General features: G+C 64.9%; 53 protein-coding genes and 1 tRNA gene (1 of these 54 only partly in view). 28 read left to right on the forward strand and 26 right to left on the reverse strand.

Annotated features, from left to right (window positions below):
- Positions 1–268: 268 nt before the first annotated feature.
- The 4 genes from rpsM to rplQ all read left to right on the forward strand — a co-directional run bounded on the left by rpsM (position 269) and on the right by rplQ (position 2,764).
- Positions 269–637, forward strand: coding sequence for a 30S ribosomal protein S13 (rpsM, locus tag HOY44_RS12235; RefSeq protein WP_040884749.1), 369 nt, complete (start codon positions 269–271; stop codon positions 635–637).
- 15 nt (positions 638–652) lie between these two features.
- Positions 653–1,042, forward strand: a complete 390-nt coding sequence (gene rpsK / locus HOY44_RS12240; protein WP_008331497.1) for a 30S ribosomal protein S11 — start codon at positions 653–655, stop codon at positions 1,040–1,042.
- Between the two features lie 111 nt (positions 1,043–1,153).
- A complete protein-coding gene (locus tag HOY44_RS12245) occupies positions 1,154–2,170 on the forward strand; it encodes a DNA-directed RNA polymerase subunit alpha (RefSeq protein ID WP_008331496.1) in 1,017 nt (338 codons plus the stop codon).
- Between the two features lie 165 nt (positions 2,171–2,335).
- The gene (rplQ, locus tag HOY44_RS12250; RefSeq protein WP_008331495.1) at positions 2,336–2,764 is read left to right on the forward strand and encodes a 50S ribosomal protein L17; all 429 of its coding nucleotides are present in this window, start codon (positions 2,336–2,338) and stop codon (positions 2,762–2,764) included.
- Between the two features lie 97 nt (positions 2,765–2,861).
- On the opposite strand, the gene HOY44_RS12255 is transcribed toward rplQ, so the two are convergent.
- Entirely contained in the window at positions 2,862–3,047 is a 186-nt protein-coding gene (locus HOY44_RS12255; RefSeq protein WP_008331494.1) for a hypothetical protein, read from the reverse strand.
- 120 nt (positions 3,048–3,167) lie between these two features.
- Here HOY44_RS12255 and HOY44_RS12260 point away from each other — a divergent pair, with 120 nt between their 5' ends.
- From HOY44_RS12260 to HOY44_RS12305, 10 genes are all read left to right on the forward strand, one after another.
- The gene (locus tag HOY44_RS12260; protein ID WP_040884746.1) at positions 3,168–3,779 is read left to right on the forward strand and encodes an autoinducer binding domain-containing protein; all 612 of its coding nucleotides are present in this window, start codon (positions 3,168–3,170) and stop codon (positions 3,777–3,779) included.
- A gap of 115 nt (positions 3,780–3,894) precedes the next feature.
- Positions 3,895–5,205, forward strand: coding sequence for a replication-associated recombination protein A (locus HOY44_RS12265; RefSeq protein WP_287434896.1), 1,311 nt, complete (start codon positions 3,895–3,897; stop codon positions 5,203–5,205).
- Between the two features lie 31 nt (positions 5,206–5,236).
- A complete protein-coding gene (crcB, locus tag HOY44_RS12270; RefSeq protein WP_138424470.1) occupies positions 5,237–5,614 on the forward strand; it encodes a fluoride efflux transporter CrcB in 378 nt (125 codons plus the stop codon).
- Positions 5,611–6,663: an RluA family pseudouridine synthase gene (locus tag HOY44_RS12275; RefSeq protein ID WP_287434897.1), complete on the forward strand. Its 1,053-nt coding sequence runs from the start codon at positions 5,611–5,613 to the stop codon at positions 6,661–6,663. The genes crcB and HOY44_RS12275 overlap by 4 nt, the downstream gene beginning before the upstream one ends.
- Positions 6,651–7,325, forward strand: a complete 675-nt coding sequence (locus HOY44_RS12280) for an HAD-IA family hydrolase (protein ID WP_287434898.1) — start codon at positions 6,651–6,653, stop codon at positions 7,323–7,325. The genes HOY44_RS12275 and HOY44_RS12280 overlap by 13 nt, the downstream gene beginning before the upstream one ends.
- Positions 7,322–8,038, forward strand: coding sequence for an ATP12 family chaperone protein (locus HOY44_RS12285; protein WP_287434899.1), 717 nt, complete (start codon positions 7,322–7,324; stop codon positions 8,036–8,038). The genes HOY44_RS12280 and HOY44_RS12285 overlap by 4 nt, the downstream gene beginning before the upstream one ends.
- Positions 8,039–8,240: 202 nt before the next feature.
- On the forward strand, positions 8,241–9,257 hold the full coding sequence (locus HOY44_RS12290; RefSeq protein ID WP_008331471.1) for an amino acid ABC transporter substrate-binding protein: 1,017 nt from the start codon (positions 8,241–8,243) through the stop codon (positions 9,255–9,257).
- Positions 9,258–9,383: 126 nt separating this feature from the next.
- Positions 9,384–10,688: an amino acid ABC transporter permease gene (locus tag HOY44_RS12295; RefSeq protein ID WP_287434900.1), complete on the forward strand. Its 1,305-nt coding sequence runs from the start codon at positions 9,384–9,386 to the stop codon at positions 10,686–10,688.
- A 1-nt stretch (position 10,689) separates the two neighbouring features.
- On the forward strand, positions 10,690–11,991 hold the full coding sequence (locus HOY44_RS12300; protein WP_287434901.1) for an amino acid ABC transporter permease: 1,302 nt from the start codon (positions 10,690–10,692) through the stop codon (positions 11,989–11,991).
- Positions 11,992–12,002: 11 nt separating this feature from the next.
- Positions 12,003–12,794 carry an amino acid ABC transporter ATP-binding protein gene (locus HOY44_RS12305; protein ID WP_287434902.1) on the forward strand — a complete coding sequence of 264 codons (792 nt, stop codon included), beginning with the start codon at positions 12,003–12,005 and terminating at the stop codon, positions 12,792–12,794.
- Positions 12,795–12,873: 79 nt separating this feature from the next.
- Here the strand turns inward: HOY44_RS12305 and HOY44_RS12310 are convergent, their stop codons facing one another.
- The 9 genes from HOY44_RS12310 to yidD form a co-directional block, all read right to left on the reverse strand.
- Positions 12,874–13,422: a SixA phosphatase family protein gene (locus tag HOY44_RS12310; RefSeq protein ID WP_008331463.1), complete on the reverse strand. Its 549-nt coding sequence runs from the start codon at positions 13,420–13,422 to the stop codon at positions 12,874–12,876.
- A 92-nt stretch (positions 13,423–13,514) separates the two neighbouring features.
- A complete protein-coding gene (gene argB / locus HOY44_RS12315) occupies positions 13,515–14,378 on the reverse strand; it encodes an acetylglutamate kinase (RefSeq protein WP_040885637.1) in 864 nt (287 codons plus the stop codon).
- Positions 14,379–14,467: 89 nt separating this feature from the next.
- The gene (gene yihA, locus HOY44_RS12320; RefSeq protein WP_287434903.1) at positions 14,468–15,124 is read right to left on the reverse strand and encodes a ribosome biogenesis GTP-binding protein YihA/YsxC; all 657 of its coding nucleotides are present in this window, start codon (positions 15,122–15,124) and stop codon (positions 14,468–14,470) included.
- Positions 15,125–15,128: 4 nt separating this feature from the next.
- Positions 15,129–16,970, reverse strand: coding sequence for a membrane protein insertase YidC (yidC, locus tag HOY44_RS12325; protein ID WP_008331458.1), 1,842 nt, complete (start codon positions 16,968–16,970; stop codon positions 15,129–15,131).
- 148 nt (positions 16,971–17,118) lie between these two features.
- Positions 17,119–18,687, reverse strand: coding sequence for a putative bifunctional diguanylate cyclase/phosphodiesterase (locus HOY44_RS12330; RefSeq protein ID WP_287434904.1), 1,569 nt, complete (start codon positions 18,685–18,687; stop codon positions 17,119–17,121).
- Positions 18,688–18,780: 93 nt separating this feature from the next.
- Positions 18,781–19,644 carry a tRNA 2-thiocytidine(32) synthetase TtcA gene (gene ttcA, locus HOY44_RS12335; RefSeq protein WP_287434905.1) on the reverse strand — a complete coding sequence of 288 codons (864 nt, stop codon included), beginning with the start codon at positions 19,642–19,644 and terminating at the stop codon, positions 18,781–18,783.
- 333 nt (positions 19,645–19,977) lie between these two features.
- Positions 19,978–20,799 carry a LytTR family DNA-binding domain-containing protein gene (locus HOY44_RS12340; protein ID WP_287434906.1) on the reverse strand — a complete coding sequence of 274 codons (822 nt, stop codon included), beginning with the start codon at positions 20,797–20,799 and terminating at the stop codon, positions 19,978–19,980.
- Positions 20,800–20,912: 113 nt separating this feature from the next.
- Complete coding sequence (locus tag HOY44_RS12345) at positions 20,913–21,737, reverse strand: hypothetical protein (RefSeq protein WP_138424479.1); 825 nt, start codon at positions 21,735–21,737, stop codon at positions 20,913–20,915.
- An 11-nt stretch (positions 21,738–21,748) separates the two neighbouring features.
- The gene (gene yidD / locus HOY44_RS12350) at positions 21,749–21,994 is read right to left on the reverse strand and encodes a membrane protein insertion efficiency factor YidD (RefSeq protein ID WP_008331447.1); all 246 of its coding nucleotides are present in this window, start codon (positions 21,992–21,994) and stop codon (positions 21,749–21,751) included.
- Positions 21,995–22,105: 111 nt separating this feature from the next.
- Between yidD and HOY44_RS12355 the strand changes: the two genes are divergently transcribed.
- Positions 22,106–23,119, forward strand: coding sequence for an NAD-dependent epimerase/dehydratase family protein (locus HOY44_RS12355; protein ID WP_287434907.1), 1,014 nt, complete (start codon positions 22,106–22,108; stop codon positions 23,117–23,119).
- A gap of 3 nt (positions 23,120–23,122) precedes the next feature.
- On the opposite strand, the gene HOY44_RS12360 is transcribed toward HOY44_RS12355, so the two are convergent.
- Positions 23,123–24,445, reverse strand: coding sequence for a UDP-glucose dehydrogenase family protein (locus HOY44_RS12360; protein WP_138424481.1), 1,323 nt, complete (start codon positions 24,443–24,445; stop codon positions 23,123–23,125).
- A gap of 209 nt (positions 24,446–24,654) precedes the next feature.
- Between HOY44_RS12360 and HOY44_RS12365 the strand changes: the two genes are divergently transcribed.
- Entirely contained in the window at positions 24,655–25,119 is a 465-nt protein-coding gene (locus tag HOY44_RS12365; RefSeq protein WP_287434908.1) for a hypothetical protein, read from the forward strand.
- Here HOY44_RS12365 and rnpA read toward each other — a convergent pair.
- Both rnpA and rpmH read right to left on the reverse strand, forming a co-directional pair.
- Positions 25,113–25,517 carry a ribonuclease P protein component gene (gene rnpA / locus HOY44_RS12370; protein ID WP_287434909.1) on the reverse strand — a complete coding sequence of 135 codons (405 nt, stop codon included), beginning with the start codon at positions 25,515–25,517 and terminating at the stop codon, positions 25,113–25,115. The genes HOY44_RS12365 and rnpA overlap by 7 nt on opposite strands.
- Before the next feature lie 26 nt (positions 25,518–25,543).
- Complete coding sequence (gene rpmH, locus HOY44_RS12375) at positions 25,544–25,678, reverse strand: 50S ribosomal protein L34 (RefSeq protein WP_008331438.1); 135 nt, start codon at positions 25,676–25,678, stop codon at positions 25,544–25,546.
- A 168-nt stretch (positions 25,679–25,846) separates the two neighbouring features.
- Here rpmH and HOY44_RS12380 point away from each other — a divergent pair, with 168 nt between their 5' ends.
- From HOY44_RS12380 to HOY44_RS12395, 4 genes are all read left to right on the forward strand, one after another.
- Positions 25,847–26,632 carry a TVP38/TMEM64 family protein gene (locus HOY44_RS12380; RefSeq protein ID WP_287434910.1) on the forward strand — a complete coding sequence of 262 codons (786 nt, stop codon included), beginning with the start codon at positions 25,847–25,849 and terminating at the stop codon, positions 26,630–26,632.
- Positions 26,629–27,996 carry a dihydrolipoyl dehydrogenase family protein gene (locus HOY44_RS12385; protein WP_287434911.1) on the forward strand — a complete coding sequence of 456 codons (1,368 nt, stop codon included), beginning with the start codon at positions 26,629–26,631 and terminating at the stop codon, positions 27,994–27,996. The genes HOY44_RS12380 and HOY44_RS12385 overlap by 4 nt, the downstream gene beginning before the upstream one ends.
- A 19-nt stretch (positions 27,997–28,015) precedes the next feature.
- Positions 28,016–29,434, forward strand: a complete 1,419-nt coding sequence (locus HOY44_RS12390) for a sensor histidine kinase (RefSeq protein WP_008331424.1) — start codon at positions 28,016–28,018, stop codon at positions 29,432–29,434.
- Positions 29,435–29,491: 57 nt separating this feature from the next.
- Positions 29,492–29,568, forward strand: a tRNA-Arg gene (locus HOY44_RS12395).
- A gap of 30 nt (positions 29,569–29,598) precedes the next feature.
- Here HOY44_RS12395 and HOY44_RS12400 read toward each other — a convergent pair.
- The gene (locus HOY44_RS12400) at positions 29,599–30,222 is read right to left on the reverse strand and encodes a TetR/AcrR family transcriptional regulator (protein WP_287434912.1); all 624 of its coding nucleotides are present in this window, start codon (positions 30,220–30,222) and stop codon (positions 29,599–29,601) included.
- A gap of 115 nt (positions 30,223–30,337) precedes the next feature.
- Here HOY44_RS12400 and HOY44_RS12405 point away from each other — a divergent pair, with 115 nt between their 5' ends.
- The 3 genes from HOY44_RS12405 (at position 30,338) to HOY44_RS12415 (ending at position 34,973) form a co-directional block, all read left to right on the forward strand.
- Positions 30,338–32,374 carry an oxidoreductase gene (locus HOY44_RS12405; RefSeq protein ID WP_287434913.1) on the forward strand — a complete coding sequence of 679 codons (2,037 nt, stop codon included), beginning with the start codon at positions 30,338–30,340 and terminating at the stop codon, positions 32,372–32,374.
- A 271-nt stretch (positions 32,375–32,645) separates the two neighbouring features.
- Positions 32,646–33,884: an aromatic ring-hydroxylating oxygenase subunit alpha gene (locus HOY44_RS12410; protein WP_287434914.1), complete on the forward strand. Its 1,239-nt coding sequence runs from the start codon at positions 32,646–32,648 to the stop codon at positions 33,882–33,884.
- A 3-nt stretch (positions 33,885–33,887) separates the two neighbouring features.
- On the forward strand, positions 33,888–34,973 hold the full coding sequence (locus tag HOY44_RS12415; protein WP_138424489.1) for an FAD-binding oxidoreductase: 1,086 nt from the start codon (positions 33,888–33,890) through the stop codon (positions 34,971–34,973).
- Positions 34,974–34,982: 9 nt separating this feature from the next.
- Here the strand turns inward: HOY44_RS12415 and HOY44_RS12420 are convergent, their stop codons facing one another.
- The 7 genes from HOY44_RS12420 to HOY44_RS12450 form a co-directional block, all read right to left on the reverse strand.
- Positions 34,983–35,738 carry an SDR family NAD(P)-dependent oxidoreductase gene (locus HOY44_RS12420; protein WP_287434915.1) on the reverse strand — a complete coding sequence of 252 codons (756 nt, stop codon included), beginning with the start codon at positions 35,736–35,738 and terminating at the stop codon, positions 34,983–34,985.
- Positions 35,735–37,063, reverse strand: a complete 1,329-nt coding sequence (gene hisD / locus HOY44_RS12425; RefSeq protein ID WP_287434916.1) for a histidinol dehydrogenase — start codon at positions 37,061–37,063, stop codon at positions 35,735–35,737. The genes HOY44_RS12420 and hisD overlap by 4 nt, the downstream gene beginning before the upstream one ends.
- Positions 37,064–37,144: 81 nt before the next feature.
- Entirely contained in the window at positions 37,145–38,131 is a 987-nt protein-coding gene (locus tag HOY44_RS12430; RefSeq protein ID WP_287434917.1) for a LacI family DNA-binding transcriptional regulator, read from the reverse strand.
- Between the two features lie 82 nt (positions 38,132–38,213).
- The gene (locus tag HOY44_RS12435; RefSeq protein WP_287434918.1) at positions 38,214–40,757 is read right to left on the reverse strand and encodes a hybrid sensor histidine kinase/response regulator; all 2,544 of its coding nucleotides are present in this window, start codon (positions 40,755–40,757) and stop codon (positions 38,214–38,216) included.
- A 42-nt stretch (positions 40,758–40,799) separates the two neighbouring features.
- Positions 40,800–41,324, reverse strand: coding sequence for a putative pterin-binding protein (locus HOY44_RS12440; protein WP_287434919.1), 525 nt, complete (start codon positions 41,322–41,324; stop codon positions 40,800–40,802).
- Between the two features lie 107 nt (positions 41,325–41,431).
- Positions 41,432–42,319 (reverse strand): UTP--glucose-1-phosphate uridylyltransferase, encoded by an 888-nt coding sequence (locus HOY44_RS12445; protein ID WP_287434920.1) that lies wholly within the window; start codon positions 42,317–42,319, stop codon positions 41,432–41,434.
- A gap of 23 nt (positions 42,320–42,342) precedes the next feature.
- Positions 42,343–43,701, reverse strand: coding sequence for a WecB/TagA/CpsF family glycosyltransferase (locus HOY44_RS12450; protein WP_287434921.1), 1,359 nt, complete (start codon positions 43,699–43,701; stop codon positions 42,343–42,345).
- Positions 43,702–43,986: 285 nt separating this feature from the next.
- Here HOY44_RS12450 and HOY44_RS12455 point away from each other — a divergent pair, with 285 nt between their 5' ends.
- From HOY44_RS12455 to HOY44_RS12465, 3 genes are all read left to right on the forward strand, one after another.
- The gene (locus HOY44_RS12455; protein ID WP_287434922.1) at positions 43,987–44,598 is read left to right on the forward strand and encodes a response regulator; all 612 of its coding nucleotides are present in this window, start codon (positions 43,987–43,989) and stop codon (positions 44,596–44,598) included.
- A 115-nt stretch (positions 44,599–44,713) separates the two neighbouring features.
- The gene (locus tag HOY44_RS12460) at positions 44,714–46,168 is read left to right on the forward strand and encodes a GumC family protein (protein WP_287434923.1); all 1,455 of its coding nucleotides are present in this window, start codon (positions 44,714–44,716) and stop codon (positions 46,166–46,168) included.
- The gene (locus tag HOY44_RS12465) at positions 46,165–47,442 is read left to right on the forward strand and encodes an O-antigen ligase family protein (RefSeq protein WP_287434924.1); all 1,278 of its coding nucleotides are present in this window, start codon (positions 46,165–46,167) and stop codon (positions 47,440–47,442) included. Before HOY44_RS12460 ends, HOY44_RS12465 begins: the two co-directional genes overlap by 4 nt.
- Positions 47,443–47,499: 57 nt before the next feature.
- Here the strand turns inward: HOY44_RS12465 and HOY44_RS12470 are convergent, their stop codons facing one another.
- Genes HOY44_RS12470 through HOY44_RS12485 form a run of 4 tightly spaced genes read right to left on the reverse strand, consistent with a single transcriptional unit; the run spans position 47,500 to position 51,680 of the window.
- The gene (locus HOY44_RS12470) at positions 47,500–48,504 is read right to left on the reverse strand and encodes a glycosyltransferase family 4 protein (RefSeq protein WP_287434925.1); all 1,005 of its coding nucleotides are present in this window, start codon (positions 48,502–48,504) and stop codon (positions 47,500–47,502) included.
- Between the two features lie 15 nt (positions 48,505–48,519).
- Positions 48,520–49,506: a glycosyltransferase family 2 protein gene (locus tag HOY44_RS12475; protein ID WP_287434927.1), complete on the reverse strand. Its 987-nt coding sequence runs from the start codon at positions 49,504–49,506 to the stop codon at positions 48,520–48,522.
- Positions 49,507–49,517: 11 nt separating this feature from the next.
- Complete coding sequence (locus HOY44_RS12480; protein ID WP_287434929.1) at positions 49,518–50,441, reverse strand: glycosyltransferase family 2 protein; 924 nt, start codon at positions 50,439–50,441, stop codon at positions 49,518–49,520.
- A gap of 3 nt (positions 50,442–50,444) precedes the next feature.
- Entirely contained in the window at positions 50,445–51,680 is a 1,236-nt protein-coding gene (locus tag HOY44_RS12485) for an oligosaccharide flippase family protein (protein ID WP_287434931.1), read from the reverse strand.
- Positions 51,681–51,884: 204 nt separating this feature from the next.
- On the opposite strand from HOY44_RS12485, the gene HOY44_RS12490 reads away from it, so the two are divergent.
- Positions 51,885–53,111 (forward strand): polysaccharide biosynthesis/export family protein, encoded by a 1,227-nt coding sequence (locus tag HOY44_RS12490; RefSeq protein WP_287434933.1) that lies wholly within the window; start codon positions 51,885–51,887, stop codon positions 53,109–53,111.
- Positions 53,112–53,252: 141 nt separating this feature from the next.
- Positions 53,253–53,717, forward strand: coding sequence for a hypothetical protein (locus tag HOY44_RS12495; protein WP_287434935.1), 465 nt, complete (start codon positions 53,253–53,255; stop codon positions 53,715–53,717).
- Positions 53,718–53,832: 115 nt separating this feature from the next.
- Here the strand turns inward: HOY44_RS12495 and HOY44_RS12500 are convergent, their stop codons facing one another.
- A protein-coding gene (locus HOY44_RS12500; RefSeq protein ID WP_287434937.1) for a beta strand repeat-containing protein crosses the window boundary here: on the reverse strand, positions 53,833–56,432 show its 3' portion. Its footprint extends 1,684 nt past the window's final position; the window shows 2,600 of its 4,284 coding nt (coding positions 1,685–4,284); its start codon lies off the right edge, out of view — the gene reads right to left on this strand; it ends in the stop codon at positions 53,833–53,835.

The following is a 56,432-nucleotide window of genomic DNA, read 5'->3' on the forward strand; positions in this document are numbered from 1 at the left end:
CATACCCGTCCCGCGCCCGCCCGCCTTGTCGCAGGTCAAGAAACTCGGGGTTCCCCCCGCCACGCCGCTATTGTCGGCCCAAGTCTTGACGCGCCGATGATTCCCTCGTAAAGCACCGCATCCCGAAAAGGGAATCGGTGTTTTCGGGGTCGCGCCCCGCACTCACCAGACCAGAGTTTCAGCTGCGGCCCGCAGGGATGACCCCCGCGGGCTTACGTTGTGAAAAAAGGACCTGGAACTACGGGTCCGCAACGAAAGGAAGACCGACTTGGCACGTATTGCCGGCGTGAACATCCCGACGCACAAGCGCGTCCCGATCGCCCTCACCTACATCACTGGCATTGGTCACACCTCTGCCAAAAGCATCTGCGAAGCGACCAACATCGACGTCACGCGCCGCGTGAACGAACTGTCGGACGCCGAAGTGCTGACGATCCGCGAGCACATCGACGCGAACTACACCGTCGAAGGCGACTTGCGCCGTGAGACGCAGATGAACATCAAGCGTCTGATGGACCTTGGCTGCTACCGTGGCCTGCGTCATCGCCGCAACCTCCCCGTGCGCGGTCAGCGCACCCACACCAATGCGCGCACGCGCAAAGGCCCGGCGAAACCCATCGCTGGCAAGAAGAAGTAAGGGAGGGTCTGAAGAATGGCACGCGATAAGACTCGCACGAAGCGCAAAGAGCGCAAGAACATCGCCGCTGGCGTGGCGCATGTGAATTCGTCCTTCAACAACACCAAGATCCTGATCTCGGACGTGCAGGGCAACGCGATCTCGTGGTCGTCCGCTGGCACCATGGGCTTCAAGGGTTCGCGCAAGTCGACCCCCTTCGCCGCCCAGATGGCCGCCGAGGACGCAGGCAAGAAAGCGCAGGAACACGGCGTGAAAACGCTGGAAGTCGAAGTGCAGGGCCCCGGTTCGGGCCGTGAATCGGCGCTGCGCGCGCTGGCTGCCGTCGGCTTCAACATCACGTCGATCCGTGACGTGACGCCGATCGCGCACAACGGCTGCCGTCCGCCGAAGCGCCGTCGCGTCTAAGGCAGACTTTTTTCGCTCGGGCCGGGGGAAACCCTTGGCCCGAGTCCGTCATTTTTGAACCTCGGGCGTTCTGCCTTTTGGACATGGGGCAGAACAGGAATGGAGGGACGCATGATCCACAAAAACTGGGCTGAATTGATCAAACCGACGCAGCTCGACGTCAAGCCGGGCAACGACCCGTCGCGTCAGGCCACCGTCATTGCCGAACCGCTCGAGCGCGGCTTCGGTCTGACCCTTGGCAACGCGCTGCGCCGCGTTCTCATGTCGTCGCTTCAGGGCGCCGCCATCACCAGCGTGCAGATCGACAACGTGCTGCACGAGTTCTCGTCGGTGGCTGGTGTGCGTGAAGACGTCACCGACATCGTCCTGAACCTCAAGGGCGTGTCGATCCGTATGGAAGTCGAAGGGCCCAAGCGCCTGTCGATCTCGGCCAAGGGCCCGATGGTCGTCACCGCTGGCGACATCTCGGAAAGCGCAGGCATCGAGATCCTGAACAAGGATCACGTGATCTGCCACCTCGACGACGGCGCCGACCTGTTCATGGAACTGACCGTCAACACCGGCAAAGGCTATGTCTCGGCCGACAAGAACAAGCCGGAAGATGCGCCGATCGGCCTGATCCCGGTCGATGCGATCTATTCGCCGGTCAAGAAAGTGTCCTACGACGTGCAGCCGACCCGCGAAGGTCAGGTGCTCGACTATGACAAACTGACGCTCAAGGTCGAAACCGACGGTTCGATCACCCCGGACGATGCCGTGGCTTTCGCTGCGCGGATCATCCAGGACCAGCTGTCGATCTTCGTGAACTTCGATGAGCCGGAATCGGCCAGCCGTCAGGACGACGACGACGGTCTCGAGTTCAACCCGCTTCTTCTCAAGAAAGTGGACGAGCTGGAGCTTTCGGTGCGGTCTGCGAACTGCCTGAAGAACGACAACATCGTCTACATCGGCGACCTGATCCAGAAAACCGAAGCCGAGATGCTCCGCACCCCGAACTTCGGCCGCAAGTCGCTGAACGAAATCAAGGAAGTGCTCTCGGGCATGGGCCTGCACCTCGGCATGGATGTCGAAGAGTGGCCGCCGGAGAACATCGAAGATCTGGCCAAGAAGTTCGAAGACCAGTTCTGAGATCTTGGTGGGTTTCACCCACCCTACGGGTCGCCGTAGGGTGGGTGCCAACCCACCTCACCAATGCCCGGAATGCCGGGGACCACATGGGCAATGACGCCCCAAGGAGAGCGGCCGAAACGCATGGTCGCCAGACAAAGCAAAACCTGAGATAGGAGACTTCAAATGCGTCACGCACGGGGCTATCGCCGCCTGAACCGCACCCACGAACACCGCAAGGCGATGTTCGCCAACATGGCCGGCTCGCTGATCGAGCATGAGCAGATCAAGACGACCCTGCCGAAAGCCAAAGAACTGCGCCCGATCATCGAAAAGCTGATCACGCTGGGCAAGCGCGGCGACCTTCACGCCCGCCGTCAGGCCGCGAGCCAGCTCAAGCAGGACGCCTATGTGGCGAAGCTGTTCGACGTGCTCGGCCCGCGCTACGCCGAACGCAAGGGCGGCTACGTCCGCGTTCTGAAAGCCGGCTTCCGCACCGGTGACATGGCGCCGATGGCGATCATCGAATTCGTCGACCGCGACGTCGACGCCAAGGGCGCAGCCGACAAGGCCCGCGTTGCCGAGGAAGAAGAAGCGGCGTTCGCCGAAGAATAAGCTTCGGATCGGTCAGACCGACCCGAACGAAAACCCCGCCCGGACATCCGCGGCGGGGTTTTTCTTTGCGTCAAATGGTCCCTTGAACAGGCCGCGCTCAGTTCATGCGGCTGGGCTTGCCGGTGCGTTGCGTTTTCAAAAGCTCCAGCGCGGCTTCGAACAGGTCGGCCCGCGTGCTTCCATCCACGGGTTCGTCCGGCCACATATCCAGATGGCGCGCCAGCAACTCGCGTTGTTCGTCGTCCAGCGCGTTCAGCCACGCTACGAGATCGTCGTCATCCATGAAACCCGGTGCCTTGCGGTGAATCCTCTTGCCCAATTCTGACCGCACAATTTAAGGTTGTCAAAGAAAGCTGTAATCGCTCTAAAGAGTTGATGCGTATTTGAGACAGGGGGCTGGGTGATGTCTGATGTATTGGGATTGGACCACGGGCTCTCGCAACTTTCCGATCTCGCGCCACGGGGCTACGCGCTCGGCCTGCACATCCGGTTCGCAGCCGCGCATCTGATGATCCAGACCTACGATCCGCGCTGGACGGAAATCTATACCGAGAAGGGCTACATGCTCGCCGACCCGATGGTGTTCTGGGGCTTCGGCAATGATGGTGCGATCCGGTGGAGCGACATCGACCTTCCCGACCCGCTGAACATCATGGGGCAGGCGCGCCGCTTTGGCCTGACGTTCGGCGTGGCGGTTTCGACCGGCCTGACCTCATCGCGCACCATCGGTGGTTTCGCTCGTGACGACAGGGAGTTCACGGATACCGAAATCGCCCGTATCCGGTCGGTCGTCGAAACCCTGCACGAACGTGCGACACCGCCGGACCGGCTGACCCCGGCGCAGCGTATGGCCCTTCGGCTGGTCGCCAAGGGTAACCGCCATGCCGAGGCCTCGGCGGTGCTGGGCATTTCCGAAAGCGCCTTCAAGGCGCGGCTACGCGCGGCACGCGAGGCGCTGTTCGTGCGCACGACGGCGGAAGCGGTGCAACGCGCCCATGAATACAACCTGCTCTGACGGGTTGCGACGCCGGGGGCCAGCCCCGGACCCGTCCTGACCTCGCCCGAAAGTATTTGAACAACAGTGACGGGGGGCGCTGGAAGCCGGTGCACTCCGGGCCTAGATTGGGCGCATGGCGGATTTGTTCGACAGTGTTGGCGGCGAAGCGAAAGGCGGCGGGCCGAGGCCCTTGGCCGACCGGTTGCGCCCCGCCGCGCTGGATCAGGTGATCGGACAAGAGGCGGTGCTTGGCCCCGATGGCCCCTTGGGCGTGATGCTGGCGTCGGGATCGCTTGGCTCGCTGATCCTCTGGGGGCCGCCCGGGGTCGGCAAGACGACCATCGCGCGGCTGCTGGCGGATGTCACCGACCTTCATTTCATTCAGATCAGCGCGATCTTCACGGGTGTCACGGACCTGCGCAAGGTGTTCGAGGCGGCCAAGATGCGGCGTCAGAACGGCAAGGGCACGCTTCTGTTCGTCGACGAGATCCACCGCTTCAACAAGGCGCAGCAGGACGGCTTTCTGCCGCATATGGAGGACGGGACGATCCTGCTGGTGGGGGCCACGACCGAGAACCCGTCGTTCGAGTTGAACGCCGCTGTTCTGAGCCGCGCACAGGTCATTACGCTGAAGCGGTTGGAGCCTGCCGACCTCGAACGCATGGCGCAGCGTGCCGAACGCGAACTGGACCGCGCACTGCCCTTGACCGGCGAGGGGCGCGAGGCGCTGATCGAGATGGCCGACGGCGACGGGCGCGCGCTGCTCAATCTGATCGAGCAGGTGATGGCGTGGCGGGTCGATGGCAAACTCGACCGAGATGCGCTCGCCACGCGGCTGATGCGCCGGGCAGCGCAATACGACAAGTCGGGGGACGGGCACTACAACCTAATCTCGGCGCTGCACAAATCGGTGCGCGGGTCCGACCCCGATGCCGCGCTCTACTGGTTCACCCGAATGCTGGAAGGGGGCGAGGATCCGCGCTTCCTTGCCCGCCGTCTGACGCGCATGGCGGTCGAGGACATCGGGCTGGCCGATCCGCAGGCCAACGGCATCTGCATCGACGCGTGGGAAACGTATGAGCGGCTCGGGTCGCCCGAGGGCGAATTGGCGCTGGCGCAGGCGGTCGTCTACCTTGCCCTCGCGCCGAAATCGAACGCGGGCTATGTCGCCTACAAGGCGGCGCGCGCGCAGGCCAAGCAGACCGGATCGTCGCCGCCGCCGAAACACATCCTGAACGCGCCGACGCGCCTGATGAAGGACGAAGGCTATGGGTCGGGTTACCAGTATGACCATGACGCCGAAGACGGCTTTTCCGGTCAGAACTATTTCCCCGACGACGTGAAGCGCCCGGTCTATTATCAACCCGTCGAACGCGGCTTCGAACGTGAGCTGAAGAAGCGTGTCGACTTTTTCGCCGGGCTTCGGGCCAAGCGGCAAGGTTGACTCTGGCGCACCGGCGCGGGAGAGGGTGAGCATGTTGAACACGCTATTCACCGTCGCTTTGGGCGGGGCCATCGGGGCCTCGGGCCGATACCTCGTGAACGTCACCGCGACGCGGGTGATCGGGCACGGCTATCCTGCCGGGACCCTGATCGTGAACGTGTTGGGGAGTTTCCTTATGGGCGTCTTGTTCGTCGTTCTGGCCAAGAAGGGCGGTAATGTCTGGGCCCCGTTCCTGATGACGGGCGTTTTGGGCGGGTTCACCACCTTCTCGGCCTTCTCGCTGGACACGCTGGCGCTGTTCGAGCGCGGGCAGGTGGCATCTGCGGCGGGATATGTGGCGCTGTCGGTGGGCCTGTCGCTCGCCGCACTTGTTCTGGGCGTCTACGCGGCGCGGGGGGTGTTCGCATGAGCCGGGTTCAGACCATCACGGTGGCCGAGGGCGATGGGGATCAGCGGCTGGATCGCTGGTTCAAGCGCCAGTTTCCGCATGTGCCGCAGGGCCGGGTCGAAAAGATGTGCCGAAAGGGCGAAATCCGCGTGGATGGTGGCCGGGTCAAGGCCTCCACCCGCGTCGAGGTCGGGCAGGAGGTGCGCATTCCGCCGCTCCCCGACCCCGGTGAACGGCCCGCAACACCGCGCCCGAGCGTGACGGACAAGGACGCGCAGATGATCCGCGACTGCGTGATCTATCGCGACGACCACATCATCGCGCTGAACAAACCGCCGGGCCTGCCGACGCAGGGTGGGTCGAAACAGACCCGGCATGTGGACGGATTGGCCGAGGCGCTGACCTTCGGCTATGACGACAAACCCCGGCTGGTGCATCGGCTGGACAAGGACACTTCGGGTGTCCTGCTTCTCGCGCGCACCCGGCAGGTCGCCAAGGATCTGACGGATGCGTTCCGGCACCGCAACACGCGCAAGATCTACTGGGCCGTGGTCGCGGGCGTGCCGCTGCCGCGCAAGGGCACGGTGAAATGGGGGCTGGTCAAGGCACCGGGTCACGGCGGTCAGGGCGAAGGGGAAAAGATGCTCTGCATCCACCCGTCCGAGGTCGCCAAGGTCGAAGGTGCCAAGCGGGCCGAGACGGATTACGTGGTGATCGAAAACCTCGCCCAGCGGGCCGCCTGGGTCGGGCTGACGCCGATCACCGGGCGCACCCACCAGTTGCGCGCGCATATGGCCGAAATGGGCCATCCGATCGTGGGTGACGGCAAATACGGCGGCTCGGGGCAGGAGAACCTTGGCGACGGCTGGGGCGCGATGCTGGGCGGCGAGATTTCCAAGAAACTGCACCTCCATGCGCGGTCCATCGAGATCGAGCACCCCGTGACGAAGAAGCCGATCTTCATCGAGGCGGCGCTGCCGGAGCATATGGCGCGGACATGGGAGCAGCTTGGCTTTCGCGTCGACGACGCGCCCGACGATCCGTTCGAGGAGGAAGAATGGGCCCCCTGAAGCTCGTTCTCTTCGATGTCGACGGCACTCTGATCGACAGCCAGCATGCGATCGTGGCGGCGATGGAGGCTGCGGCGGACGAGGCCGATCTGCCGACGCCGACGCGGGCCGATACGCTGAACGTGGTGGGCCTGTCGCTGGTCGAAGCGGTGAAACGCCTCTTCGGTGACTTCGACGACTATGACCAAGCGCGGATGGTGCAGGCCTACAAGAACGCCTACATGACCGCCCGTCAGAGCGACGGGGCACCGCCGTTCTTCGCGGGGGCGCTCGCCGCGATGGAAACCCTGCACGCGCGGGACGAGATGCTGCTCGGCACCGCTACGGGCATGTCGCGGCGCGGGATGCGTCGCATCATCGAAACCTATGGGTTGGACGGGCTGTTCGCGACGACGCAGACCGCCGATGACCAGCCGTCGAAGCCGGACCCGGCCATGGTGAACGCGGCCTTGTCCGAAACCGGGGTCGCGCCCGAAGACGCCGTTTTCGTCGGGGATACGGTCTATGACATTCAGGCCGGTCGCGCCGCCGGGGTCTTCACCATCGGGGTCGGATGGGGCTATCACGCGCCGAACGATCTGGAACGGGCCGGGGCGGATGCGGTGGTTGAACGCTTCGCCGACCTGATACCGGCCATTGACCGACTGTGGAGCGAAAGATGAGCGACTGGGCACCGAAACGGTTCTGGAAAGAGACGCGGGCCGACGCGTGCGACGGGGGCTATACCGTCTATCTCGACACCCGCACCGTGCGCACACCGGCCAAGGCCGCCTTCGTGGTGCCGTCCCGTGCGCTGGCCGAGGCCATTGCCTTGGAATGGGACGCGCAGGCCGACAAGATCGACCCGTCCACCATGCCGATGACCCGCACGGCGAATTCGGCCATCGACAAGGTGCGCCTTCAGCACGCCGAAGTGGCCGACCTGCTGGCGGCCTATGGCGACAGCGACCTGACATGCTACCGCGCGGACACACCGGCCGAGCTGGTCGCGCGGCAGGCCGAGGCTTGGGATCCGCTGCTCGACTGGGCCGACGAGACGTTCGGCGCGCGTCTTGAACCGCGCATCGGTATCATGCACGCGCCGCAGGATTCCGGCGCGCTGACGCGTCTCGGCGCGCTGGTCCATGACCTCGACCCCTTCCGTCTGGCGGCGTTCCACGACCTCGTTTCCCTGTCCGGTTCGCTCATCATCGCGCTGGCCGTGATGCATGGGCGGATCGACCCCGAGACGGGCTGGGCGATCTCGCGGATCGACGAAAACTGGCAGGCCGAACTTTGGGGCGAAGACGAAGAAGCGGCGGAACATGCGGCGCTGAAAAGGCAGGCATTTCTGGATGCGGCGCTGTTTTTTCGACTGGCCGATCAAAATTCGTGACCAAGAATTTCCGGGCGCTACCGAAAATACAGACTTTCCCTAGGGTTAGGCGCGGGCCCGGATTCCCCTTGCCCTTGACGCCCATGCGAATAATTGCCCAAACTCTTGGCATGGAGGGGGCCTGCCCCATTCCTCGTATCGTCACCGGTCAACGAACCGGATCATAACGCCCGGAACGGGCGAACATCAGGAAGAGGTAAACATGAAAAAATCCGTATTTCTCGGGGCGCTGACCGTAGCTGGCTTTGTCGCCGGTTCGGCGAGCGCCGCGACGCTTGACGACGTGCAAGCCCGTGGATCGCTCAAGTGCGGTTCGAACTCCGGTCTGACCGGCTTCGCCGCGCCCGACGCGAACGGCCATTGGGAAGGCTTCGACGTCGCCGTCTGCCGTGCCGTCGCCGCCGCCGTTCTGGGCGACCCGGAAGCCGTCGAATTCGTGCCGACCACGCCGAAAACCCGCTTCACCGCACTGGCTTCGGGCGAAGTCGACATCCTCGTGCGCAACACCACCTGGACCCTCACCCGTGACGTGGACCTCAAGTTCACCTTCACCGGCGTGAACTACTACGACGGTCAGGGCTTCATCGTGCCCAAGGCGCTGGGCGTGTCCTCGGCCAAGGAACTGGACGGTGCGACCGTCTGCATCCAGACCGGCACCACGACCGAGCTGAACCTCGCCGACTTCTTCCGCACGAACAACATCAGCTACGAGCCGGTTCCGATCGAAACCAACGCCGAAGCGCAGCAGCAGTACCTTGCCGGTGCCTGCGACACCTACACGACGGACGCCTCCGGCCTCGCCGCCACCCGCGCGTCGTTCGAGAACCCGGCCGATCACGCGATCCTGCCGGAAATCATCTCGAAAGAGCCGCTCGGTCCGCTCGTGCGCCACGGCGATGACGAATGGGCCGACATCGTGCGCTGGACCCTGAACGCGCTGGTCGCGGCCGAAGAGTTCGGCATCACCTCGACCAACATCGAAGAGCTGGCCAGCGGCACCGACAACCCCGAGATCAACCGTATCCTCGGCACCGAAGGCACCATGGGCGAAATGCTCGGCCTTGAAGCCGACTGGGCGATGAAAGCCATCGCAGCCGGCGGCAACTACGGTGAGATCTTCGAAAAGAACATCGGTGAGTCGACGCCGATCGGCCTTGCGCGCGGCCTGAACGCGCAGTGGAAAGACGGCGGCCTTCAGTATGCACCGCCGTTCCGGTAAGTGACAGGGCGGGCGCGGGGGAAACCTCGCGCCCGCTTCCTTTTCAGGGGCATCAATCAGTTCATCCGGACGCAGGAGGCGGGAGAACCCGCCCAGGGAACGATCCGGGGACGACGGGGAACATGAATGACGACGGCTACCGATCCTGAAGGCGGGACCTTCCGCCCATCCATGCTCATTTACGACAGCCGGTACCGGTCCGCGACGATCCAGATCGTCGCCCTGATCGGCTTCCTGCTGCTCATCGGCTGGCTCGTGTCGAACACGGTCCAGAACCTTGCGGATCTCGGCAAGTCGGTCGGCTTCGGGTTTCTGACCGAGCCTGCGGGTTACGACATCAACCAGCGCCTGCTCGACTACGATTCTCGCGACAGCCATGCGCGCGCCAGCCTCATGGGGCTTTTGAACACACTGCTGGTCGCGGTGCTCGGCTGCATCATGGCGACCATCGTGGGCGTCATCGTCGGTGTTCTGCGCCTGTCGAACAACTGGCTCGTCGCCCGCATCATGACCGTCTATGTCGAGATGTTCCGCAACGTGCCGGTTCTGCTCTGGATCGTCTTTTCGATGGCGATCCTGATCGAAACGCTTCCCGCGCCGTCCGCTTTCCGGGGCGATGAGCCTTCGGCCAGCATGTTGCTGGGCGACAGCGTCGCGCTGACCAACCGGGGCGTCTATGTGCCCGAGCCGCTGTTCGGGCGGATGGACGAAGAGGGCAATCCGCTGTCATGGCGGCAAGGTCTGGGCGATATCCACCTGTTCGGCGAGGCGTGGTTCCGGTTCGACGTGAGCCTCGAACTCGTCGTCTTCCTGTCGACCCTGATCGCGGGCATCCTCGTGTCCCGCCTGATCGGGCAACGGGCCGACCGAATACAGAATTCCACGGGGGTGCGGCCAAAGACGTTCTGGCTGCGCACCGCCGTCATCGTCGTGCCGTCCGTCATCGTGCTCTGGCTCATGGGGTTCTATCTGGGCAAGCCCGCGCTCCGCGGCTTCAACTTCGATGGTGGCACGCATCTGAGAAACTCGTTCATCGCGCTGTGGCTGGCCCTCTCGCTCTATACGGCGGCCTTCATCGCTGAGATCGTGCGCGGCGGTATCCTCGCCATTTCCAAGGGACAGACCGAGGCCGCCGCGGCGCTGGGCATCCGGCCCCGCCGGATCATGTCGCTGGTGATCCTGCCGCAGGCGATGCGGGTCATCATTCCCCCGCTGATCTCGCAGTACCTCAACCTCACCAAGAACTCGTCGTTGGCGATTGCCGTGGGCTACATGGACCTGACCGGGACGTTGATGGGCATCACGCTCAACCAGACGGGCCGCGAGCTGGAAGCCGTGATGATGACGATGCTGATCTACCTCGCCATATCGCTCGCCATTTCCGGGGCGATGAACGTCTACAACAACCGCGTGAAGCTGAAGGAGCGCTGAGATGGAAGACCTGTCCTACGTCCGCACCGATATGCTTCCCGAACGTGACCCGCCCGCAAGCGAGGTGGGGGTGATCGGCTGGCTGCGGATGAACCTGTTCTCGGGCTGGTTCAATTCGATCCTGACCGTGATCGCGCTGGCGTTCATCTACCTCGTGCTGGCCGCGATCATCCCGTGGCTCTGGTCGCCCACATGGGGGGCCGGATCGCTGTCCGCCTGCCGCGAAATCATCGCGGAGCTGGGGAAAGAGCACGGGGGCGCCTGCTATGGCGTCATCACCGAACGCTGGCAGCAGCTTCTGTTCGGCTTCTACCCGGAAGAGCTTCGCTGGCGCCCGATCCTGACATTCGTTGGCCTGTTCGTGGCGCTGGCCCCGGTTCTGTTCAACGAAACCTTCCCCGGCAAGATGCTGTGGTTCACGGGGGCCTTCCTGTTCCTCGCGCCTTGGCTGATGTGGGGCGGGCCGATCTGGACCCCGCTTCTGGTCGCAGCCGGTCCCGCGCTGGGCTTCGTGGCCTATCGCTATCTGGTGTCGGTCATCGGCAACCTCGCCTCTGTGATCGTCGCCGTGCTCATTCCGGTGCTGTTCTGGCTGTTCCTCGTTGGTCCGCTGTCGCAGGCGATCTATGGGATCGTTCCGCTGGGCATCGAAGTCGTGGAAAGCCGCCTGTTCGGGGGCTTCATGCTGTCGGTCTGGATCGGGGTCGTGGCCATCGCCATTTCGCTCGTCCTCGGCGTGATCCTCGCGCTGGGGCGTCAGTCCGACCTGCTGATCGTCAAATACCTGTCGGTCGGGTTCATCGAGTTCATCCGGGGCGTGCCTCTCATCACGCTCCTGTTCGTGGCCTCGACGCTTCTGAACATCTTCATGCCGCCGGGCACGAACTTCGACATCATCCTGCGCGTGATGATCATGGCGACGCTCTTCGCCTCGGCCTATATCGCCGAGGTGATCCGGGGGGGGCTCGCCGCCCTGCCACGCGGGCAGTATGAGGCGGCGGATGCGCTGGGGCTGGATTACTGGAAGGCGCAGCGGCTTATCATCCTGCCGCAGGCGCTGAAAATCTCGATCCCCGGCATCGTCTCGACCTTCATCGGCCTGTTCAAGGATACGACGCTCGTGTCGATCATCGGCCTGCTCGATCCCATCGGCCTGACCGGCTCGATCCGCGCCGACGCCAATTGGAACGGCATTGTGTGGGAGCTTTACGGCTTCATCGCGCTTCTCTTCTTCATCTCCTGCTTCTCCATGTCGCGCTACTCCATGTGGCTCGAAAAGAAGCTTCGCACCGACCACCGTTAAGGAGACCAACCATGCCCACCCTGGAACTCGATACCCATATCGACACCTCGAAGATGGAAGTCTCCGACGAGGTGGCGATCCAGATCACCGATATGAACAAATGGTACGGGACGTTTCACGTGCTGCGCGACATCGACCTGACCGTCTATCGCGGTGAGAGGATCGTCATCTGCGGCCCGTCCGGGTCGGGGAAATCGACGCTCATTCGCTGCATCAACCGGCTGGAGGAACACCAGCAGGGGTCCATCGTCGTCGACGGGAACGAGTTGAACTCGGACCTGAAGAACGTCGACAAGGTGCGCTCCGAGGTCGGGATGGTGTTTCAGCACTTCAACCTGTTCCCGCATCTCACGATCCTCGAAAACTGCACCCTCGCGCCCATCTGGGTGCGCAAGGTGCCGCGCAAGGAAGCGGTCGACCGGGCCATGCATTTCCTCGAAAAGGTGAAGATCCCCGATCAGGCGAACAAGTACCCCGGCCAGTTGTCGGGCGGCCAGCAGCAGCGCGTCGCCATCGCCCGGTCGCTGTGCATGATGCCGCGGATCATGCTGTTCGACGAGCCGACCTCGGCGCTCGATCCCGAGATGATCAAGGAGGTGCTCGACACCATGATCGAGCTTGCCGAAGAGGGGATGACGATGCTCTGCGTGACGCACGAAATGGGCTTTGCACAGGCCGTCGCGAACCGCGTGATCTTCATGGCCGACGGTCAGATCGTCGAACAGAACGAACCGAAAGAGTTCTTCAACAACCCGAAGTCGGAACGCACCCAGCAGTTCCTGAGCCAGATCATCGGGCACTGATCCCCGTACATTCGGACCGCTGAAATGACGAGGGCCCCCGCGATTGCGAGGGCCCTTCGCCTGCCGTCAGGGACCGTGTCTAGGCAGAAAGCGCAGGCGGTTCGTTCGCCATGGCCACCTCCGCAGCGATCAGATCGCGCGGGACAACGAAATCAACAAGCTTCCCCATCCGCCAGATGAGGTCCTCCCAGCTGTCAATTTCAAAGTCGATGACGGCAGTAGCTCCGGTCGGGAAACGGTCGAAGATATGCGTCGCCGGCGGGGTTTCGAGCAGGCCGTGGGCCATGAACGAAGATCCCGGGTTATGGGCGATCATCATCACCGTCTTACCAGTCGCACTCTTAAGAACATTCAGCATCGTATCCGGCTCGGCCAGATAGAGCGACGGGGCGATCTCGGGGGTGCCATGGGGGCATCCGGCCTTCGAGATCAGATCCCAGGTTTCGCGCGTCCGTTCGGCCGACGAAACCAGCACCTCGTCCGGGCAAATCCCCTTGACCATCAGCCAACGACCGATGGCCTCTGCCGACGCGCGACCACGCTTGTTCAGGGGCCGATCGTGATCCGTCATGAGGGGATCGTCCCAGCTCGACTTGGCGTGACGGGTCAGAATGAGGCGCAGGGTCATACGGGGAAAATACTCGCGTTTTCAGGGTGCCCGGCCTTTCTACCCGAACACACGCATCGCGAGCAAGCCGCAGTGCAGCATACGACTTTCGTCTAACCCAGTCGGATGATCGAACCGGGGCCCTGTTCGGTATAAAGCTCAAGCAGGCAAGCGTTTGGCACCCGGCCATCAAGGATGACGACGGCGCGCACCCCACCCTCGAGGGCTGAAAGCGCCGTCTCGGTTTTGGGAATCATTCCACCTGAAATGATTCCCTCGCTCGTCATCTCGCGCACCTGCATCGCGGACAGTTCGGTCACGAACTGGCCCTCGGCGTTCTTCACCCCGGCGACGTCTGTGAGCAGGAGCAGCCGGTCGGCCTTGAGCGCCGCCGCGATGGCCCCCGCCGCCGTGTCGCCATTCACGTTGAAGGTCTCGCCATCCCGCCCCACACCGATGGGAGCGATGACCGGGATCGTTTCGGATTCCGACAGACGTTTCAGAACGAAAGGATCGACCTCGATGGGTGTGCCGACGAAGCCGAGCTTGGGGTCGGTGGGTTCGCAGACCATGAGGTTCGCATCCTTGCCGGACAGGCCCACGGCGCGGCCGCCCTCGGCATTGATCGCCGCCACGATGCGGGCGTTCACCGGGCCGGACAGGACCATTTCGACCACTTCGACCGTTGCGGCATCGGTGACGCGCTTGCCGTTCACCCATTCGCTTTCGACACCCAGTTTCGCGAGCATGTCGTTAATCATCGGCCCGCCGCCGTGGACGACCACGGGGTTCACGCCGACATGGCGCATCAGAACGATGTCGCGGGCGAAGCTTTCCATCGCCTCGTCATCGCCCATCGCGTTCCCGCCGAATTTCACGACGACCGTCGCGCCCTCGTAGCGTTGAAGGTAGGGCAGGGCTTCGTTCAGGGTCTTGGCGGTGGCGATCCAGTCGCGGTTCATGCTGAGCTTTCTCATGGGCTGATCCTCGGGGGCGGCTTCATCGGTGATACGGTCGCCGCGTGCGCTCTTCAAGGCCGTTGGCCTTTCATCGCCCTTGGCCCGCGTCAATCGAGGCCCGCGATGATCGCCCGAAGCGTGGCGATCCCGTCGCCCTTTTCGGACGAGCTCATGACCAGTTCCGGGTAAGCCGCCGGATGTTTCGACAGCTTCTCGCGCACCTGTTTCAGGATCTTGTCGCGGTCCGCCGCCTTCACCTTGTCGGCCTTGGTCAGAACGGCCTGGAACGTGACGGCGGACTTGTCGAGAAGCGTCATGATCTCTTCGTCCACGGCCTTGATCCCGTGCCGCGTGTCGATCAGCACGAAGGCCCGCCGCAGCGAGGCGCGGCCCGACAGATACGACTTGAGCAGTTTCTGCCATTTCTCGACGACTGACACGGGCGCATTGGCGAAGCCGTAGCCGGGAAGGTCGACAAGATAGGGGCCGTCGGTCGTGGTGAAGAAGTTTATTTCCTGCGTGCGGCCCGGCGTGTTCGATGCCCGTGCGAGGCCCTTGCGCCCGGTCAGCGCATTGATGAGCGACGATTTCCCGACGTTGGACCGGCCCGCGAAGCAGACCTCGATCCGGTCGTCGGGCGGCAGGCCGTTCATCGCGACCACGCCTTTCAGAAAGTCGGTCTGGGCCGCAAAAAGTTTGCGCCCCGCTTCGCGGGACGCATCGTCGGGCTCTTCGGCCAGAGGGAAGGGCAGGGGCGCGGTCACGCCCCTACTTCTTCTCTGTCGCCGGCTTCTTCTTGAAGCTCGACTTGATGTTGCCGAAGATGTCCGGCTTGGCGCCGTGCGAGCGCATGATCGTGTACTGCTGGATGAAGGTCAGCGTGTTGTTCGCGATCCAGTAGATCACAAGCCCGCTCGCGAACCGGCCCAGCATGAACATGAACACCCAGGGCATCCAGTTCATGATCGTCGCCTGCGTGGCGTCGGCGGGCGCCGGGTTCAACTTCTGCTGAAGCCACATCGAGATGCCGAGAAGGATCGGCAGGACGCCGAGCGAGAAGAAATAGAACCAGCTCGTCGGATCGGGTGCTGCGTTCGGGAGCAGCCCGAACAGGTTCAGGATCGACGACGGATCGGGGGCGGAAAGGTCGCGAATCCAGCCGAACCAGGGTTCATGGCGAAGTTCGAGCGTGACGAAAATCACCTTGTAGAGCGAGAACCAGATCGGGATCTGCAAGAGGATCGGCAGGCAGCCCGAAGCCGGGTTCACCTTGTTCTTCTTGTAAAGCTCCATCATGCCCTGCTGCATTTTCATGCGGTCGTCGCCCGCCTGTTCGCGCAGCTTCTCCATCTCCGGCTGAAGCTCTTTCATCTTCGCCATCGACACGTAGGAGCGGTAGGCGAGCGGGAACAGCACCATCTTGATGACGAAGGTCAGGGCGATGATCGACCAGCCCATGTTACCGATGAACGAATGCAGCCAGTGCAGCACGGCGAAGATCGGTTTGGTCAGGAAAAAGAACATGCCCCAGTCGATGGAGTCGAGGAAGCGGTAGATGCCCTCGTCGTTCTGGTAGTCGCGGATCGTGTCCCATTCCTTGGCGCCCGCGAAGAGCCGCGTGGAGACTTCGGCAGTGGCACCCGGCGCGACCTCGATGGTCGGCAGGCGCACTTCGGTCTGATAGATGTCGGCGCCTTCGACGTATTTCACGACCGCCGTATAGGGCTGGCCGCTTTCCGGCACGAGGATGGTTTCCCAATAGTGATCGGTGAAGCCGACCCAACCGTTCTCGGTGATCGCGGTGGCCTCGGCGGGGGCGCCCTCACGCGGGTCGCGGTCGAGTTCGCGGGCGTCCTTGTAATCTATTTCCGACAGTTCGGTGTCGTCCTGACGGATCACGCCCTCATGCAGAATGAAGAACCCCTTGAGGTTCGAGGGTTCGCCGTGACGCGCGATCAGGCCGTAGGGGGCGAGGCGTTGGGCGATGTCGGACCCGTTCTCGACCGACTGCCGCACGGTGAAGAGGTAATCCTCGTCGACCGAGATCGTGCGGCGAAAGATCATGCCTGCGTCGTTCGTCCAAGCCAGCGTGATCGGCGTTTCTGGGGTGAGCGTGTCGCCCTCTTCGAGTTCCCATTGGGTCATCGCGCCGGGGACGTCGGCATTGCCGAGGTTGCCGCCCGGAGCCCAGCCATAAAGCGTGTAATAGGCCTCGTCCGAACCCGACGGCCGCAACAGCGTGACGGTATCGGACCCCTTGTCGAGCGAGACGCGGTAGTCGGACAGATGCAGGTCGTCGATACGTCCGCCGATGAGCGAGATCGAACCGGACAGTTTCGGCGTCTCGACCGGAATGCGCGGGCTGTTTTCCAGCGTCTGCGCCGTGGTCGTCGTGTCGGGCGTGGCCTCCGGCGCGGCGTCAGTGCCGGTCTGCTCGGCCGCATTCGGGGGCGTGGCGGCCCCGTCGGTTGCACCGGGGGCGAGGGTTTCGGCAACCTCCTCGGGCTGGACGGCTTCCGGTTCCGCAGGTGGGAACAGGAGCATCCATGCCGTGATGACCACAAAGCTCAGGACCGTCGCGATAAGGAGGTTTCGATTCTGGTTTTCCATAAAGGCCCACCACGTGAATTTCGGATGGTGGGGTTCAAACCCCCGCAAGGCCAAACGTCAAGCGGTTTTACCGGAATTCACGGCGGTGCGAGGCGTCTTGCCGCGCGATCCGGCCGTGGTTTTCGTGCGGGTTGTAACGCCTGAAACGTCAACTCGCTTTCTTGCCGCGCGGATTCTCGGCGTGGTCGATCGTGGGCATCGTCGACAGCTTTGCCTGATGGGTCTCGATCCAGGTCGCGGTGTCTTCGAACGGCATCGGGCGGGCGATGGAATAGCCTTGCACATGACCGCAGCCGAGCTGGGCGAGCATCGCGTGTTCGCCGTGGGTTTCGACCCCTTCGCCCAGCGTATCCAGCCCAAGCCGTTCGGCCATGGTGAGGATCGCCGACACCATGTTCTGCTGGTCGCGGTCGGTATCGACCTGGCTGATGAAGCTGCGATCGATCTTGATGCGGGTCACGTCGAAACGCCGGATGTTCGAGATCGAGGCATGGCCGGTGCCGAAATCGTCAAGGTCGATGCCGCAGCCCAGTCGAGACAGGGCGGCGATGTTGCGGGTCGTGGTGTCGTCTTCCGACTGAGCCACCACGTTTTCCAGCACTTCGATCACGAGGCGGTCGGGGCCGAGGTCGAAACGGTCCAGCTCCCACCTGATCTTTTCGAACATGCGCGGGTTCCGCAGCTCTTCCGGCGAGACGTTGACCGCGACATTGGGCACTTTCAGCCCCGCCTTGTCCCATGCCTTGAGCGCCGTGAGCGCGTGATAGAGGATGACCTCGCCCAGCCGTTCGAACAGCCCGGCCTCGGCGATGGCGGGCAGGAACGCGGCGGGGGCGATCTGCCCTTTCTCGGGGTGCTCCCACCGCGCAAGCGCCTCGAACCCCGTCAACTGGCCGGTGTCGGTCGACACCTGCGGCTGGAACCACGGGCGGATTTCGCCGTCTTCCAGAGCGCGCAGAACCTCACGCGTGAGGTTGTCTGGCACCGATACGCGCGGACGCATCCCGTTGGAGAAGGCACGGATCGACCCCGGCCCGGCTTTCTGCGCCTCTTCCAGCGCGCTTTCGGCGGCGTCGAGCAGGCTTTCCCCGACCTGATCGGGCACGCGGGAGGGCATCGAGAACCCGAGGCAGGACGACAGGAGCACCCGTGTGCCGTCGAGCGATATGGGCTGGCCGACGGCGTCTTGCAGGCGACCTGAGAGTTGGATCATGACCTCAAGGTCGGTGCGTGGCGTGCGCGCGATCGCGATGCCGAAACACCCGGGTTTCAGCGCGGTCACCAGGTCGCTTTCACGCAAGACCGCTTTCAGCCGTTCGGCGCAGGTGCGCAGGACGGTGCCCGCGCCCGCCTCGCCGAACTGGGATTCGAGCGCGCTGGCATTGTCGATCTCGAGGACGAGACACACGGGCGGATCGCCGGCATCGTTCGACCCGCTCGAAAACCCCTGTGACAGGGTCGCGATCAGATCCTGCCGGCCGGGCAGCCCCGTCAGCATGTCGCGCCGTGCCGGGACCCGCCACGGCGCCGGAACATGCCCGGTCAGAACGAGGATGCCCGGAAGCGTCACCGCGATCACGAGCGCCAGACCTTCGCCCCCGAACCAGAACGCGCCCAGCATGATCGCGGGGAGAAACGCGAGCATCTGAGGCCCGAGCAGGATCATGCGGAGTTTCTTGCGAAGCGCGTCGCGCTGTGCCGAGGTCGTGATACTCATCGTCTGCTCCCCTATCCGAGGCGCATGAGCCGCCTCTTCGGTCCGTTGGACCATATGGGGAACGAGTCAACCTGCGGTTAACAGCTTGGGCCTTCAGGTGTCTTCCGTTTGGCCGCGCGTCAGCCCCGCGAAATCGAAGAGTTTCGGGTCGAGCAAGTGCGAAGGACGGGCGTTCATCAGGGCACGGAACATGACCTGACGCCGACCGGGCGAGTTCTTTTCCCAGCCGTCGAGAATCTGTTTCACCTGCTGTCGCTGCAATCCGTCCTGCGAACCGCACAGATCGCAGGGGATGATCGGGTAACCCATATCGCGGGAAAACTTTTCGCAATCTGCCTCGGCCACATGGGCAAGGGGGCGAAACACGAACAGGTCGCCTTCTTCGTTGACCAGTTTCGGCGGCATGGTCGCAAGGCGTCCGCCATGAAACAGGTTCATGAAGAAGGTTTCGAGGATGTCGTCGCGGTGATGGCCAAGCACGACCGCATTGCACCCTTCCTCACGCGCGATGCGATAGAGGTTGCCCCGGCGCAGACGGGAACAGAGCGCGCAGAACGTCCGGCCCTCGGGCACCTTGTCCATCACGATGGAATAGGTGTCCTCGTACTCGATCCGGTGCGGCACTTGGCGGTCTTCCAGAAACTCCGGCAGCACGGTGGCCGGAAACCCCGGCTGGCCCTGGTCGAGATTGCAGGCGAGGATTTCGACGGGCAGAAGCCCGCGCCACTTCATCTCGTAAAGCGCGGCCAGCATCGTGTAGCTGTCCTTGCCGCCCGACAGGCAGACGAGCCATTTCTGCCCCGGTTTCGCCTGCCCGGTCTCGTCCCGCTCGACCATGCCATAGTGCTCCACCGCCTCCCGCACGTTGCGCAGGATGCGTTTGCGGAGCTTCTTGAACTCCGTGGTCGAAGGGGCGCCGCGAAACAGCGGGTGGATGTCATCGGTCTCGTCGAGCATGAGCGCGGATTACCGTGGGGCGGGGCGTCTGGCAAGGGAAGTGGCGCGACGGTTGCGAGCGAGAATGCGCCCGCCCGCCGCGCCGTTGGAAAAGTGCCCCTCCGCGCGAAACACTCTGCACGGCCCGGCCTTCAATACACCCGACGGCCCAAGCGGGTCGCCGGTCTATGACGCGTGCTCAATCGGTGCTGCCTGCATGAACGGTTCGAAATACGAACCACCTGCGCCACGGCGTGATTTGTACTGATAAATCAGGTGCCTGTGTGCGCGATGGTGCGGATGACGCTGGATTTGGAGCGGTTGACGCCCAGGGGTTCGCGAACCGGCCGGGTTTCACATTTCACGATGCGAAAGCGCCGAACGCACGTCGCCCACGCGAGAGCGACTTACCGGGAGTTGTGATCCATCCACCGTCAACAACTTCGGGTTGCCGCTTTCGAATTTCACGCCTGCCATGCGGTCGGTCGCGATCCAGTGCGAGCGGTGCACCCTGATCCCGGCCTCGTCGGGGACCAGTCCCACGGCTTCGGACAAGGGCAGGCGGATCAGCTCTTCACCCCGCTCGGTGAAAACGCGCACGTATTGGTTTTCGGCAAGCATCCTCAGTACCCGGCCCCTCACGGCGGGCGACAGGTGATCCTGAAGCCGGCAGGACGTGGGCGGGCGATAGGACCAGATCTGCTCCGGCTTCACGTCGATACCCGCATGAGGCAGGAAATAAACCCAGAAGATGAACAGGCCGATGACGGCGGAAAGGACGACCCAGGCGACGACGATGGCGACGTGCCAGACGATCTCGGCCCCCGTCAGCCCGTGACCTTCGACAAGCGCGAAGACAACCGCGAGGACGAGGGCGAGTGGAATGTAGATCGCGATGTGGACCGGAAGGATCGGCCAGCCCCGGTCGAACGCCTCGCGAAACACGCGGGGCAGGACGAAATAGCTGTGGGCCAGAAACACGACGGTGTCGAACAGATGAACTCCGGCGCGAAACCACAACGGCTGATGCGCGAACAGCCCGCCGGGCGCGAAGATCGTGATGAACAGGGCGAGGACCAGCGCGGTTCCGAAGCAGTAGGGCGACAGGATATAGCCCTGAAGAATCGTTTCGATATCCCGACCGCGCGTAGCGGTGTTTCCCGCTTTGGATGTCATGCTGCGATGTGCCCCCTGCGGCACCATCGCTCCCGACCGGTGCCTGACGCATTCGTAACGAAGGTCAGGTTATCCTGTCCATTATTAATTGGGAGGGGGCGGGGCGGCCCCTGTCACCCGGCCCGCATACCGTCGCCCAGCCGCTTGCCCGTGTTCCAGTAGGCTTCGGCGATTTCGGCCGACCTGAGCGGCGTGCCCTTGGCGAGGCGGCGACAGAAATTCTCCATCTTCTCGTCGAACATGACGGCCTTGGTCGCGTTCTGCCGTGGCGGCATCCGCACCGCGTCCGGTGTCATCGGCTGACCGAGCTCGGAAAGCAGCCGTGCCGCGCCTTCGGGTCTGGTGATCTCGGACAGGTCAGCGCGGTGGATGTGAATGCGGGGGTTCGTGGCGGTCAGCCGCGCGTAATACTCGGCGCGGGCGAACACCTCGTGCACATACCACAGCGACGTGCCCGCCGGCCCGTGCTGCATGAACGGCTCGGCCTTGACGATGGTGTTGGGATAACGGGGGTCGAGCGCGAAGAGCCATGTGAAGCCGAAATTGGCGAACTCGAAGCGGTTCACGTAGCTCCATTGGATCTTGAACGCATCGCGGGTGAGGATGACCAGATGCACCTCCCCGACCTCGGTCAGCGGGGCGATGTTTTCGACCAGTCCGGCCTTGAACAGGAAATGCGACACCTCGGCATATCGGTCTGCCGGGCTGTCCATGACCCGCGCGAGTTTCTGAAGCCAGAAGGCGCGCACATGCTCCACGTTGCCGACGGAGTTGAAATTCGTGAGGTGCGACGCGTCCGGGCTGTCGACCCCCAACGTCTCATACGCCAGCCGTTCGTGATGCACCTCGGCCCCGGTCCAGTTCAGGCGCAGAAGCTCGGTCAGGAATACGGTTCCCGAGCGGCCCGTCGTCAGCGGGAAGAGGAATTGGCGGGGCATCGGCCCTCCGGCTACGGCTTTTTCCTCTTATCGCCGGGGTCCGGCACCGGGTCAAATCCCATGCCGCCAAGCGGATGGCAGCGCCCGATGCGCCGGATAGTCAACCAACCGCCCTTGAAGGCGCCGTGTTTCTCGAGCGCCTCGAGCGCATAGGCCGAGCAGGTCGGCTGATAGCGGCACGAATGGCCGACCCATGGCGAGAACACAAGACGGTAGAAGCGCACGGGAAGCGCGACGATATGGGCGAGCGGCGTCATGCGAGGGATATAGGGTGGCCGGGCGCCATCCGCGAGTCGTCAAAGCGCCGCGGGACGCTTGCACTTCGGAGGAATGCAGGTAGGACGGAAGGACAGCGCAAGAGGCGGTTCATGGCACGAATTTTCATCACCGGCACGGCTGGGTTCATCGGTTACCACCTCGCCCGCCTGCTGCTGGACGAAGGCCACACCGTCCACGGTTTCGACGGCATGACCGACTACTACGACGTCACGTTGAAGCAGCGCCGCCACGCGATGCTGTCGCAGAGCGAGCGGTTCGCCGCGACCGAAGCGATGCTGGAGGATCTGGCCGCCGTCGACACCGCCATCGACGGTTTCGTGCCCGAGATCATCGTCCACCTCGCGGGGCAGGCGGGGGTGCGCTACAGCCTCGAGAACCCGCGCGCCTATGTCGATGCGAACGTCGTCGGCACCTTCAACATTATGGAAGCCGCGCGGCGTCACGAGGTGCGGCACCTGATGATGGCCTCCACCTCGTCGGTCTACGGCGCGAATACCGAGATGCCGTTCAAGGAAACGGACAAGGCCGACACGCCGATGACGATCTACGCGGCGACCAAGAAGGCGACCGAGGCGATGGGGCATTCCTATGCGCACCTCTACGACCTGCCGACGACCATGTTCCGGTTCTTCACCGTCTATGGCCCGTGGGGCCGCCCCGACATGGCGCTGTTCAAGTTCGTGCGCGCGACCCTCGGCGGTGAGGCGATCGACGTCTACAACCACGGCGAGATGTTCCGCGACTTCACCTATGTCGAAGACCTCGTGCGCGCGATCCGTCTTCTGATGTTCGACGCGGTGCCGGTGCGGCCCGAGAACGGCGAGGTGCCGGAGGGGGACAGCCTGTCACCCGTCGCGCCCTACCGCGTGGTGAACATCGGGAATTCTCAGACCGTGCGGCTTCTGGATTTCGTGGATGCCATCGAGGACGCGCTGGGCATGAAGACCCGGCGCAACTTCATGGACATCCAACCCGGCGATGTGCCTGCGACATGGGCGGATGCGGGTCTGCTCGAGAGGCTCACCGGCTACCGACCGCAGACCGACGTGCGCGACGGTGTGCGCGCCTTCGTCGACTGGTATCGCGACTATTACGGCGTCTGACGCTCAAGCGCGGATCAGACCCACGCGCCCGATGCTGTCATAAGCCACGAACCCCGCTTCGGCAGCGGCGTCGGCGCTGTAGATATTGCGCAGGTCCGCCATCTTCGCCGATTTCATGCCGGACGCGATCTTGTCGAGGTCAAGGGCGCGGAATTCGTTCCATTCGGTCAGGATAACGATGAGGTCGGCGTCCTTGGCCGCGGCATAGGGGTCATCCTGCCATTCGACGCTGGGCAGCAGATGCTCGCCCTCGCGCTTGCCCTGCGGATCACAGACCCGCACCTTGGCGCCGCCCCCGACGAGCGATGGCACGATTGTCAGCGACGGGGCATCGCGCATGTCGTCGGTGTTGGGTTTGAACGTCACGCCCAGCACCGCGACGGTCTTGCCGTTGAACGAGCCGCCGCAGAGGTCGACCAGCTTGTCGATCATCCGCCGCTTCACATCCTCGTTCACCTTGATGACGGTTTCCACGATGGAGATGGGCGCGGCATGTTCCTGCCCGATCCGGGCCAGCGCCTTGGTGTCTTTCGGGAAGCACGATCCGCCGTAGCCGGGGCCCGCGTGGAGGAACTTGTTGCCGATGCGCCCGTCCATACCCATGCCCTTGGACACGGCTTTCACGTCCGCGCCCACCTTTTCGCACAGCGCCGCGATCTCGTTGATGAAGGTGATCTTGGTCGCGAGAAAGGCATTGGCGGCGTATTTGATCATTTCGGCCGACTCGAGGTCGGTCGTCACGATGGGGAAGTCGCGCAGGTAGAGCGGGCGATAGATCTCCTCCATCACCTTGGCGGCGCGGTCGGTTTCGACCCCCACGACCACGCGGTCGGGCTTCATGAAATCGTCGATCGCCGCGCCTTCACGCAGAAACTCGGGGTTCGACGCCACATCGAAATCGAGATCGGGGTTCGCCGCCGCCACCACGTCACGCACCTTGGCGTTGGTGCCGACCGGGACGGTCGATTTGGTGACGATGACGATGTAATCCTTGGCGGCCTTCGCGATCTCTTCGGCGGCGGCCATGACATAGGTGAGATCGGCGTGACCGTCGCCGCGCCGCGTGGGTGTGCCGACCGCGATGAACACCGCTTCGGCCCCGTCGATGGCACGTTCGAGGTCGAGCGTGAAGGACAGCCGCCCGGCTTCGACGTTCTTGTTCATCAGACGATCCAGCCCCGGTTCGTAAATCGGAACCTCGCCACGCTCCAGCATCTCGATCTTGCGCGGGTCCTTGTCGACGCAGATGACTTCGTGCCCGAAGTCCGAGAAGCACACGCCGGACACGAGGCCGACGTATCCGGTGCCGATCATGGCGATTTTCATGGAATGTCCTTCACAAGAAAACTGGTTTCGTCATCGAGTGACCCAAAGGGGGCCGCAGGTCGCACTTTCCAGATTTCCTTGAAATCCACAAGACGCCAACGGGGTGCAAGCGACTGGTCCGCCAGTGTTGCCGCATTGCAGCATCGCGGTCGGAAAAACTTGCGCCGCACAGTCCGGTTCAGCATGATCCGGGGGCAGGGGGACGCACCATGAACGAGATCATCCACATCCTGCATCTGCTGGCGGCGACCACATGGGCCGGCGGCAACCTGTTTTTCGCACTGATCCTGTTGCCCGCCATGGCGCGCAGCCCGGCGACCGAGGCCTCGGCCCTGTTCGACCGGATCGGCCCGGCCTCCGGCCTCGTGATGGGGGTCAGCGGTGTGCTCGTCCTCGTCACAGGGCCGCTTCGCGCGTGGTCGGGCGGCGGCATTCCCAGCCTCGGGGCGCTTGGATCGCCCTATGGCCTGTGGGTCATCGCGGCCTTCGTGATCGTGGTGGCGGTATCGGGTTTCGACGGGGCCGGGCGGGCGCGTCTGCGCCGGTCTTTCGACGATCCGTCCACCTATCCCACGGTCGCGGGCGGCATCGCGCGGCGCACGGCATGGGTGACCGCAAGCGGCATGACCCTGCTGATCCTCATCATGGCGCTGTTGGGGCTTGGTCTCTACTGACCGTGGACGCGGGCGAGCGCCGCACGGAGATCGGTTGTCATCGCTGCGAAATCCCGTTGGACCGTGCTGCCGGGGCGTGCGACGAGCACGTAATCCCAGCCTGCGCGCCCTTCGTCGGCGATGACGGCGCGGGCGATCTCACGCAAGCGGCGTTTGGCCCGGTTGCGGGCGACCGCGTTGCCGACCTTCTTGGATGCCGTGTAGCCGACGCGCACGACCGCATCGTCGTCGCGCCGGTCGCGGCCCTGCAACAGGAAGGCAGGCGCGGGCGCCTTGCGGGCGCGCGCACAGGCCAGAAAATCCGGGCGCTTTTTCAGCGTCTCCAGACAAACGGAAACCGCCGGGGGCGCTTCGTGCCCGGCCTCATGGCCGTCCACGGGTGCCTCCGGCGGTGTCATGTCTTCAGCCGAGATGTCGGACCCGCTTACGCGGACAGCGACTTGCGGCCCTTGGCGCGACGCGCGTTCAGGATCTTGCGGCCGGCCTTGGTCGCCATGCGCGCACGGAAACCGTGGCGGCGCTTGCGAACCAGGTTCGAAGGTTGGTAGGTGCGTTTCATCGCCCGTCTCCGTCAGGTTCTGGACCCCGAAAGGTCCATCTTCGTCTCATGCCCACTGATCCCGATGGAATCGGGGCGGAATTCGTTGAAGCCCGGTCTATAGGGGCGGTTCGGGGCCAAGTCAAACCCCGCGTCGGTCCTTTTGAAACATTTTCGCGACGCGGATCAATGCGGCGTGAGGGGGGTGGCGGGACCAACGCTTCATCGTCATGGTGCGATCACTTGAGCAAGGAGGATGCCTTGAACGCCGAACGGATCAAACGCCTGATCCCGATCACGATAATCGCCATCGTGGCGCTGGTCGGTTTCGTCCTGTTCCGCGACCGCCTGACTTATGACGCGCTGGCCGAAAACCGCGCCGATCTGATCGCGTTTCGCGACGACAACTACCTGCTTGCCGTGCTGGTGTTCATCGCGGCCTACACCGCCATCGTGGGCTTTTCTCTGCCCGGCGCGACCATCGCCACGCTCACGGGCGGTTTCCTCTTCGGTCTCTTTCCCGGCGTCTTCTACAACGTCGCCGCCGCGTCCATGGGGGCGCTCATCATCTTCTCTGCCGCCAAGCTGGGACTGGGGGAGCGATTGGCGGCCCGGATGGAGGCGTCGCCGGGCCGGATCGCAAGGCTCAAGGCCGCTATCGACAATAGCCAGTGGTCGGTCCTGTTCCTCATGCGCCTGATCCCGGTGGTGCCGTTCTTCGTGGCCAACGTGCTGCCCGCCCTCGTGAACGTGCGTACATGGGTCTTTGCGGTGACGACCGTGGTCGGGATCATTCCGGGCGCGTTGATCTATACCTCGGTCGGCTCCGGTCTGGGCGAAGTGTTCGAGGCAGGCGGCACGCCCGACCTCGGCATCATCTTCAAACCCTATATCCTCGGGCCGATCATCGGCTTGTGCGCTCTGGCCCTGCTCCCCCTTATCCTGCGCGTCTTTCGGAAGGATCCCATCGCATGACCGTCATCAAGACCGACATCTGCGTCATCGGGGCCGGGTCCGGCGGGCTGTCGGTCGCCTCGGGCGCCGCCCAGATGGGGGCGAAGGTGGTGCTGATCGAAAAGGGCGAAATGGGGGGCGATTGCCTCAATACCGGCTGCGTGCCGTCGAAGGCGCTTCTGTCCGCCGGCGCCAAGGGACTGGATTGGGACGCGGCCCACGCGCATGTCAAATCCGCCATCGCGACCATTGCGCCGCACGACAGTCAGGAGCGGTTCGAAGGTCTCGGTTGCACCGTGATCCGGGACCATGCGCGGTTCACCGGCCCGCGTGAGGTGCGGGCGGGCGACACGACGATCCGTGCGAGACGCTTCGTCATCGCCACCGGATCCCGCCCCTTCGTGCCGGAGGTTCCGGGGCTGGACGAGGTGCCGCACTACACGAACGAAACGATCTTCGATCTGGCCGAAAAGCCGAAACACCTCTTGGTGATCGGCGGCGGCCCCATCGGCTGCGAAATGGCGCTGGCGCATCGGCGGCTGGGCTGTGAGGTGACCGTTCTCGAGGCGCAGAAGGCACTTGGCAAGGACGACCCCGAAGCCGCCGGGCTGGTGCTGGACACTTTGCGCGACGAGGGCATCGAGATCGTCGAGGGGGCGCAGGCCGTGCGCGTGCGCGACACCGAGGGCCGGATCGAAGTGGTGACCGAATTCGGGCGGGTCTTCACCGGCTCTCACATCCTCGTCGCCGTCGGGCGCAAGGCGAATACGGACGACATGGGGCTGGACAAGGCCGGGGTCGAAACCACGGACCGCGGGATCAAGGTGGACGACCGCCTGCGCACCACGAACCGCCGCATCTTCGCCGTGGGCGACATCACCGGCGGTCTGCAATTCACCCATGTCGCGGGCTATCACGGCGGGGTGGTGATCCGGCCCACCGTTCTGCGGCTCCCGGCCAAGGCGCGGACCGACCACATCCCGTGGTGCACCTATACCGACCCGGAACTGGCGCAGGTCGGGCTGACCGAAGAGGCCGCGCGCAAGGCGCATGCCGACAAGCTGACCGTCGTGCGCGCCGACTTCGCAGGCAACGACCGTGCCATCGCGACGGGGGAGACCAAGGGCTTCATCAAGGTCATGGTCGTGAAATCAAAGCCTGTGGGGGTGACGCTCGTCGGCAAGAACGCCGGCGAACTGATCGCGCCCTGGTCGCTCGCCATTTCTCAGGGCCTGTCGCTCTCGGCCATATCCGGCATGGTCCTGCCCTATCCCACGCTGTCAGAAATTTCCAAGCGCGCCTCTGGGAACTTCTACTCGCCAAAACTATTTGAGAATGAAACACTAAAACGTGTGGTTCGGGTCCTTCAAAGGCTCGTGCCGTAGACACGCAGGTAGGGACGAGATGTTTTTGAACTCGCTCTCCGGCAGGTTCCTGATCCTGACCGCCGCATTCGTCATGCTGGCGGAAGTGTTGATCTTTGTCCCCTCCATCGCCAGTTTTCGCGAAGATTACCTGCAATCCCGGCTCGAACGCGCACAGATCGCGTCGCTCGTCCTGCTGGCCGACGACATGATCGACGCGGAGCTGGAGCGGGAACTTCTGCTGAACGCCGAGGTGTTCAACGTCGTGCTGCGTCGCGACGAGGCGCGGGAACTGATGCTGTCGTCGCCCGTGCCGGGCCCGGTCGCCGCCAGTTTCGACCTGCGCGAAGAGAGTTTCGCCATGCTGATGCGCGATGCCGTCGTGCGCCTTTTCGACAGCGAGAACGAGGTGATCCGGGTGATCGGCGACCCGGTGCGCGAAGGCGGGCTGGTGATCGAGGTCACGATGGAAAGCGCGCCCCTGCGCGACGCTATGCTGGAATATGGCCGCCGTATCCTTGCCCTGTCGGCAATCATCTCGATCGCCACGGCCGTGCTTTTGTTCCTGTCCGTCCGCACCCTGATGGTGCGCCCGATCAAGAAGGTCGTGCAGAACATGATGGGCTATGCGAAGGCGCCTGAGGACGCCCGGCAGATCATCGCGCCCGCGTCGCGGGTGCGGGAATTGCGCGAGGCGGAAGAGGCCCTCCACGATTTGCAGGAACAGCTTTCGAGTGCGCTCAAACAAAAGGAACGGCTGGCCCAGCTGGGCGGTGCGGTCGCCCGGATCAGCCATGACCTGCGCAATATCCTGACCACGGCCCAGCTCTTCGCGGACCGTGTCGAGATGAGCGAAGACCCCGGCGTGCAGCGCGCCGTGCCCAAGCTGATGGGGTCGATCAGCCGCGCGGTGAACCTGTGCGAATCCACGCTCGCCTTCGGCAAGGCCGAAGAGCCCGCGCCGCGCCTGACCCGGTTCAATCTGTCGGAAGTGGTCGGCGACGTGGTCGACAGCGAACGCCTTGCCGCCGGTGAAGACGACATTTCCTATTCCGAAGACGTGCCTGCGAACCTGTCGGTCCGTGCCGATCCCGAACAGCTTTATCGCATCCTGCGCAACCTCGTGCGCAACGCCCGTCAGGCGCTTCAAGGCGCGAGCGGTGGCGAGATCATGGTGTCGGGCTACGAGACCGCCGACGAATGGACGATCCGGGTCGAGGACACCGGGCCGGGCCTGCCCCCCAAGGCGCAGGAGCTTCTGTTCCAGCCCTTCGCGGCAGGCGGGCGCAAGGGCGGCACCGGGCTGGGGCTGGCGATTTCCGCCGAACTGGTGCGCGGCCATGGCGGGCGGCTTGAGCTTGAGCGGACCGGGCCGGACGGCACCGTCTTTGCGATCCATCTTCCCCGCGGGCTGGAAACGCTGGCCGATCCGGTGGCGCGTGAGGAAGCGGCGCAGTAATTCGCGGATTGCCCCTTGCAATGCCCCGCCTGTGCCGTTACATCGCCGCTACCCCGCGCGCTGGTAGCTCAGTTGGATAGAGTACTTGACTACGAATCAAGGGGTCGGGGGTTCGAATCCTCCCCAGCGCGCCACTTTCCTTCCTTGCCGGATCGATCCGAGGTTCACCTGAACCGTGCCGTGAAGCGCGCCATTTCGTTCGCGGTCGGTGGCTGTCCGGTGTAGGTCTGCACGTAGTGCGGAAAGCGCGCGAGGCGGGTTTCGAGGTCTTCTTCCACCTGCATCGAGATATAGCCGATCTGAACGAGGTAGATGGTGCGCGCGCGCACGTCGGCTTCGTCCCCGTCATAGCCGTAGCGGGCGAAAAGGGCGCGGATCGCGGCGAGGCGGGTTTCGTCGGCCTGTGCGACGCGGGCCCGGACGGCGTCGGACTGGTGCGCCCAGCCGCGGATCGCGAAGTCGAACCGCGCCTCGAAGCCGCCGCCGTCCAGAAATACCGCGATCAGGTTCAGAACCGCCTCCTGCACGGTTTCGGCATAGGCGTCACAGGCCGAGACGAGCGCGCCGGTGTTGGTCGCCTCCCAGTCTTCCAGAAGGGCGTCCAGCACGGCGGCGCGATCCTTGAAGAACCAGTAGAAGCTGGTGCGCGACAGGCCGATCCGTTCGGCGAGGGGCTGGATCTTCACCGCGCCGATGCCGCTTTCGATCAAGGCGGACTTGGCCGCGTCGAGCCACCCCTCACGCGATCCGCGCCAGCCGGTTTCCGTGATGTCCCGTGCGTCGGTCATGGCGGCGATCCTATGCGCGTGGGCGGTGCCGGGCAAGGAAAATAGACAAACATGTCTCTAAACTTGACATAAGTGAACATTTTGTGGAATCGCTTGCCGAGCCACGGAGGTTTCCATGTCCAACGACCCGCTTCTCCAGCCCTATCAACTCAAACATCTGACGCTGAAGAACCGGCTGATGATTACGAGTCACGAGCCGGCCTATCCCGAGGACGGGATGCCCAAGGACCGGTATCGCGCCTATCACGTGGAACGGGCGCGGGCGGGGGTGGCGCTGACGATGACGGCGGGGTCTGCAAGCGTCTCCCGCGACAGTCCGCCGGTGTTCAACAACATTCTGGCGTGGAAGGACGAGGTCGTGGGCTGGATGAAGGCTCTGACGGACGAGTGCCACGAGCATGGCTGCGCGGTGATGATCCAGTTGACCCACCTTGGCCGCCGGACGCGGTGGGACAAGGCCGACTGGCTCCCGGTCGTGTCGCCCAGCCATGAGCGCGAGCCGTCGCACAAGGCGTTTCCGAAAAAGGCCGAGGACTGGGACGTGGCCCGGATCATCACGGATTACGCCGATGCCGCCGAACGAATGCAGGCGGCGGGGCTCGACGGGATCGAGTTGCAGGCCTACGGGCACCTGATGGATCAGTTCTGGTCGCCGCTGACCAACACGCTCGACGGCCCCTATGGTGGCGATCTGGACGGGCGCCTGCGCTTCACCTTCGACACGCTGAAAGCGATCCGCGACCGGGTCGGGTCCGAGTTCATCGTCGGCGTGCGCTACACCGGGGACGAGAATCTGCCGGGCGGCCTGACGCGCGAGGACGGGCTGGAGATTTCCAAGCGGCTCAAAGACAGCGGCATGGTCGATTTCCTGAACGTGGTGAAAGGGCATATCGACACCGACGCGGGCCTGACCGACGTGATCCCGGTGCAGGGGATGCGCTCGGCCCCGCATCTGGATTTCGCGGGCGACATTCGCGCGGCGACGCAGTTCCCGACCTTTCACGCCGCCAAGATTCAGGATGTCGCGACTGCACGCCATGCGATCGCCTCCGGCAAGCTCGACATGGTCGGGATGACCCGCGCGCATATGGCCGATCCGCATATCGTGGCCAAGATCATGCGGGGGGAGGAGGATCGCATCCGACCCTGCGTCGGGGCGAACTACTGCCTCGACCGGATCTATCAGGGGGGCATGGCGCTCTGTCTGCACAACCCCTCGACGGGGCGTGAGATCGAGCAGCCGCATGAGATCACGCTGGCCGAGACATCCCGCCGGGTGGTCATCGTGGGTGCTGGACCTGCGGGGCTGGAGGCGGCACGGGTCGCCGCGCTCAGGGGCCATGAGGTGATCGTGCACGAGGCCGCGAACGATCCCGGCGGTCAGGTGCGGCTGACCGCGCAGACCCCACGGCGCGCCGAAATGATGCAGCTCATCCAGTGGCGCGTTGCGGAGTGTGAACGGCTCGGCGTCACCTTTCATTTCAACAGTTTCGCGGATGCGGAGACGGTCGCCGCCCATGCGCCGGACGTGGTGATCGTCGCCACCGGGGGTCTGCCGCATGTCGAGGTGCTGCGCGAAGGCGACGACCTCGTCGCCTCGACATGGGACATTCTGTCGGGCGACGTGCGCCCCGGCACGAACGTTCTGATCTATGACGACGCGGGTGACTACCCCGCGTTGCAGGCCGCCGAAAAGATCGCGGCGACCGGGGCGAAGGTCGAGGTGATGACGCGCGACCGCAACATCGTGCCCGAGGTCATGGCGATGTCGCTCACCCCCGCGCTGCGCGAGCTTCAAGCGCGCGACGTGACCTTTACCGTGACATGGCGGCTGGATGCGGTGCGGCGGGACGGCAATGAACTTATCGCGGACATCGGCAGCGATTACGGCGGTGTCCAACGCGAGCGTCGGGTGGATCAGGTGGTGGTGAACCACGGCACCCGGCCCTTGGACGATCTCTATTTCGACCTGCGCCCCGGTTCCTCCAATCTGGGCGAAGTCGATTACGAAGCCCTCATCGCCAATGCGCCGCAAACGGTCGCCACGAATCCCGATGGCACCTATCGGCTTTTCCGCATCGGCGATGCCGTGGCCGCGCGCAACACACATGCGGCGATCTACGACGCGCTGCGCCTCGCGCGGGCCCTGTAGGCGGCGGGGGATGTTCGCGGGACGCACAGGGATTGGGCGCGGATCGGAGCGCTTCGATGCCGGAACGGACGGCGGCAAGCCGCCAATTTCCGCGCAGGTCGCGGACGGATTTTCGCGTGTCGGATTCCGCCCGTTCGAGCGGCGCAAAATCGTGTTTTGGAATCGCAGGAATGGCGCGCGCCGGGCCGACTGACTCGCGAGCTTTCTGCAAATCGGAAACCTCACCCCGCCGGGTGGATGCATCACCCGCGGACCACATCGGAGTAGTCACATGTTGCGCGACTCGGACGTTCTTTCGCAACTCATGCGCCGCAAGCCGGGCTATTCGCTGTCACAGGATCTGTATTGCGACGCGGGCACCTATGCCGTCGATCTTGAGAACATCTGGTATCGCGAATGGCTTTACGCCGTGCCCGCCGTCGAAGTGCCGAAGGCCGGGAGTTACGTGGTGTACGAGGTGGGTGCCTATTCGGTCGTCATCGTGCGCGGCAACGACGGTGAAATCCGCGCGTTCCACAACTCCTGCCGCCACCGTGGATCGGTCCTGTGCAAGACCAAGAAGGGCACCAACCCCAAGCTTGTCTGCCCTTACCATCAGTGGACCTACGAGCTGGACGGCAAACTCCTGTGGGCGCGCGACATGGGGCCGGATTTCGACGCTTCGAAGTTCGGGCTGAAGCAGGTGCATTGTCGCGTTCTTTCGGGGCTGGTCTACATCTGCCTTGCCGACCGCGCGCCGGATTTCGACACCTTCGCCGCCGTGGCCGAGCCCTATCTCGCCCCCCACGATCTGACCAACGCGAAAATCGCGCACCAGTCGACGATCATCGAAGAGGGCAACTGGAAACTCGTGTGGGAAAACAACCGGGAGTGCTATCACTGCTCGGGCAACCACCCGTCGCTGTGCCGCACCTTTCCCGAAGATCCGGCGGTCGCAGGGATTTCCGAGGACGGGACGTTCCCGCCATCGGTCGAAAGCCATTTCCAGAGGCTCGAGGCCTCAGGCGTGCCGTCGCGCTTCCACCTGTCCGATACTGGCCAATACCGCCTCGCGCGTATGCCGCTGCTGGGCGGCGCGCAGAGTTACACGATGGACACGAAATGGGCCGTGGCCAAAAAGCTGGGCCGGGTCACGGACGACACGCCCGGCACGCTGCTCAAATTCCACTACCCGACGACCTGGAACCACTTTCTCGGCGATCACGCCATCACCTTCCGCGTGACCCCCATCGGCCCCATGCGGACCGAGGTGCAGACCACGTGGCTTGTCCACAAGGACGCGGTCGAGGGGCAGGATTACGACGTCAAACGCTTGACCGAAGTGTGGGAACACACCAACGAGGAAGACCGCGAGGTGGTCGAGAACAACCAGCGCGGCATTCTTTCGCCCGCCTATGAGCCGGGGCCGTATTCGCCGGTGCAGGAAAGCGGCAACATCCAGTTCGTCGATTGGTATGCCAGCACCCTCATCCGCGCGATCACCGGTCCCGCTGTCCTCGCGGCGGAGTAAGAGATGGGCTTGCAGACCGACCTGACCGCTTCCGCCGACGCCGCGATCTGGCGTGACGAGGAACTGCTGGAATGCTGCGCGGTGGTGCCCGAGGCGCCGAACACCGCGTCATTCAGCTTCATCGCGCCGTCGGGGGCCGTGTTCAAATACGAGCCGGGGCAGTTCGTCACGCTGGAGCTTCCGGTGCCCGGTGGCACGGTCTGGCGCACCTACACGATCAGCTCGTCGCCTTCACGCCCGCTGACCCTGTCGGTGACGGTCAAGGCGCAGGCGGACTCCATCGGCACGCGCTGGATGCTCGACCACCTGCGTCCGGGAATGAAGATCAAGGCCACGGGGCCTGCGGGCATCTTCACCTTGCCGACGCGCGAGCGGAAGAAATACCTGTTCATCTCGGCAGGCTCCGGCATCACGCCGTCCCTGTCGATGACCACCTATCTCTATGACAGGGGCGCTGGCACCGACATCGTGTTCCTGCACTGCGCCAAACGACCGAGCGAGATCATCGCGCGTCAGCGGTTGGAGATGATGGCGGCCCGCGTGCCGGAGCTGAAGCTCTATTTCCTTGTGGAAGAGGACGACCCTTACCACGTCTGGACCGGGTTTCGGGGGCGTCTGAACCAGTTGATGATCGGCCTGATCGCGGGCGACTACATGGACCGCGAGGTCTATTGCTGTGGTCCCGAACCGTTCATGGATGCGGTGCGCGAAATGCTCATCGGTCTCGGCTACGACATGGACCGATATGCGCAGGAAACCTTCGTCGCCCCGGTCAAAACGGAAGAGCAGCTTCCTGACCCGGACGATCTGGTGCTCGACGATGCGGCCGAAGCGCGCGTCACCTTCGCGCGGTCGGACACGACGGCGGACTGCACCGAGACCGACACGATCCTACAGGTCGCGCGCAATTCGGGCATCGTGATCCCCTCGGGCTGCACCTTCGGCGTCTGCGGCACGTGCAAGATCAAGAAGACCTCGGGTCAGGTCCACATGGTTCACAACGGCGGAATTTCGGACGACGACATCGAGGCGGGCTATGTGCTCGCCTGTTGCTCGCACCCCATTGGGGCCGTCGAAGTCGAAGCCTGAGCGGGCGGCTTAGTCAGCCGTCCACCCTCCGTCCAGCATCATCGCGCTTCCGGTCATCAGGCCGGAGGCGTCCGAGGCGAGGAACACGGCGGCGCCTGTGATGTCGCCCACTTGCCCGATGCGCCCCAGCTTGATCTTGGCCAATACGCTGTCGAGGAAAGCCTGATCCTCGAAGAACGGTTTCGTCATCGGGGTTTCGATGAAAGTCGGGCAGATCGTATTCACGCGGATGCCGTTCGGCCCCAGTTCGACGGCCAGCGCCTTGGTGAAGCCTTCGATGGCCCATTTCGATGCGCAATAGAGCGTGCGATTGGCCGCGCCCACGTGACCCATCTGCGAGGACATATTTATGATCGAGCCCTTGGTCCCGTTCTCGACCATCTTGGCCGACACCGCCTGCGCCGCGAAGATCGCGGCTTTGACGTTCAGGTCGATGACCGCGTCGTAGTCGTCCTCGCTCACCTCGGACAAGGGCTTGGGCCGATTGGTGCCTGCGTTGTTCACGAAGACGTCGAAGGCGGGGCGCTGGGCGATGAGGGTGGCGAAGCCCGCGATGTCGGTCACGTCCGCGACCATCGCGTCCGCCGTGAACCCCTGATCGGTGAGCGCCTTGGCCACGGCCTCGACCTCCGCGCCCGTCCGGGCGCAGAGCGTGACCTCGGCCCCGGCGGCGGCGTAGGCCTCGGCAATCGCGCGGCCGATCCCCCGGCCCGCGCCCGTCACCAAGGCGCGCTTGCCCGAAAGCGAGAAGTCCGGCGCGCTCATTCCGCGGCCCCGCGGTAGGGCGCGGCCTCGCCATAAGGCACGTTGATCCCGCCGTAGCGGCGCACGCGGACGTTGCACTGTTCGGCGTGGCCCACGAACCCTTCGAGCATACACAGGCGCGAGCCGTATTCGCCGACCAGCGTGGCCGCCTCGTCCGTCGTGACCTTCTGATAGCTGTGCGTTTTCAGGAACTTGCCGACCCAGAGGCCACCCGTATAGCGCCCGGCCTTTTTCGTCGGCAGCGTGTGGTTCGTGCCGATCACCTTGTCGCCGTTCGCGACGTTGGTGCGGGGGCCGAGGAACAGCGCGCCGTAGCTGACCATATTGTCGAGGAACCAGTCGTCGCGGTCGGTCATCACCTGCACATGCTCATAGGCCATGTCGTTCGCGACCGAGAGCATCTCGTCGTAGGTGTCGCAGAGGATCACGTCGCCGTAGTCGCGCCAGCTTACGCTTGCCGTCTCGGCGGTGGGCAGGATTTCAAGCAAGCGGTCGATCTCGGCCAGAGTCGCCTCGGCCAGCCTGCGGGAATTGGTGATGAGGCAGGCGGGGGAGTTGTAGCCGTGCTCGGCCTGACCCAGAAGGTCGGTCGCGCACATCTCGGCATCCACCGTGTCGTCTGCGATCACCATCGTCTCGGTCGGACCGGCGAAGAGGTCGATGCCCACGCGCCCGAAAAGCTGCCGCTTCGCTTCGGCGACAAAGGCATTGCCGGGACCGACGAGCATATGCACCGGGTCGATGCTTTCCGTCCCGATGGCCATTGCGCCCACGGCCTGAATGCCGCCGAGAACGAGAATTTCATGGGCGCCGCCCAGTTGCATCGCGGCGACGATGGCGGGGTGGGGGGCACCCTTGACGGGCGGGGCCGACGCGACGATGCGCGGGACGCCCGCGACCGACGCCGTCAGAACCGACATATGGGCCGAGGCGACCATGGGGAACTTGCCGCCGGGCACGTAGCAGCCCACGGACTGCACCGGGATGTTCTTGTGGCCGAGGATCACGCCCGGCATCGTCTCGACCTCGGTATCGGTCATCGTCGCGCGCTGGGCCTCGGCAAAGCGGCGGATCTGGGTCTGGGCGAACTTGATGTCCTCCATCTCGCGCGTCGTGACCTTCTGCATCGCCGCCTCGATCTCGGACGGGGTGAGGCGGAATGCCTTGGGCGTGTAGCCGTCGAACTTTTCAGACAGATCGCGCACGGCGGCATCGCCCCGCGTCTCGATATCCTTCAGCGTCGCTTCGACCGTGGCGCGCACTTTGGCGTCGTCCTCGGCCCGCTCGGTTTCGGGTTTGCTGCGTTTGAGATGTTCGATGGCCATACGATGTCCTCCACTTCGTCGCCTTCACCTAGCGGCAGCATCGCGGATCGGGCAAGGGTGACCACCGAGCGTGAAAAGTTTTCAAGCCGTTTCGCGCCGGATCATTTCGACCGGCAGAATACGGATTGTGCCGCCGACAGTCGGATCGGCCTTCTGCGCGTCGATCAGATCCAGCGTTTCGGCTACCATACGGCGCAGCGGCTGGCGGATCGTGGTCAGTCGGTAAGAGGGCCACGCAGACATTGGAATATCGTCGAACCCGATGATCGCCACGTCCTCCGGCACGCCCAGCCCCGCCTCGCGCGCCGCGTCGACCACCGCCAGCGCCATGACGTCGTTCAGGGCAAAAACCGCGTCGGGCGGGTTCGGACCGTCGAACAAAGCCCGCGCCGCCGCAAAGGCCGTGTCGTAGCGATAGGCACCGTCGGGCGCGGCAGTGAGCGGTCGACCCAACGCGGTCAGCGCATCGCGAAACCCCCGGCTGCGTTCGATGTGCGTCGATGTATCAGCGCTTCCCCCGACCATGGCGATGCGCTTCCTGCCGAGGGTCGCAAAATGTCGGGCCGCCAGTCGCCCGCCCGCGTAGTTGTCGCAGGTCACCGCCGTCATGGCGGCGTCCGGCTGCACCCGATTGAACAGGATCACCGGCATCCCGGCGTCGCGACAGGTGCGTGCAATGCGTGACGACATATGCGCCGAGGTGACGATGGCCGCGTCCGAGCGATAGTCGAGCACCTGCTGCAACACCGCGTCCACATCCATGTCGGGCGGCACCGTATGCAGGATCAGGCGTCGCCCCGCCGCGTGGATCGCCTGTGAAAGCTCCGCAGCCGCCACGGGATAGAACGGGTTCTCCAGATCGCCCGCGACGAGGGTGATCGTTCCGGTCGTGACCGAGGCCACGGCTTGCGCGGCAGGCGAGACATAGCCAAGCGCGCGGGCGGCTTCGATCACACGGGCGCGCTTGTCGTCGGACAGGGACCGATCCGACCGGAACGCACGTGACACGGCGGACCGGGACACGCCCGCCCGTTCCGCGACATCCTGAGCAGTGATTTTCCGCGCCACGTGATCCTCGCCCTCTGCTGCGAGGTGACTTGAAAACATTTCAATGCGTGGATCAAGAGATCGGCCGTGGCCACCAGATGTCTCAGAGTGCGGCGGGGGCGCCCGTGTCGGACAGGACCGCCTTGCGGGTGTCGGCCCACAAGGGCACGAGCGTGGCGATCAGATCGGCAAGACGACCCTCGGAAACGCCTTCGCGGCAAGCGCTTTCGGTCGTCTTGAGCGCCTCGCGAAGCGGGCCTGCCCCGAAGATCGCCGCCGCGCCCGCCATCTTGTGACAGCGGTCCGCGACTTGGGCCGGGCCTTCGCCCCCTGCCGACAGCATGGCGACCAGCGCGTCGCCGTCATCGACGAAGGTCTGGCGCAGCTTGGCGAACAGGTCGTCGCCGATTTCCGACCGGAATTCCGCCAAACGCCCCGGATCGACGAAGCCGGTCTCGGGCCGGGTCGGTTCGGTCATGGCCTCCTGCGCGACAAGAAGCTGGCGCAGCCTCGCCCGGTCGATGGGCTTGGACAGAACGCCATTCATCCCGGCCTCGGTGAACCGCGACACCTCCCCCGGCATGACATGCGCGGTCACCGCGACGATGCGCGCGGTCTGGCACGGCCCCGGCGTCGACCGGATCAGTTCCGTTGCCGCCACACCGTCGAGTACGGGCATGGAAATATCCATCAGGATCAGGTCGAAGGCCGCCGACTGCGCCAGATGAACGCCTTGCAGACCATCCTCGGCCTCGACCACCCTGTGCCCGTCCGCGATGAGCATTTCACGCAGAACCGTGCGGTTGATCTCGTTGTCTTCGATGACGAGGATCGATTGCGCCTGTGCGGGCCGGGCCGGAAGCTTGGCCTTGGTCCCGGTCTCGACGGGATCGCTTGCGTAATCGAGCGGCAGGTCGATCCAGAAGGTGCTGCCTTCGCCAAGCTCGCTTTCCGCGCCGATCGTGCCGCCAAGTGCCCGCGTCAGGCGCCGCGCGATGCCAAGGCCCAGACCGGTGCCGTTGCGGGCCCGTCCATAGGATCGGTCGCCGGTCTCGAAATCCTCGAACAGCCTGTCGATATCCTCGGGTGCGATGCCGATCCCGGTGTCCGAGACCGTGATCGTCACATCGGCCCCACCGCCTTGCGGCACCGCGCCGATCTCGATCCGTATGCGCCCACCGCGCGTGAATTTCACCGCATTTCCGACGAGGTTGATAAGGATCTGCCGCAGGCGCTGCGGGTCGGTCATGACGGGCGGCAGGGGTTTGCCGACCCATGACCATTCGATCGTGTTTTCCGAGGCCGAGGCGAGGTCGCGCTGGTTGTCGACGACGCTTCGCACGAGCGCCGACAGGTCGGTCGGCACGAAATCGACGTCGAGTTTGCCCGCTTCGTATTTCGTCACGTCGAGCACGTCGTTGATATGGGTGAGCAGCAGGCCCCCGGACACCTCGAGATTGTCGACATATTGCGCCTGTTTCGCCGACAACTTGGTGCCCTTGAGCAAGGCCAGCGTGCCGAGCAGACCATTCAGGGGGGTGCGCATTTCATGGCTCATGACGGCCAGGAATTCCGACTTCGCCTTTTCGCCCGCCACGGCCTTGTCGCGGGCTTCCACGAGGTCGGTTTCGGCTTTGACCCGGTGCGAAATGTCGCGCAGGTAGCCGACGAAAATCTCGCCGTCGCTGCCCTCGGCGGACTCGATGGCCATTTCCGCCGGAAAGACCGACCCGTCCGATCGCATCGCTTCCAGCTTGATCCGCCCCTGACCGATCACCCGCTTCTCTCCGGTCGTGCGAAACCGCTCCATGCCGGCCTCATGGGCCTTGCGCAGATGCGGCGGCACGATGATCTCGCTCATCAGTTGCCCGATCACCTGTTCACGCCTGTAGCCGAAGATGATTTCGGCCGCGTCGTTGAACGCGATGATGCGCCCCGTCCGGTTCGAGACGACGATGGCATCGAGCGAGGTGTTGACGATGGTCTCCATCCGGCGCGAGGCCGCTTCGATGGTGCGCGCGCGCGCCTCGTTGCTGCGGTTCAAACGGAACAGAACGACCGAAGCCGCGAAAAGGCCGGTCAGGACCACGATGGTCAGGATCGCCAGATAGAACAGCGTGTCGGCGATTTCCTCGCGCCGCAGATCGGCCTGTTGGGCGAAATAGCCCAGCCCCGTCGCCGCCAGTTCGCGCACGGTGGTGCGGGTGTCGAGCATATCCTCGAAAAGAACGGGCAGTTCTCGGGCCAGAGCGTCATCCGCACCGTCGATCAGCGGCACGGAGGTATCGAGGAAATCTCGGATGACGGAAAGCTGGCGGGCAAATGCGGGCTGTTCGCGTAGTCCGGCATAAAGATCGCCCTCCGACAGGGTGCGGATACGGCTGTAGAAGATGTCGAACTCGCGCCGGACGGTATCGAGGTCGTCGGTGCGGCCGAGTTGGAATTGCTCGATCGCGATGGCGAGATCGAGGTATTCGACTTCGACCTGCGACAGGGTCCACTGGATGTTGTCGGACGCGGCCGTTTCGAGCAGCCGAAGCTTGCGCAGAACCTCGCCACCAAGGGCCACCGACACGACGACGCCCGCGATGGCCAATGCGGCGATTGCGAGCGTGCGCAGGTAACGGTGGCGACGGGTGAACGGCATGGCGACCTGTCGAAACGGGTGGGTCTTTGCCCGCCCGAGGTGTTAGCGGACCACTTCGATCCGGTCCAGTTGCCAGATGCTGCGCGAATAGATCAATTCGCTGGCATAGTCGGTGTTTAGATCGTACGGGTAGACGATCCAGAGCGGCCCCTTGTCGCGGACGGACATCGGTTCGCCGTTGCGCAGATAGGCGATGATCGGGCCGCCTTCGACCGCATCCGAGACGGGGATTTCGACCATGTAGTCGTTCAGCGCGCGGGCTTCGAGCATCCCCTCGTCGACGCCGAGCGCGTCGAGCAGATCTTCGAGTTCGACGCCGGTGAAGCTCTGTTCGCCCTCGGTCCAGATCGTCGTCGTCGAAAAGGTGGTCTCGCCGATGTCGGCAAGCATTTGGGTGTCGAGGACCGCCGCGCCCTCGGTATTGGTGACGGCGATGTCGCCGGTCACGCGGAGGACGACATCGCCGGTCGGTTGCGGAAGGCCATCCGCCATGCCCGAAAGTGGGGCAGCGACCGTGAGTGCTGCCACGACGACCCCGCGGGCGATGGGTCCGTGAGTGGTGAACATGAAGACAACCTCCGTTTTTCCGACGCTGTCCATGTATCGCACGTTTCGTCCCATCCGAAACGGGCTTCGGGATAGCGCACTACCCGTTCGGATAGTGCGCCATGAGATCAGCCCGCAAGCGCAGCCGGCCGGTTCCACCGCGCAAGCGCGTCATGGACCGAAGCGGCAAGTTCGGGCCGGTCCATCGCATAGGCGATCGTTGCCGCGACGAACCCGGCCTGCGACCCGCAATCATAGCGCGTCCCTTCGAAGGCATAACCATGCACCGGGACCGACGCGGCATCCGCGTTGATCGCGTCGGTCAGTTGCAGCTCGCCCCCGGCGCCGGGCGCGATCATCGCAAGACGGTCGAAAATCGACGGGGCGAGGATATAGCGGCCCACCACGGCCTCACGCGATGGCGCGACCTCGGGCCGGGGTTTTTCGACCATGCCGCTCGCTCGCGACAACCGCCCGGTCGTGGACTGAACCGCCAGCACACCGTACTTGGACACGTCGGGTTTCGCGACTTCCATCGTCGCCACCATATGCCCCCCGGTTTCGGCATGGGCGGCGATCATCTGCGCCAAGGCCGGACGCCCCGCGCGGATCACGTCATCGGGGAGGAGGACCGCAAACGGCTCGTCCCCCACCGCCTTGCGGGCGACGCGCACGGCATGGCCCAGCCCACGCGGCTTGTCCTGCCGCAGGATGGTCAAAGCGCCTTCGCCCAGCCGCGTCTGCTCCAGTCGGGCGAGCAGGTCGTGCTTGCCCGACGCGGCGAGCCGCGTTTCCAGCATTTCGGCGGTGTCGAAATAATCCTCGAGCGCCCCTTTCCCGGCAGCGGTCACGAAGATGAACTCTTCGATCCCGGCGGCCCGCGCCTCGTCGATCGCGTATTGGATCAGGGGGCGGTCGATGAGAGGCAGCATTTCTTTCGGGACCGATTTGGTCGCGGGCAGGAAACGGGTGCCGAGACCGGCGACGGGAAAGACGGCTTTGCGAATATGGGACATGAGAAATCTCCTTGATTGAAGCGTCAGTAAGCGCCGCGCCCGGTCAGGACGGCACGAAAGGTGAGGGCGAGCAGAACGGCGTCGAGCAGGACGGACCGGGTGCGGGCATAGGCGATGTCCATATCGACCATCTTGTCGAACCCGATCTCGGCACGGCCCGACACCTGCCAGACACCCGTAAGACCGGGTTTTACGGCGAGCCGCCCAAGGGCGCGCGGCGGATAGGCGGCGACCTCGTTCGGCAAGGCGGGGCGGGGCCCGACGATGGACATATCGCCCGTGAGCACGTTGAAGACCTGCGGGAGCTCGTCGATGGAATAACGGCGCAGGAGGCGACCGACGCGCGTGACACGGGGGTCGGTCCGGGACTTGAAGCACACGCCGCTACGGTCCGACGTTGCGAGCAGGGCATCGCGCCGCGCCTCGGCATCCACCGCCATCGAGCGGAATTTGAGCATGCTGAACGGCTGACCGTTGCGCCCGACACGGGTCTGGCGAAAGAACACCGGCCCGCGCGTATCGGCTTTGATCGCCAACGCGGTGAGCGCGAACAGCGGAGACAGGGCAAGGATCACCGCGCCCGCGACCAGCAGATCGAACGCACGCTTCGCGATGGTGTGCGGCGCGATCAGACCCAGCGTGCGGATCAGGAATTCGGGATTGCCGATCACGTACCGCCGGAACATCCGCCGCGGTTCCACGGCCAGCCGCCACAGCCATTCGCCGCGCACTTTCCGCAACAGGCGCGGCGCGCGCGAGACGTTGCCCGCGAGGAAATCGAACAGCGCGCCGACGCCGAGCGTCAGGGGCGGGGCAAGGTCGTCGCCATGATCCGCGATCCACTGGTCCTGAAGCGGCACGCCCATGGCGACCATCAGAATGTCGGCGCCCGACGCGTTGATCGCCCGGATCGCGGCCTCGTTATCGCGCGCGCCCTCGTATCCGTCGCGGGTGCCCGCGATGACCAGGCCGGGGATGTCGCGGGCGAGACGCGCCGCCGCCGCGTCCGCCGTGCCGGGGCGCCCGCCGAACAGGAACACCGACTTGCCGCGTCTGGCAGCCTCGGCAAGCAGGCGAGGGCCGAAATCGGTGCCGTTCAGGTTCTCGGCCATCCGGTGCCCGACCGCGCGGAACGCCAGTTCGATGCCCGCACCATCGGGCAGAACCACGTCCGCCGAGCGCAGGGCACGGGCATAGGACAGGTCGCGCGCGGCGAGGTTGATGCAATGCGCGTTGACGAAGTGAACCCGCCGCCGCCCCGGGGCGAGCAGGTGGTCGACGACCCGGTCGCCCGGCTCCGAAACGACATCGAAGTCGAACAGACGAACGGTCGTGAGCGGTTCCGGGGCAGGCAGGGCGAAAGCGGCGTGATCGTGGTGCATGGCAGATAACTCCTTGAATTACAGAGTTTCTGCTTGTCGGCCTTCCTCATTTCCAGCGAACAGGCGGACAGCCCCCAAGCCTGAACGGAGGCACCATCCGTCCGAAGGGACGCGTTGCCAAGCCAGCGGGTATCGGCGACTATCCGATCGGATAGCGGACGCCGCGAATGACCGTTTGCGCTAAATTAACTCGCGATTTAATGAGACGAGCCGGCACCGCCGCCAAATTTTGGCCGATTTCCTTTGCGAAAGGGACGGCCCCGACAAAAAAGAGCTTATCGCACCATGCGTATCCTGATTGCCGATGACCATGACCTGTTGCGCGACACGCTCGTCGCCTTTCTCGAATCCGCCAGCGGTTTCGAGACGGAAACGGCTGCGGATTACGACGGGGCCATCGCGCTTATGGAGCAAGGCGAACCCTTCGACCTCGTCCTGCTCGATCTGAACATGCCGGGCATGAACGGGATCGACGGGTTGGAGCGGGCGATGAAGATCGGCGGCGACCAGCGTGTCGCCCTCATCACCGGCACGGCCACGCGCGAGATCGCGCAACAGGCACTCGACCTCGGCGCCGCCGGTTTCCTGCCGAAGACGCTGTCGGCCAAGTCGCTGGTCAACGCCGTGCGCTTCATGGCGATGGGCGAGCAATACGTGCCCGTCGATTTCATGACCGCCAAGGAAGAGGCGAAGCATCCGCTGGCCGAAAAGCTGGCCGAACGCGAGATGCAGGTTCTGAAGGGCCTGACCGAAGGCAAGTCGAACAAGGAAATCGCCCGCGATCTCGACCTGACCGAACCGACCATCAAGCTTTATCTCAAGACGCTTTATCGCAAGATCGACGTCAACAACCGGACGCAGGCGGCGCTCGTCGCGCGTGAAGCCGGGCTTTACTGACCGCGCCAACTATCCGACCGGATAGCGCGCGCCCCAACGGGGCCGTCGGCTCCTCCCCCCGCGCCGGGGCTTTCGCACGGCACTTGGCTTAGGTCTGTGCGCGAAGGAGCCCCCCATGTTCGCGCGACCCCGAGAGTTTTCGACCGTTCTGCATCATCTGCGCCCGATCCGGACCCCGATCGGCAAGGCCAGCATCGGCCGGGTGCTTGTTGGCGGTCGTATCGACGACGCCGGCCGCCTTCCCCGCTATATCGGCATCACGCTTCTGGCCGCCTCGCTGATCTGGGCACCGATCCTGGGCTACCTCGCGACCGCACCGGCCCGCTACACGTCTCAGGCCGTCCTTATCCTGCCCGGCTCGGGCGCGTCCGCGTCGGTCACGCTGGACAGCATCGGGCAGGCCTCGTCCCATGCCAGTTCGCCCTTCGCCAACAATTCCGTCAGCCCGACCGTCACCTATAAACGCCTGATCGGCGCGGACCGGATCATCGCGCACGCGGCCGAAACGGTGGGGACGAGCCGGGCCGATTTCGGATCGCCGCAGGTGCAACTGATCGACCAGACCGGGATGATCCAGCTTTCGATCACCGCTGGGTCGCCCTTCGCGGCGCAGGAGCGCGGGGATGCGCTGATCGCGGCCTTCTTCGAAGAACTCGATGCGCTGCGTGCGGACGAACTGGGCACACGCGAAACCAGCGGCGAGGGCGCGATCGAGGAATTCCGCGCTTCGGTCGCCGCGACCCGCGCCGAGATGGAGGCGCTTCAGCGCGAAACCGGGCTCGTCTCGGCGGGACAGTATGAGCAGATCGTCTCGGAAACCGATGCGCTTCGTCGCCGCGTGCTCGACCTCGAGACCGAGTTGGACGAACAGACACGGCAGGTCGATGCCCTGGTCGCCTCGCTCGCGATCTCTCCGACGCTGGCTGCGGCCACGATCAAGCTTCACGCCGACAGCGAGTTTGCGGCGCTGGCCGATCAGATGGCCGAGCAGTCCGCCGCCTTGGCGATGGCGGCCCAGCAATACGGCGCGAACCATCCCGAACGTGTGGGCATCCGCACGAAGTACCAAGCGACGCTGGCCGAGGCGCGCAGGCGCGCGGGGCGCATCACAGGCCTGAGCGCGGATCAGCTCGACGCCCTCGACCTTGCCCCGGTCGGGGGTCGTGCGGACCTGCTCGCCCGGCTCGTGGAATACGATGCCGCCCGGCAGGGGCTGGCCGCCGAACATGCCACGCTGGCCGCGCAACTCGCGGCGGACGAGGCGAAGACCGCCGCGCTTCTGGAACCCGCCGCGCGGCTTGAAGACCTGCAACGCAATTTTCAGGTGGCCGAGGCGGTTTTCGCCTCGGCGATGGCGCGGGCGCAGACCACAAAGTCGGACCTCTATGCCTCCTACCCGCTGGTTCAGGTGCTCGAAGACCCGAACCTGCCCGACCAGCCGTCATCGCCGCGCAAGAAACTGGCCCTCGCTGCGGGGATCGCCGCGACGCTGATGCTCTTCATGGGCCTCGCACTCGGCTGGATGCGCAGGCCGCTCATCAATCGCCTGCTCGCAAAGCCCGCACCGTGAGCGTGACGCCCGCCAACCCGGCCGAGCGGATCGTCTACCGGACGCAGGCGCTGACATGGGCTTTCTACGGGATCGGGGCGCTCTATGTCGTCGGGCCGGTGCTGGGCTGGATACTGGCGGGTCTTGCCGGCCTGTCGCTTTACCTCGGCCCCGCGATCCGGCCCGATCTGCGCGCGACGGGCCACATTCCGCCGGTCGTCTGGGCGTGGATGCTGGGCATGGTCGTCATGCTCGTCGCGCTCTGGGTCGGCCACGTCAACTGGTCCTACGGCATGGGCGCGACCATCAAGTCGACCATCGGCTGGGCGAAGGGCTGGGCGCTCATGGCGCTGTTTCCGCTGGCGGGCGCGGTCCTGCCGATCCGGCGCGAGGTCTACGTGCGGGGCCAGATGAAAATCGCGCTCTGGACGCTGATCCTGACGCCGATCCTGATCGCCGCCCCCTATGTCGGGTTGCCCGAACGCATCTTCACCTCGCCGCTCAAGGCCGTGGGTGGCCCCGGACCGGAGTATTTCAGCGTCTTTTTCTTCACCTGGGATCCGGCAAGCTGGACCCCGCGTTGGCAGTTCTACGCGCCATGGTCGCCCTTCGCGGCCTTGCTGGGTGTTGTCCTCGCCCTATTCGCGCTCGAGGAACGCGACAAACGATGGCGCACCATCGGCATGACGGCAGCGATGGTGATGATCTTCGCGTCGAAATCCCGCATGGGCCTTGTCGGTCTGGTCGCCTGCACGGTGGTTCCCCGCGCCATGCCGCTTATTGCGAAAAGCTGGGCGTGGAAGGTGGGTGCGGGCATTGCCGCCTCGTTCGCCGTGATCGGCCCGGCCGTGGCGCGTATCGCGTCGGATGCCGTGCGCACCTTCAAGGATGCGCGCGCCGACAGCACGCGGGTCAGAGCGACACTTCAGCGCATCGCGGGCGAACGCTGGCGGAACGAGGCGTTCTGGTTCGGTCACGGCAGGCCCGAGCCGGGGCCGCATATCGTGGAATACATGCCGATCGGCAGTCACCACACCTGGTGGGGGCTTTTGTTCGTCAAAGGGCTCGTCGGCTTTTTGGCCCTCTTCGTGCCGATGCTTTGGCAAACCGGCCTCGCGCTTGTCGACGCGGCACGCGGGCCGCGGGGTCGGCTGCCGCTGGGGATCATGATGACCCTGATCCTTCTCAGCTTCGGCGAGAACGTCGAGATCGAAGCCTACATGCTCTGGCCCGGCCTCATGATCCTCGGGCTTCATGCCCGCGAAATGGCGGACGACAGACCCGACCGCACATAAAAATGGCCGCGCCCGGTTGCCCGAGGCGCGGCCCTGCACATGCGGGACGGGGGTGCGTTATGCCGCGTGCGCAGTTTCCTTGTCTTTCAGAAGCGTTTCCACCAGCCGCTCCCAGCATTCGGCGAACCAATGCGTCGCCTCGGACGCGTCGACGCGCGCCCGCTTGATCGCGACCATGTCGGGCGTGTCCAACCCGTCGAGCGCGGCCGTCCAGCCACGCACCGAGCCATCGCGCACGAGTGTCGCACCGGCTGAGGCGTGGTCGCGCAGGCCGTCAACATTCGATACGAGCAGCACGCGCCCGGCGGCGCGGGCTTCGAGCGCGACAAGGCCATAGGCCTCCCACCTTGACGGCATCGCGACCGCTTCGACCTCGCCCATCGCGCGGGCCGGGTCGGACACGTGGCCCATGAACCGGATGCGGGGGTCACCAGCCGCCAGCGCGACCAGCGCCTCGCGTTCGCCGCCGTCGCCAAAAAGGCGAAGTTCGAGATCCTGTCGCGGACAGGCCCGCATCGCGGCGATCAGCGTGTCGAATCCCTTCTGCGGTTCAAGACGGCCAAAGGCACCGATCACGCGGGGCGCCTTCTGGATGGGGTGCAGCGCAAGAAACGGTGCCACATCGATGGCCGATGCGATCACCTCGATCTGTTCGGCGTCGGCCAGACCCTTTTCCACCATCCATGTGGCCTGCGCCTCGCTCACCGCGACGATGCGTTCGAACAGCGAGAACGAGATCCGCAGCATCGTTGAGAACCGGCCCATGCGCGCCACGTTGTGTCGCGCGAAGGCGGCGGTGTAGCTGTGTTCGACATGCACCATCGGCGTGCCCGAATGGACGGCCCGAAGCTGCATGAGCCACGGTAACCGCCGCCAGTTCAGCGACAGGTGCGAGACGATCAGGTCGGCCTCGACACGCGGAACGGCCCAACCGGAGCGCGGCAGCGGGATGATGCGGTGGCGGGCCAGGCGGGCCATGTCCGCATCCCGCTGGATGTGCTCGATGACGCGCATGACCCCGCCCGGGGTCGTGTCGTCGACAAGATGTGCGATGGTCGTCATGCGGATGTGCCTTTGTCAGTTGTTGCGCGCGCGCCGAAGCGCGGTCTCGGCAGCGGTGACCACGCGCGGACCGGACAGGTCCAGCGCCAGTGCCGCCGCGTGGGTAGTGATCGTCTTGAGCGGCTCGAACAGAAGCGGATGCAGCGACGTGGACAGCGACCGGGACGAAAGCGCCCGGGCGCGGCCACCGTCGCGCGCGCTTACCGCGCGGCGGGCAAGGTAGCGCAACTGATAGGCGCGGGCCGCTGAGGCATGGCGCGCGATGAAGGCCGGGTCGATGGTGCTCAACTTGGTCACCATCCTCTCCCAGCTCGCAAGCTGCCGTTCGGTCCCGGCCGACAGGCCCGCGCCGTTCACCCGGTAGAGCGTCAGGGGCGCGCGCAGGCCAGCCACCTCCCACTCGGTCGTCAGGGCGAGACGCATCCAGCATTCGATGTCTTCGGACTGGGCGAAGGTTTCATCGAACACCCAGTCGCGCACCTTTTCGATAGCCGGGCGGAAGGCCAGATCCTCCAGCGCCGCGCGGCGCATGACCGGGGCGGACCCGTTGCCCACGGGATTGCGGCGGAACAGATGCGCCGGGGTGACGCCGCGCGTTTTCGGCCGTTGAAAAAGCCCGGTGGGCTCCCCGGCATCGTCGATCAGTTGCGACCCCGAATAGCTCAACCCGACCGAGGGGTTGGCACGCAGGAAATCGACATGGGCCGCGAGCTTTTCGGGATGCCACAGATCGTCGGAGTCGCAGAAGCCCACGATCTCGCCGGTCGCATGTGCGATCCCGGTGTTGCGGGCCCCGGCCAGTCCTCGGTTCGATTGGCGCACGACCTTCAGGCGTTTGTCGCGCGTGTACCAGTCGGCGATCTCGTAGGTGCGGTCGTAGCTGCCGTCATCGACGACGATCACCTCGACGTCGCGAAAACTCTGCGCAAGGAGCGAGGCGAGGGTGGCGGACAGGGTGGTCTCGACATTGAAAGCCGGGACGACGATGGAGGCAAAGGGCATGTGCGATCCTTTCAAGCGGCGAACAGGGCGCGGCGCAGGGGTCTTGGAAGAGCGGGCGAGACGAGGGCGGCGATGGCGGTCGCCAGCCCCCGGCGCACGGGCGACAGAAAAGCGCGGGGGTGCGTGGCGAGACCTTCGAGCGCGAAGCGAAGCGCGGCCCGCGTGCCGTCCTCGGTGCGCAGGGCGCGGCGGGCGAGGTGACGCAGGAAAACGGCCTCCTGCGCCCGACTGGGGCGCAGCCCCGACCGTTTCGCCCGCGCAAGGACCGCCCGCCGCCCGTCGCGCATGGCCACCAGCCGCGACGACAATCCGCCGTTGTCCGTACGATAGCGAATGTGAAGCGCCGGATCCCCGACGATCCGAATGCCCCGCGTGACCAGACGGATCAGGAAATCTAGGTCTTCGTTGTAGACCATCGTTTCGTCCAGCCCGCCCTGCGCGCGAAAGACGCTGCGCCGGATCGAGAGGTTCGACATCGTGCAGACCGGGTTTTCGCCCATCAGCATCTCGGCGGTCAAAGCGCCGCTCGGCACCGTCGAGCGCCGCATCGCGCCACGTCGGTCACCCGGAAAGAACGCGACCTGACCATAGGCCGCGTCGATGCCCGGATCGGCGAACATCCGGTCGAGGCGCGCAAGCTTTTCCGGTTCCCACATGTCGTCCGCGTCGCAAAAGGCGATGATGTCGCCGCGTGCAGGTTTCGACACGCCGAAGTTCCTCGCGGCACTCGGCCCCTTGCCGGGATTGCGAAAGGCCCGCAGGCGGCTGTCCTCACGCAGACGTTCGCGCAGGATCGCGGCGGTGCCATCGGTCGACCCGTCGTCGACCAATATGACCTCCCAGTCCGTAACGGTCTGGGCGGCGATCGCGTCCAGCGTTTCGGCGATGGTCGCTTCGGCATTGAAGACCGGGATGACGATGGAAAAGCGGGGCATGGATCAGACCTCCTGCATACGGGGTGAGAACGCGGCGCCAAGCGCGGGAAGGGACGCGATCAGTTGGGTGACCGTCGCGGTCACGAGGTATCCGACGGCGATGGCCGTCAGCCCGAAGGGCGCCATGAGGGCGGTGTTGACGAGCAGGGCGGCGGTCAGCCCCAGGGTCGTCTTGAATTCGATGCCGGGGCGTCCCGTCGCGCGCAGCCAGCCCGCCGCCGACGTCCAGATCACGCCGGGGATCGCCGCAAGGCACAGGATCGAAACGATGTCGCTCACCCCGTCCCATCCGTCACCGAACAGGATCGGGACGTAATAGGGCGCGGCGAGGGCTTGCAGCACCACGACCGGCGCGATGATCCCGGCCCCCACAAGGAACGCCTGTTTCAATGCGCCCGCGCGATCCTTTGCCGTCGCGAGATGCGGGAAGAGCACGCTTGCGAAGGCGAAGGAAAACGAATTGGCAAGCCCGAGACCGGCGTTGAAGGCCATGAAGTAAAGCCCCAGCGCCTCGGGGCCCAGCAGCGCACCGACCAGCAGCTTGTCGGCATGAAGGCGCAGCGCCTTGACCACTTCGACCCCCAGCACGGGCGCGCCGAAGCCGATGAAAGGCCGGATGGGGGCGAAGCGCGCGCTGCGATCCGCGCGCCAGGGATGCAGCCGCCGCATCGAGATGAGCCAGATCGGCGCCGACAGGAGTTTCGGCAAGACGAGTGCCAGCGGCGAAGGCCAGACCAGCACCAAAACGGCCGTCAGCAGGTTCGCCCCGACCACCTGTCCCCCGGCGATGCCCGCCGTCTGCTTGAGCTTGCCGGCCCGCATCGCAAGCGCGGCCTGAACGAGGCCCGCTGGCATGAACAGAAACTCACCCGCGAGCACGGCGACGAGGATCAGCAGCATCACGTCGCCGGAGGCGAGGGCGAGAGCCGTGCCAAGGGCGAGCTGGATGATGAACAGCGCGACGGCCCAGACCCAGAACAGGCGCAGCGCGGTGCGGGCCAACCCGGCGAGGTCGCTTTCGCGGGCAGCGATCAGGCGTTGACCGATCCCGTTTTCGGTAAGCGATTTCAGGATGTCCGAGGCCGCCATGGCCGCCGCCGCGATCCCGATCTCCTCGGCGCCCAGACTGCGCGCCACCGCCATGACCACGAATATCCGCGACGCCTTGGCGGCGACTTCGGACGCCCCGTAGGCCGCAAGATTGCGGGCGAAAGGGGCGTTGAGCAGGGCAGGGCGCATGGCGGGGTCCGGGATCAGATCGTGGTGCCCCGTTTCTGAACGCTGGCGGGACGTCTGTCTCCCGCGCCACGGGCGAGCCGGCTCGGACGTTCGGATCACCCGCTATCCTTCAGGGTAGCCCGTTCACCCGTCTGCCGCGATGCACGGTCCAAGGGGCGCGCCTAAAAGGCAGGGATACCGAAGCAACCGGACGATGACGCTGCCATGACCACCGCCCCCAAACCTCTTCTCGCCCTGTGCGCCGCCGCGCTGGGCCTAACCGCCTGCGCCGCCGTCGTGGATCACGACAACATCGAACCGGTCGCCCAGGGCGACGCCTATCAGGCACAGTATCGCGAACCGGCGCCGCGCGAAGACGCACCGATCCTGCGCGCCCGCGACATGAACGCCTCGAAATGTCTGCCGCCCCGCGGGGGCGAGGTCGGCGACAGCTTCGAAGGCGGCAAGGGCACGGTGGGGGCCGTGTTCGCGCTTCGGGGCGAGTTCCTGTCGCGCGGCGATCTGGTCGAGGTGCTGGTGTCGGGGGACGAGACGTTCTCGGACCGTTACGAGGTCTCGCGCGACGGCGTGATCCGTCTGCCCTACCTGTCCCCGGTCGTGGCACAGGGGCGCCGGATCGAAGAGGTCGAGGCGGATATCGCCTCGGCCCTCATGTCCGGTGGATATTTCGACACCCGCCCGCTGGTCTCGGTCCGCTTGCAGGACTACGCGGCGGCCAGCGTCGGCGTGACTGGGGCGGTGTTCGAACCGCGCCCGGTCGAGATTGGCGGCGTCAATGGCGGGGAGGTCGACCGGGGCCGCCAGGACACGCTCGGCGCCACCACCGAGGCGCGCGACCTTGCCAACGCGATCCGGGCCGCAGGCGGCATCCGCCCGGATGCCGACCTGTCTGCCATCGAACTGCGGCGCAACGGCCAGCTCTATATTCTCGACCTGCGCGAAGTGCTGACGGGCCGTGACCGGGCGGACATCATGCTCCTGACCGGGGACGAAATCACGGTGCCCAGCCGCATGTGCTTTCAGGATCACCTGATGGTGCCCAGCCCGATCAGCCCGCCGGGCATCACGCTGTTCCTGTCGAACCTCACGCAACCGGCGGCGGGCAATGCCCTGTCCGCGATCGGCAAGGACGTGCGCGAAGTGCCCTATGGCACGCGCTACATGCAGGCCGTGATCGACACCAACTGCGTGGGTGGCACCCGCACGACCAACGCCCACCGCTCCGCAGCGCTCTACACCCGCAACCCGATGACCGGGGTTTCCGCCGTCGTCGAACGCGACATCGAAAGCATGATGCGCCGGGCCGACCGCGACGACTACGATCCCTTTCTTCTGCCGGGTGACGCGATTGCCTGCTATGACAGCGCCGTCACAAACGCCACCGGTCTGGGCAGCGCGATCGGGTCATTGCCGCTCTCGATCCTGCCCTAGCGCCTTGCTTGTGGGGCGGTTGACCCCGGACGACCGGCCCCGTCGCTGATCGACAAGGCAGCGCGGGCGACATACTCTTTGCAAAAGGATGCACGGCCTCCGGGTCGGGGCGCATCGGCGCGGGATGCAGGACGCAAACGGATGATAGACCACACGTATCTGCGCGACTTCGGCGTTCACCATCTTCGCGTGCGTGACCCGTTCAGCCTTGACGAATTCCGCGCCCTTTTGAGCGGGGGAGCGCCGTTCGACGACGTCGACATACCCCCGTTGAAGACGATCATCATCGACCTCAGAGGGGTCGATCTATCGGGCCTGACGGACGCGGAAATGCGGCGCCACGCCATGTTCAAAAGCACGGTCGACAAGAGCATAACCAACGTCAATTGCGCCTATCTGGTGGACAGTGTCGAAGCGCAGGCGAAGGTCCGACTGGCTTTGGTCTATTCGGCCCTTTCGGACGTGACCTCCGAGGCCAAGACGCTCGTGTCGGAACGTCCCGACGAAGTGGAAAGCTGGGTGTCGGGCCTCATGCCCGAAACGCCGCCCGGGCTTTTGGATCAACTCGAGGCGTTGAAGGACGGCTCGGCCCGGAAACAGGTCTGACGGCTGCGGGGCCTAACGACGCACACGGGTGAAGTGCCCTGCGTTGAGCCGGACCTGAGAACGCGGTCGGTTAGCATCGCGTATGACCTGAAAGCCGATTGGCCCCGCCCGTCCCCTAAAGCACGAAATCCCCCGCCGTGAGCGTGAGCAGCCCGGTGAGGTGGATCTCCGCATCCGCCACCGTGTCGCCGTCGGTGTCGAGCGCGATGATGGTGTCGCCGCCGGACTGGCTCAATGTCAGCGTGCCGCCGAAGGCGAAGGCCTGATCGCCGCCCGTGGTCGTGTCGGCGTCGATGGAGCGCAGGATGATGCGGTCCACCCCGGCCTCGAAATCGTCGATCCGGTCGGCAGCCGCGCCGGTCCCGGTGTCGCCCTCGCGGAAGACGAACCGGTCCGCGTCCGCCCCGCCGATCATGAAATCGCGCCCGCCGCCGCCGATCAAGACGTCGCGCCCCTCGGCCCCGTTCAGGAGCGTGTCGTCGCCGTCGCCGCCGATCAGCCGGTCGTTGCCCTCGAAGCCGAACAGGATGTCCGCGCCGCCACGCCCGTTCAGGGTGTTGGCCCCGCTGTCGCCGCGCAGCGTGTCGGCGTGGTCCGAACCGGTCAGGTGCTCGATGCCCGTCAGCGTGTCGCCCGTCGCGTCGCCGCCCGAGGCCGAGCCCGCCGCGAGGCTGATCGTCACCCCCGACCCCGACCCGGTGTAAAGCGCCGTGTCCTCGCCCGCGCCGCCGTCGATGTCGTCGCCTCCCGCGCCGCCGGTCAGCCGGTCGTCGCCGTCGCCGCCGTCGAGGATGTCGTCGTCGGCGCCGCCGTCCAGCACGTCGCGCTCGTCGCCGCCGTAAAGCTCGTCTTCACCCGCGTCGCCGCGCAGCTTGTCGCGCCCGCCGAGGCCCGTCAGCACGTCGTCGCCGCCACGCCCGATGAGCAGGTTGGCGTTCGCGTCGCCGGTGAGCGTGTCGCCATGGTCAGACCCCATCACCCGTTCGATGCCGGTGAGCGTGTCGCCCTGCGCGTCGCCGCCGGTGCCGGTGCCTGCGCCGAGATCGACCGTCACGCCGGCGGCGGACTTCTTGTAGACCGCCAGATCCGCGCCCCCGAGCCCGCCGTCGAGGTCATCCGCGCCAGCCCCGCCCTCGAGCCGGTCGTTGCCGTCGCCACCGTCCAGATCGTCGTCGCCATCGTCACCGAAGAGCATATCGCGGTCATCCCCGCCTTCGACCATGTCGCCGTCGTCGCCACCCCGAACCCAGTCGCGCCCGGCCCCGCCCCTAAGCGTGTCGGAACCCGTGCCACCCAGCACCCGGTCGTCGTCATCCCCACCGTCGAGCGTGTCGTCCCCGTCACCCCCCTGAAGATCGTCCTCGCCGCCGAGGCCGTTCAGGATGTCGTCCAGATGCCCCCCGAGGATCCGCTGGCCGATGTCAGTGCCGGTGCGATCCGCAGACGCGGACGGCGCGCGACCGTAGACGATGTAGGCCTTTCCGGCTGCGTTGCCGCCCTCGTCGTTCCCGTAAGCGCCGACTACGAGGTCATCGAGGCCGTCGCCGTTCACGTCACCAGCTGCCGACACACTGTATCCGGTGTAATCCAAGGCGTTATCGCCTACGACGGAGAAGCCCTGACCGGGCGACATGTCCAATAGGTCAATGTCGGAATGACCCGAAGTGCGACCGAAGACGACAAAGGCCTCACCTGCATCCGTGCCGCCGGTATCGGTGCGCCAAGCCCCGACTACGAGGTCGCCGATCCCATCGCCGTTCATGTCACCCGCGCCCGATACGCTGACCCCCGCAGAATCCAGCGTGAAAGAACCCCTCATCTCGAAACCGTCACCGGATGCGAGGTTCGCTAGGTCGATATCCGCCAGACCCGTGCTCTTGCCGAAGACCACATATGCCTTTCCGGCATTCGGCCCGTTCACGTCGGCATTCGGTGCGCCGATCGCGAAATCGGCGATGCCATCGCCGTTTACATCGCCCAGACCGGACACGCCAAAGCCCGAAAAATCGGAAGAACTCGCTCCGGATATCGTGATCCCCTCGGACGGACCGAGACTGCCGACTTCGATGTCGGAAAAACCGCTGGCTTTGCCGAAGATGAGGTAGGTCTTGCCTGCGTTGCTCGCGGCGTCATCGTTCCTGTTCGCACCGACAAGAACGTCATCGAACCCGTCTCCGTTGACGTCACCCGCCATCGCGACGCTCCACCCTGCGACTTCCGCATTGGAGCCGCCGAATATGGTGAAGCCATCGGATGAGGTAATGGCGCTTAGATCCAGGTCGGAAAGCCCTGACGCCTTGCCGAAAATGACATAGGCCTCGCCGGACTGTGTTCCGGAGTTATCGGCAAACGGGGCACCGATGATCAGGTCGGCATATCCGTCACCGTTGAAGTCGCCGCCTCCCGATACATCGAATCCAAGTTCGTCGTTGTCGCTATCGCCTTGGATCGTGAACCCGTCCGACGCGGCGAGCGAAGACAGGTCTATGTCGGAAAAACCGCCGCTCTTACCAAAGATCACATAGGCTTCGCCCGCATGCGATCCACCATTGTCGCCATAAGGCGCGCCCACGACGAGGTCGTCGATCCCATCGCCGTTCATATCTCCGGCGGAGGCGACGCTGTACCCTAGGTAGTCCCCTGCTTCGTCGCCTCGAATTTTGAATCCTTCGGCAGCCGAGAACGTCGTCAGGTCGATATCGCCCGACCCCGTCG

It is taken from the genome of Maritimibacter sp., from assembly GCF_016774595.1.
Lineage (GTDB): Bacteria > Pseudomonadota > Alphaproteobacteria > Rhodobacterales > Rhodobacteraceae > Maritimibacter > Maritimibacter alkaliphilus.

Excerpts from the sequence above, each read along its gene's own strand:
- rpsK (WP_008331497.1), top strand. The coding sequence starts at position 653 with ATGGCACGCGATAAGACTCGCACGAAGCGCAAAGAGCGCAAGAACATC.
- HOY44_RS12245 (WP_008331496.1), top strand. The coding sequence starts at position 1,154 with ATGATCCACAAAAACTGGGCTGAATTGATCAAACCGACGCAGCTCGAC.
- rplQ (WP_008331495.1), top strand. The coding sequence starts at position 2,336 with ATGCGTCACGCACGGGGCTATCGCCGCCTGAACCGCACCCACGAACAC.
- HOY44_RS12255 (WP_008331494.1), bottom strand. The coding sequence starts at position 3,047 with ATGGATGACGACGATCTCGTAGCGTGGCTGAACGCGCTGGACGACGAA.
- HOY44_RS12260 (WP_040884746.1), top strand. The coding sequence starts at position 3,168 with ATGTCTGATGTATTGGGATTGGACCACGGGCTCTCGCAACTTTCCGAT.
- HOY44_RS12265 (WP_287434896.1), top strand. The coding sequence starts at position 3,895 with ATGGCGGATTTGTTCGACAGTGTTGGCGGCGAAGCGAAAGGCGGCGGG.
- crcB (WP_138424470.1), top strand. The coding sequence starts at position 5,237 with ATGTTGAACACGCTATTCACCGTCGCTTTGGGCGGGGCCATCGGGGCC.
- HOY44_RS12275 (WP_287434897.1), top strand. The coding sequence starts at position 5,611 with ATGAGCCGGGTTCAGACCATCACGGTGGCCGAGGGCGATGGGGATCAG.
- HOY44_RS12280 (WP_287434898.1), top strand. The coding sequence starts at position 6,651 with ATGGGCCCCCTGAAGCTCGTTCTCTTCGATGTCGACGGCACTCTGATC.
- HOY44_RS12285 (WP_287434899.1), top strand. The coding sequence starts at position 7,322 with ATGAGCGACTGGGCACCGAAACGGTTCTGGAAAGAGACGCGGGCCGAC.
- HOY44_RS12290 (WP_008331471.1), top strand. The coding sequence starts at position 8,241 with ATGAAAAAATCCGTATTTCTCGGGGCGCTGACCGTAGCTGGCTTTGTC.
- HOY44_RS12295 (WP_287434900.1), top strand. The coding sequence starts at position 9,384 with ATGACGACGGCTACCGATCCTGAAGGCGGGACCTTCCGCCCATCCATG.
- HOY44_RS12300 (WP_287434901.1), top strand. The coding sequence starts at position 10,690 with ATGGAAGACCTGTCCTACGTCCGCACCGATATGCTTCCCGAACGTGAC.
- HOY44_RS12305 (WP_287434902.1), top strand. The coding sequence starts at position 12,003 with ATGCCCACCCTGGAACTCGATACCCATATCGACACCTCGAAGATGGAA.
- HOY44_RS12310 (WP_008331463.1), bottom strand. The coding sequence starts at position 13,422 with ATGACCCTGCGCCTCATTCTGACCCGTCACGCCAAGTCGAGCTGGGAC.
- argB (WP_040885637.1), bottom strand. The coding sequence starts at position 14,378 with ATGAGAAAGCTCAGCATGAACCGCGACTGGATCGCCACCGCCAAGACC.
- yidC (WP_008331458.1), bottom strand. The coding sequence starts at position 16,970 with ATGGAAAACCAGAATCGAAACCTCCTTATCGCGACGGTCCTGAGCTTT.
- HOY44_RS12330 (WP_287434904.1), bottom strand. The coding sequence starts at position 18,687 with ATGAGTATCACGACCTCGGCACAGCGCGACGCGCTTCGCAAGAAACTC.
- ttcA (WP_287434905.1), bottom strand. The coding sequence starts at position 19,644 with ATGCTCGACGAGACCGATGACATCCACCCGCTGTTTCGCGGCGCCCCT.
- HOY44_RS12340 (WP_287434906.1), bottom strand. The coding sequence starts at position 20,799 with ATGACATCCAAAGCGGGAAACACCGCTACGCGCGGTCGGGATATCGAA.
- HOY44_RS12345 (WP_138424479.1), bottom strand. The coding sequence starts at position 21,737 with ATGCCCCGCCAATTCCTCTTCCCGCTGACGACGGGCCGCTCGGGAACC.
- yidD (WP_008331447.1), bottom strand. The coding sequence starts at position 21,994 with ATGACGCCGCTCGCCCATATCGTCGCGCTTCCCGTGCGCTTCTACCGT.
- HOY44_RS12355 (WP_287434907.1), top strand. The coding sequence starts at position 22,106 with ATGGCACGAATTTTCATCACCGGCACGGCTGGGTTCATCGGTTACCAC.
- HOY44_RS12360 (WP_138424481.1), bottom strand. The coding sequence starts at position 24,445 with ATGAAAATCGCCATGATCGGCACCGGATACGTCGGCCTCGTGTCCGGC.
- HOY44_RS12365 (WP_287434908.1), top strand. The coding sequence starts at position 24,655 with ATGAACGAGATCATCCACATCCTGCATCTGCTGGCGGCGACCACATGG.
- rnpA (WP_287434909.1), bottom strand. The coding sequence starts at position 25,517 with ATGACACCGCCGGAGGCACCCGTGGACGGCCATGAGGCCGGGCACGAA.
- rpmH (WP_008331438.1), bottom strand. The coding sequence starts at position 25,678 with ATGAAACGCACCTACCAACCTTCGAACCTGGTTCGCAAGCGCCGCCAC.
- HOY44_RS12380 (WP_287434910.1), top strand. The coding sequence starts at position 25,847 with ATGCGGCGTGAGGGGGGTGGCGGGACCAACGCTTCATCGTCATGGTGC.
- HOY44_RS12385 (WP_287434911.1), top strand. The coding sequence starts at position 26,629 with ATGACCGTCATCAAGACCGACATCTGCGTCATCGGGGCCGGGTCCGGC.
- HOY44_RS12390 (WP_008331424.1), top strand. The coding sequence starts at position 28,016 with ATGTTTTTGAACTCGCTCTCCGGCAGGTTCCTGATCCTGACCGCCGCA.
- HOY44_RS12400 (WP_287434912.1), bottom strand. The coding sequence starts at position 30,222 with ATGACCGACGCACGGGACATCACGGAAACCGGCTGGCGCGGATCGCGT.
- HOY44_RS12405 (WP_287434913.1), top strand. The coding sequence starts at position 30,338 with ATGTCCAACGACCCGCTTCTCCAGCCCTATCAACTCAAACATCTGACG.
- HOY44_RS12410 (WP_287434914.1), top strand. The coding sequence starts at position 32,646 with ATGTTGCGCGACTCGGACGTTCTTTCGCAACTCATGCGCCGCAAGCCG.
- HOY44_RS12415 (WP_138424489.1), top strand. The coding sequence starts at position 33,888 with ATGGGCTTGCAGACCGACCTGACCGCTTCCGCCGACGCCGCGATCTGG.
- HOY44_RS12420 (WP_287434915.1), bottom strand. The coding sequence starts at position 35,738 with ATGAGCGCGCCGGACTTCTCGCTTTCGGGCAAGCGCGCCTTGGTGACG.
- hisD (WP_287434916.1), bottom strand. The coding sequence starts at position 37,063 with ATGGCCATCGAACATCTCAAACGCAGCAAACCCGAAACCGAGCGGGCC.
- HOY44_RS12435 (WP_287434918.1), bottom strand. The coding sequence starts at position 40,757 with ATGCCGTTCACCCGTCGCCACCGTTACCTGCGCACGCTCGCAATCGCC.
- HOY44_RS12440 (WP_287434919.1), bottom strand. The coding sequence starts at position 41,324 with ATGTTCACCACTCACGGACCCATCGCCCGCGGGGTCGTCGTGGCAGCA.
- HOY44_RS12445 (WP_287434920.1), bottom strand. The coding sequence starts at position 42,319 with ATGTCCCATATTCGCAAAGCCGTCTTTCCCGTCGCCGGTCTCGGCACC.
- HOY44_RS12450 (WP_287434921.1), bottom strand. The coding sequence starts at position 43,701 with ATGCACCACGATCACGCCGCTTTCGCCCTGCCTGCCCCGGAACCGCTC.
- HOY44_RS12455 (WP_287434922.1), top strand. The coding sequence starts at position 43,987 with ATGCGTATCCTGATTGCCGATGACCATGACCTGTTGCGCGACACGCTC.
- HOY44_RS12460 (WP_287434923.1), top strand. The coding sequence starts at position 44,714 with ATGTTCGCGCGACCCCGAGAGTTTTCGACCGTTCTGCATCATCTGCGC.
- HOY44_RS12470 (WP_287434925.1), bottom strand. The coding sequence starts at position 48,504 with ATGACGACCATCGCACATCTTGTCGACGACACGACCCCGGGCGGGGTC.
- HOY44_RS12475 (WP_287434927.1), bottom strand. The coding sequence starts at position 49,506 with ATGCCCTTTGCCTCCATCGTCGTCCCGGCTTTCAATGTCGAGACCACC.
- HOY44_RS12480 (WP_287434929.1), bottom strand. The coding sequence starts at position 50,441 with ATGCCCCGCTTTTCCATCGTCATCCCGGTCTTCAATGCCGAAGCGACC.
- HOY44_RS12485 (WP_287434931.1), bottom strand. The coding sequence starts at position 51,680 with ATGCGCCCTGCCCTGCTCAACGCCCCTTTCGCCCGCAATCTTGCGGCC.
- HOY44_RS12490 (WP_287434933.1), top strand. The coding sequence starts at position 51,885 with ATGACCACCGCCCCCAAACCTCTTCTCGCCCTGTGCGCCGCCGCGCTG.
- HOY44_RS12495 (WP_287434935.1), top strand. The coding sequence starts at position 53,253 with ATGATAGACCACACGTATCTGCGCGACTTCGGCGTTCACCATCTTCGC.